Here is a 57,671-nt window from a genome sequence, read left to right on the forward strand (position 1 = left end):
AAAACCCCACTAAACCTAGCTGTTGATTGCAGCTAGCAGGCGATCGCTTTCCGCGGGGCGGGCTGTGAGCCTCCTCTGCGCTTTGCGCCTGCGGGGTCTCACATGTCCCGCTGCTCCCGCAGGAGTCTCTCGCCTTACGCTCCAATCAACAGGTGTAAAAAAATTTCATCACGTCTTTAACATAGTGAAAAATAAGGTAAAATTAATTTACGATTTTTGATATTAGATCCCCTTATTCAGCAGATGCTGTCGTTTTACCAAATATGGTTTTACCAAATCGCACAAAACGAATTTAGACATAAAAAAGACTCACCCTACGGCAAGTCTCTTTTCCTGTTTATTTATTTGCCACATGAACTTTAAGCTGCTTCCCTTTAATCGTTGTATTTTTCATCGATTTTAGGACGAGCGGGCCTTTTCCGTTTAGAATTTCCACATAAGAAACATTTTCCTGAATCGTAATAATCCCAATGTCAGCTGCTGTTACGCCTTCAAGCTTGGCGATCGTTCCGACGAAGTCGACGGCACGGATTTTCTTTTTCTTCCCGCCGTTAAAGTAGAGCTTCATGATGCCCTTATTCAGAGCCTCGCTCTTATCTTTTTTCAGCTCTGGTTCTTCTTCCATTTTTTCATCAAATGCATGCTGTGCTTCTTTGATCTGCTCTCTGTCAGGGGGATCCAGCTGCTGAATTTCAAATCCGATGTATTCCTGAATGTCTGCAAGGAACCGGTCTTCAAATGGTGTTGCAAACGTGATTGCTTTTCCGGAACGCCCGGCGCGGCCTGTCCGGCCTGCCCGGTGAACGTAGCTTTCCTTTTCAAGCGGCAAATCATAGTTGATAACATGGGTAATGTTTTCAACATCAATTCCCCGCGCTGCTACATCGGTCGCAACGAGATAGCGGAATTCGCCTCTCTTAAACTCGTTCATCACTGCAAAACGATCCTCCTGAACCATCCCGCCATGGATTTTATCCACTGTGTATCCAAGTCTGTCGAGAAGTTCGAAAAGCTCATCCACCTGATCCTTCGTCCGGCAGAAGATCATGCAGCTGTCCGGATTTTCCGTTACCGTTACGTCTCTTAGCAGACGGAATTTATTATCTTCGTTCACGATATAAAGTGAATGCTGGATTTGGCTTGCTGCCTGTTCAGGTGACGCAATTTCAATATCGAGCGGATTTTTCATATAGCGGTGGCAGAGAGCTTCCACATCCTTTGGAAGAGTAGCGGAAAAAAGCATCGTCGTACGGTTTTCCGGCAATTCCTGAATGATGGCTTCCACCTGTTCAATGAAGCCCATATTCAGCATTTCATCAGCCTCATCAATGACAAAATACTTGAGCTGATCGAGCTGAAGCGTACCTTTTTGAATATGGTCAAGCACCCTTCCCGGCGTGCCTACAACCATATGGCTTTTTTGCTTCAGTTCGGATTTTTGGCGGTCAAATGGCGACTTCCCGTAAACCGCTGTTGCTTTAATCCGTTTAAAGCGGCCGATGTTTGTGATGTCTTCTTTTACTTGTGCGGCAAGCTCACGTGTCGGAGTCAGAATAAGAGCCTGCGGCTTATTTTCTTCCCAATCGACTAATTCGCAAAGCGGAATCGCAAAGGCTGCCGTCTTTCCGCTTCCTGTCCGGGATTTAACGGCTATATCTTTCCCTTCAAGCGCTGGCGGAATAACGCCCGCCTGAACGCTTGTCGGCGATTTATATCCAAGGCTGTCCAATGCTTTTAAAATATCCTCGTTTAATGCAAAATCTTTGAAGCTGTTTGTACTCAAAAGCGTAAGCCCCTTTTCGTTATTTGTCCTCTGTCTATTATACGGTGCAGCGGCCCATTTTAACAGCTTCGCTAAATTGACGGAACGGCTGGTGTTTTTTATACTGAAAGAATTGAAAGCGGGGGCTGAAGAAATGGATTTTACCATGAGGTTTTTATCCTTTTACGTGATAGAGGCAGAGGATCAGGATTCAAAGCGGTTTAAGCACTATCAGACACTTGATCAAGAGGAGTTTGAAGCGAGTGCTTTGAAGGATTTTCTTGATGGTGAGCTAAAAAGAATCGTAAAGAGGAAAGCAGAAAAGCATCCTCCCTCCGAGCAGGTACCGACAAAAATCGGATATTTTGCCGTTGAACCAGGCTATGATCTCGATTCAAATCCGAACTACAATATGCTTCACCGGATTCGTTTCGCTGAAACAAAAGAGGCCTTTAATGAAGGAAGCGAGCAGCTCGTCCGCACCTATTTGGATACAAGCGCGGTCCGCGGAGGAGCGTTTTTGGTTGCATCAGCCGTACCGAGAAAATACTTTGATGACTCCTTTGTTTTCATTATGAAATGCGATTTCGAACCAAAGGTCGCCTCCATTGCAGATGAAAAAGCATTAATTAAAAAGGTAGAGATGGCCATTACAACGAAAAACATGAAGTCCATCCAATACCCATACATGCCTGAAGAAGGAATGACAGAGGAATCCGAGCTAAAAATCCACCAGGCTTCTCACGCACGGTACTTTGAAGATTTTTTGAAATATGTGGAGTATGGCGAATCCATGCCGGAAATTATGAAAACCCAAGTCATGACGATGGTACAGGAGCACGTCCTGGAAACATACGAAGAAAACAGCCAGGAACGGCAGCAGTTTGAGCACGATATGGAGATTTGGGAAGCCAGTGAAAAGCGGGAAATCCAGGAGCGGCTCGATACCCATCAGGTAATAGAAGCGGCCGCGCAAATTGTGGAGAATACACCTGAAGCACAGCTGAAGATGAAGCTTGGGGAAACCGAGGTGAAAGGGCTGCTTGCTGAGTTTGGTGATTCAATTCATTTAGCTAAAATCAATGGGCGCTACGTTCTCCTCGTTGAAGCAGAGACGATTTCGTTTGAGAAGGGATTTTCTCCAATCGAGTTTCATAAGCCTGAGGGGCTGCATGAGGTGATTGAGCGGATTGCGGGGAAAGGATAAAATAAACTCATCTCTGTAAGCGTTAATGACTTCGGACTGCATTAAGAGGAATTGGATCCGTCCAATTCCTCTTTTTATTTTTCTTTATAATTCTCAGGTAATACGTTTATTTCAGAGCCTCATACCCTTTCACGCGTTTCTCGATCCAGCCTTCCTTCTCAAGCTTTTTAAAGCCCTTCTGGATATCTTTTTCTTCCCAGCTGCCAAGACTGCCGTATAACGGTGTTTGATCCAGCTCCTGTTCCCTGATTTGATAGGAGGTCCTGCCTTTGAGAAGCTGGGCAATTAAGTGGAGCGGTTTATCCTTCAGTGAACCGTCTAATTCATTCAGAATGGCAAAAACCTGTTCAAATGATAGGGACTGATTTTTAACTTGTATACATATATCTTCAGGGTGAAAAGGCTCGGTTTGCATTGCTTCTTTTAATCCCTGGTGCAGACTATCAAGTTTTGCTTTTGCCTCTTCCACTGTTTGCTTGCGAATCTCTTTAAGCATAGATATGGATGGAAGCTGAAAACCCGCTAGCCAAATCAAATCGGAAGATGCTCTTTCAGCTGGAATATCTGCTTGTGATAGCTCCTCCGCAAAGCCCAGAAACGGTTCCTTCACAATGTCCGGCTGAACGGGATAGCGGGTCAGGTCCTTTTTCATTTGCAGGATCTCAGGCAAACTGGCAAGCTCCTTTTTCCATTGAGCCAAATTTCCTAAATCGTTTAGAATTGTTTCTTTCTTTAAAGCAATTTCGTTAAACTGCCTCTCAATCGTAGCAATTCGCTTTACCGCTTTTTCCATATCCGGCTCTTCTTCAAGCTCCACTTTGGAATGTTTCACATGAAACATCCGCTTTGTTTTGCACACCTCACATGTTTGAGTGATAACTTCGTTCAGCGAATCAAATGACAGCTGCTTTTCGTGGCCACATTGCTCTGGAAGTGCCCGGTATGGTCTCATTACGATTTCTACACGGTGTCTCCAAAATGCCACATCTTCGGGTGGTGTCAGGAGAGAAAGCAGGGAGGAACGGTTCATCTTTTCCACCGCTTGAACCACCTCCCTTTTTTCTCTCGCAAGCTGGACAATTGGATGGAGCTCATAGCTCTGTTCAATGATGTTCTCCCACTCACTCTTGCTTTTTAATGAAATTGCAGCGCAAAACAGATAATCTCTCACTACCATCTGAATGTGTGCAGAAAGGGCCGTTTTGGTCATCTCTGTGAAATCCTTTGTATAAAAAGCTTCCGTTATCTGAGGAATGCCATGTCCCGCTGAAAAATCATTCCATAAAAAAGATTCTGGTTTCATAAGATGAGGATGAATTTGCTCCTGCCTGTTTGAAAAAATGGGAAAGAATGCTCCCTTTTCAAGCTGGAGAAAGCTCTGGATCCTTTCCCTTTCATCTATTGAAAGGCCAAGCTCGTCCAGGCATTCCTGAATACGATTGAGCAGAGCCCGCTCCGTCTTATGTCCAGCAGACCGGACTTCTTTATTTTTCTTGCCGAGCGGAAGCACAGCAAGGGATGGGTACGGATCAAAATATTGGGCGTGCAATTGAAGACTCATGGCCATTCCTGCTTTCCGTTGTTGTTTAATGACCATTATAACGAGGAACGATGGTGATTTGAAATCTTAAGGTGCCATTCAAAAAAGCCAGCCCGCACCCGGACCGGCTTCTACTTTTTCACATTCGTCATCTTCTGCAAAATAAAGGCGATCAGCAGGATTGAAATGAGACCGATGATGATGTTGAATACCCATTCTGTTTGAAACCAGTGAACCTTTTTTTCCTTTGGCTCTGCTGCTTTAGGGCGTTGGAGTGCAGACCCGAGCACCGCTTCGCTGACGGTTTCCTTTTCAATAAAGCTTTGAAATTCCTCGATATCGTATTGGGGAATTTCTGCCTCCTCGTTGCCGTATAGAAGTTGGTACGTACCCCTGCTGCTTTTTTCGAATACGATTTCGTCAATAGCATATTCCTGGGTGATTTCCTGAATGCCAAGCGGTGCGTTATCTTCATTGCTGATTTTTATCACGATTTTCTCAGCAGCGGAAGGTACTTGAAGGGTCAGGTCGGTATTTTGGATGCGGGTATTTTTAAAGTCCGCACTATAGAGTTCTGCTCCGCCGCTTAAAGGGATCGGACTGCCAGAGCCATCCTCTATTTCCACTGTACGGCGGAAGTTCCCCTCTGCTTTCAGCGACACCTTGGCGGTTTTGAGTCTTTGATTATTTTCAATCGTGACAATCGTTTGCTTTCCCTTATCAACAGTGGTAAATTCCGGAGTTTTCTTTTTGGAAAATTCCTTGAAGCTTTCTGTTGTTTCGCTGTGAATAAGCGATAAGCCCGGCAAGACTATTTTTTCGGTGTTGCCGATTACTTTGATCCGATAATAGCTGAACTTCATTGCCATTCCAAGGTCAATCGTATCTTTCTTCACTACACCTGTATTGTAGAGGGTATCCTCCTTTACGGCCTCCCACTTAAGGCCATCATAGCTTCCCAGCACTTCTACTTTCTTTAAAAAAGGCTGGTCAGGAAGATCCGCTTTCAACGTTTCCCCTAGAATATCTGTGTTTTTTTCTTCTTGAATGATTTTGAAATCATAGAGTGTATTTCCGTTTTCTTCTCTTCCGGGAAGGGTTTCCGACGAATAGATGATTTCCTGTTTTGATGAATTTCCGTAGCCGTTTTTCATATAGTACGGAACGGTCTGTCCCTTCTCATTTATGATACGCACATCCCCTAAGTCTTCACGTGCTCCGGAATACACCGCCTCATCCAAAAACAAGGATTGGTAGTTGCCTTCCTTCTGAATTTCTATGTTTTTCGCAAACTTCCAATTTGTTAAATTCGATTCTGCTTTTGCGGGTGGAGGGCTGCTGCTTATAACCAGAGCAGCAGCCAAAAGAATCATTGTTTTATTCAGCCGAAACATGCTGCTGTGCCTCCTGCCGGCTTGATACTTTTTGATACATGTAAGAGATGGCAAGCAGCGCTATTCCAAAGCAGAAATACGCAATGATTCTGCTTCCCTCAGTTAAAAACGCAAGGTCGTAAAGAATCAGTTTCCCCGTAGATAGCAGTGTAATGCCAAGGCCAATCCGGCGAATGTAGACGAACTGCTTTTTGAATCCGTAGAAAATATAGCCGATCGCAACGGCAAGGAAAATCGTGCTAATCAGGACCCCCACGTCTCCCAAACGGAATTGTACGTAAAGGAAGGACGCTAAAATTCCAAGCAGGTAAACAGAAAGAATCGTCGGATAAAGCTCTACATTTTTGTATTGCTTACGGATATAAGCCAGCAGTATATCTCTTCCGGTGAAGAAAATTAAAAAGTTGAATCCAATTAAAAGCACGAGAGCTAAATATTCAATGAACGTATTTTGCGCCAATTCCGGCTTTAGGACTGGAGTGCTTACTGTTAGAGCAAGCCCGATCAGACAGCCGATTGCGTGCAAAAATAGTCCATAATAACCCACATACCTGTCATAAAGCAGACTGACTTTCGGAAGAACATAGGCAAGACCGACCGTAATAAAGGCCACCATCATGAGCAAGTAGAACCTGTACTGATCAAAATCGGCTGGAACTCGTTCCTGGTACATACTAATCGATTCATAAAGAAGATAAATCCATGCATTCGCCAATGCGGTGTACTTCAGCCCCTCCACTATTTGTCTGAACGAACGGAATGGGGCAGCAAAACCAGGCTGTTTCTTTTGCTGCAGCAAGTAATAAATCGGAACGAACAGCAGGCCCACTGTAATAGCGGTGTACTTCACATCAAAGAAATACTCAAAGCCCACTCTTTTTCCTGCAGCTTCAATTAAGAAGCCAAACAGGCACAATGCGTAGATGACCCAGCCTGCCTGCTGAAGGGTTTTGTGCTTGGATGAATAGCCGTAAATCATCAGAATCAGTGCTTCAGCGAGCCAGCCGATGGATACCCATTCCATACCGAACTGGAAGGGAATAACAAGAATAGCAAATGTAAGAGATGTGCCGTAGAAGAGCAGCATTGTTTGCGTTTCCTTGACCAATTTCTTTTCGGCAAAACGGCCGAGACCGAAATACACAAGACAGAAGATGACCGCTAAAAGGCCCCGGGACTGATTCCAGTCCAGCTCACTAAACAGGTCGTAAATCACAACGCAGCTAATAAAGGTGTTAAATCCAAGCAGGATGACATCCAGTATTTTGAGCGATAGCTTGTGCTTAAACGGAAAGCTGAGTGTGACACCAAGATAAAGAAGGAACGTGATAACCGAATAGCCAAAATCAGCAAGCGGATTCCCGGAAAGGATAATGAGCAGAATCATGGTCGGCATATTCAGTAAAAAGCTAATGTAATGGACAATATTCCACTGCCTCTGAAACGAAATCCAGAGAATAAGAAGATTCAGTAAAAGCACATAGCCCATTGCTGCATAAACAGCGTTTCCTTCCATCCCAAACGCGATAATAAAGGAATACAGCGGAATGTATCCCCCGATAAGACCAAATGTGCATACGGTTCTTGAGTGATAGCGGAGCGAGAGCAGAACCGCTGATACCGTAACGAGAACCGATAGAAGAAGGGCGACGGTCATGCCAATAATGTCCAGCAGGAAGTAACTGAAAAAGATCGATCCGTAAAGAACAGCAATTCCCCCGCCAATCAAACCGAGGGCAAACGTTTTTTGCTGTTTTCGGTAAAGCCATTCCCCGCCTGCCAGCATAAGCCCGCCAAGAAGAAAAAAGGTTGCTCCCTTGAAGTAGTCGTTAAACCATGTGGCATACGTATACCTGAATGCCGCAGCGACTCCAAGGATAATCAGCAAAATCCCGATCCGGTTAATCCAGCTCAAACCGATTTTCATTTCGACCTGATTTTGCTTCATTCTTTTTTGCATCATGTCTTCTGTCAGTTCTTCGGCTGCCAGTTTTTCATATTGCGCCGCTATTCCTTGTGCGGCCTCTTTTTCCTTTTCGTTCAAGAGCTCTTTATGCTGCCTGATCCGCTCCTCTACCTTCATTGAAAACTGCTGAAGTTCGGACAGGATTTCGTGTTTATCCTCGCCCAGGTTTTTGGAAGCCTGCAGCTTTAATTGGTCAATATTTCGTTTTACCTGCTGCTCAAGCTCCTGCAGCCGGTTTTCACGGGAGTTTTTTCCTTTCCCGAAGTATGTATGGAGCTTTTCGCGGGAGATTTTAAGTATACTCAGCTTTTCATCCAGCATTTGCTCCTGAAGAGCAACCCGGAGCTTGCTGTTTTCATCTGTAACTTCCCGATTTTTCTTTTTTAATTCATGGACCTGCTTTTCATAAGCCTCGTTATCGTGATGGAGACGCTCATTTTCCTGTATGAAGTCTTGAGCCTCATACTCTCTGACTATCGCATTAAATTCATTTGCCAGCTGAGCCTGAGCTTCTTTCGCCTGCCTCAGCCTGCCTTTTAATTCGTCCATATTATGCCCCCTGAATGACATTTGTTTTACAAAGTGGCTGCCCTGAAAATAGGAGTCTCTCACCTTTAACAGAACGTTACAATTAAATTGACCCTTTGAACCATATACCCTTATTTTTACACCTTTCCTATAAAAATACAAAAATATTTTTTAGTCATGTCAGAACCGGAACGGACGGGAAGGAATAGAGTTGGAATTGCGGGGGAAGAGGAATAAGAAAAGGCCGCCGAAATACGGCAGCCTTTTTTATGTTACACCATAATTTTGCAAATATCGTTCGTAAACTCAACCGGATCCTGGATCGGCAAGCCTTCGATAAGAAGTGCCTGGTTGTAAAGCAAGCCTGTGTACAGAGCAAGCTTTGCTTCATCTGTTTCAAAAGAGTCTTTCAATGAACGGAATACTTCGTGATTCGGGTTGATTTCAAGGATTTTGTCCGCCTGGATATTTTGGTTATCCGGCATCGCTTTTAGGATTTTTTCCATTTCGATGGAGATTTCACCATCAGCTGTCAAGCATACAGGGTGCGATTTCAGACGCTTGGACACACGCACATCCTTTACCTTGCCTGCAAGAAGCTCTTTCATGCGGCCAAACAATTCTTTGTTTTCCGCGTCTTCTGTTTGTGCTTCTTTTTCTGATTCTGCATCTTCAATTCCAAGATCGCCGCTTGAAATGGATTTGAATTCTTTCTCTTTATAGGACATCAGCATGCGGATCGCAAATTCGTCCACTTCGTCTGTGAAGTAAAGAATTTCATAGCCTTTATCCGCCACCAATTCCGCTTGAGGAAGCTTTTCAATGCGCTCGTGGCTTTCACCGGAAGCGTAGTAGATGTACTTTTGATCCTCAGGCATTCTGGATACGTAGTCAGCAAGCGTTACAAGCTTCTTCTCTTTGGAGGAATGGAACATAAGCAGGTCTTGAAGATCTTCCTTGTTCGCTCCAAAGTCACTGTATACGCCATATTTCAGCTGTCTGCCGAATGAAGCGTAAAACTTCTCGTACTTCTCGCGGTCTTCCTTCAGCATGCTTTGAAGCTGGCTCTTAATTTTATTTTTAATGTTTTTCGCAATCAGCTTAAGCTGGCGGTCATGCTGGAGCATTTCGCGTGAAATATTAAGAGAAAGATCCTCGGAATCTACCATCCCTTTAACGAAACTGAAGTAGTCCGGCAGAAGGTCCGAGCACTTTTCCATTATCAAAACACCGTTTGAGTAAAGCTCAAGACCCTTTTCAAATTCCTTTGAATAGTAATCATAAGGCGTCTGCTCTGGAATGAAGAGAATCGCATTGTATCTTACAGCACCGTCAACGCTAATGTGAACATGCTTAAGCGGTTTATCGAATCCGTAGCGTTTTTCCGCATAGAAGTTCTCGTAATCTTCGTTTGTCAGCTCGCTTTTGTTCTTTCTCCAGATCGGCACCATGCTGTTGACAATCTGCTCTCCAAAAATCTCTTCATACTCGTCCTCGCTGCCCTCTTTCAGCTTGCTTTCCGTAGAATCCATTTTGATCGGGTAGCGGATAAAGTCGGAGTATTTTTTGATAATGGACTTCAGGCGGAACTCGTCCAAATATTCGTCGTAGCTATCGTCTTCTGTGTTTTCTTTGATGGTCAGAACAATTTCTGTACCTACGGAATCCTTTTCCGCGGTTTCAATTGTATACCCGTCGGCACCACCAGACTTCCATAGATAGGCTTCTTCGCTGCCGATTGGTTTTGTAAGAACGGTTACCGTGTCTGCTACCATGAAGGCTGAGTAGAAGCCGACACCGAACTGTCCGATGATATCGTGTCCGTCTTTTGATTCATTCTCTGTCTTGAATGCGAGAGAACCGCTTTTTGCGATAATCCCAAGGTTGTTCTCAAGCTCTTCCTTCGTCATTCCGATTCCTGTATCTGTAATAGTCAGCGTGCGGCTGGCCTTATCTGCCGCTACTTTTATGTAGTAGCCCTCTTTATTAAACGTTAACGTATCATCTGTAAGGGCTCTGTAATAGATTTTGTCAATTGCATCACTGGAATTGGAAATCAGTTCGCGCAGGAAAATCTCTTTTTGAGAATAGATGGAGTTGATCATCATTTCTAACAGTCTTTTGGACTCTGCCTGGAATTGCTTTTTTTCCATAAAAAAATCTCCCTTCCTTCACCTAATATTGTAAACACCTGCTCTATCAGTTTATTAAATTAGCACTCTATCATCAAGAGTGCTAATCAATATTTTTTCATTTCCCCTAAAAACCTTCCTTAAAACTGGAACCACTCATCCGATTAAAAGTTTTACCAGCATATAGCCCAGTACTGATAAAAGGATGGACCCAATCAGACCTGCTATAAAAGGCTTCAATCCCAGGGTGCGGAATGTCTTCACATTCACATTCAGGCCAAGGCCCGCCATCGCCATCGCGATAAGAAGATAAGAAATCTCCACCATGGTTTTGGCTGCTGCTTCAGGTACCACACCAAGCGTATTGAGCCCGCTCATCGCAAGAAATCCGAAAATGAACCAGGGAACGATGGACAAGGATACCTTTTGACGACCTGTACCCGGCTCGCCTTTTTGCATAATCAAGCCAATCACAATAGCGGCCGGCACCAATAGCGCGACTCTTGTGAGTTTAGCAAGAACCGCATTGTCGACAGCCTGGCCGCCGCCAGCAGCGGCAGCCGCGACTGCATGCGCAACCTCATGAAGCGTAGAACCGCTAAAAATCCCATATTCAGCCGGGCTGAGATTTAATAGGGAGTATATAAGGGTGTAAGTTAACGTGAAAAGGGTCCCGAGCACCGCTATCACGGCCGCACTGATAGCGGTCTCATCATCGCTTGCTTTCAGCTGCGGGGAAATGGCCGCTATTGCTGCAGCACCGCAAATCCCTGTTCCGCAAGCAGTAAGCAGGCTCAGCTTTTTCTCTGCTCCGAGCCATCGTGCCAGCCAGTAGACAACAAAGAGAGCGAAGACGACATGAATGATGGAGATGGCAAGCACACTCCATCCGGCGCTGTAAATATCGGCTATATTCAGCCTCATGCCAAGCAGAATAATGCCGGCCCTTAACAGCTTTTTGCTTGAAAAAGATACACCCGGGATTAAGGCTTCCTTCACACCGAACACCGCTCTCCAAGCCATGCCAAGCACTAAGGCAATTACCAGCTGTCCTAAAATCGAGAGCAGTGGAAAGCCGGATAGATACTTGGCTGCGGCTGCCAAAAGAAGCGTCACTCCGATTCCCTTTATCCACCCCAAATTTATGTTTTGTTTTATTGGTCTTTCGATTGCTTCTTCCATGATTGCCACTTCCTTATGTTGTTACTTCCACTTTACTGGAATCCTAATTATTAGTAAAATACATATAAATAATTACATTTATTAGTTTTTATAATAGATAGGGCGGGATACGATGTACTATGACGCACTGAAAACTTTCATCACACTTGCAGAAGTAAAGAATTTCACGAAAACAGCCGAGCTGCTTCACATTTCTCAGCCAAGTGTAAGCCTTCATATAAAAAATCTGGAAAAGGAGCTTCAAACGAAACTCTTTGTCCGGTCGCCAAAATCGTTAAAAATCACTCCAACCGGCGAAATCCTTTACAGCCGTGCCAAACAAATGATCAACATGTATGACCAAACGAAACAGGATATTCTCGAGCATCACCATGATATAAAAGGCAAGCTGACAATCGGAGCGAGCTTCACGATTGGAGAATACATTCTTCCTGCCTTTCTTGTTGATTTTCAAGCGAAATATCCGAACCTGGATCTTGAGATCATCATCGGCAATACGGAGGAGATTGTTCAATCCGTCCGCCTTTTCAAGGTGGACATCGGACTCATCGAAGGGCAGACCAATGAAAAAGAACTGACCGTCGAGCCCTTCCTCGAGGATGAACTGTTTATTGTAGCGTCCAACAAGCATACGCTGGCTCAAAAAAGAGAAGCCGTCATTGCAGACCTTCACAGCCAATCGTGGGTGACAAGAGAAATTGGCTCAGGGACTCGGGAATACTTGGAGCACGTTATCCGGTCCAACGGATTAAAGGTTCAATCGCTCCTGACAATCAGCAGCAATCAGGGAATAAAAGAGACGATCATAAGCGGAATGGAGGCATTGTCTCTGCTCTCCTATTATGTGATTGAGAGAGATATCCGGAACAAGGTGCTCTCCATTATTCCGTTAAAGGATCACACCTTCAAACGGAAGCTTTCAATGGTGTACTCGCCTGCAATGGAAAGCAAGATGAACGTGGAGGCCTTTACGGAGGCGTTGAGGCAGCGGTGGGGCAAATAGGCGATCGGCGAGTAAATCAGTGTCGAAATTTGGGGAATCGCTAATAAAATAGTGGTTTTCGATCATATATTGGAAATATCGATAATATATCAGCGTTTTCAATCATATATGGAGATTTGCGATAATAAATCAATGAACCAGCAACGAGACTGAATCAAAAACGGCAGTTCTCTCTGTAGAAAACAGTTGATAAGTAAAAAATCACAAAAAAAATGACCTACCCTTTAGGCAGATCAAGTGCTTGGTATGCTAACTGATACTTTCCGCCTTCAGCCACTTCTGAATGATAAAGTGCTTTGAGGGCGAAATTTTTCTCCAGGTCATGTTCTTCCATCATTTCTTTTAAGCGGTGCTGCAGTTCTTTGTTGTCTTTAACCAGCTGTTTCATTTGGCCTTTGAAGTATTTCACTGGACATAGCTCCTTCGAGAATTGGATCCTCCAAGTATATCATGCCCGTTCCAATCCTTTTTCAGCTGCCCGCCACTTTTCCGAAAGTCTTTTAATATGCTGCGGACCCGTTCGGCAGCATCCGCCTATTAGCCGAGCCCCGGCGCGGTACCAGTCTTCGGATTCATGATCCAGTTCATGATCGGATTCGTGGCCATGCCACGTTTTTGTAGCGGCATCGTATGCTTCTCCTGAGTTCGGATAGACAATTACCGGTTTTTCGGTACGAGCGCTTAGTCTTTTAACGGATTCCGTGACAAGAGAAGCCGGGGCACAATTGATTCCGATTGCGGCAATCTGGCTGTTTCCTTCCAATAGCTCTGCACATTTCTCAAGCGGTGTCCCGTCACTGATTTGCGCATCATTTTTCAGAGAAAAAGACAGCCAGGCATAAGCTTCCGGGAATTCTTTTACGAGCAAGGCTAAAACTCTTGCTTCCTGAAGGGAGGGAATGGTTTCAATGGCAAGCACACCCGCACCCGCTTCTATTAAGGCAGCAATTCTAGGGCGGTGAAAAGCAGCCAGCACTTCATCTGTCACACCATAGTTTCCTCTATACTCTGATCCATCAGCAAGATAGGCTCCATAAGGGCCAATCGAAGCTGCAACAAGCGGTTTAGGACGGTTCGCCTGCTCATTTCCCTCCCAAAAATCATCTCTTGCCTTCTTAGCGAGCTGCACCGTTTTTTTGATAAGATTCAGTGCCTCCGCTTCTTCCATTCCCCGCTTTAAAAATCCATCGACCGATGCCTGGTAGCTTGCCGTAATTGCGCAGTCAGCTCCGGCACGGAAATAATCTGTATGAACCTGATAAATCAATTCAGGATTTTCGAGCAGCACTCTTGCCGACCACAAGGGGTCATCTAAATGACAGCCATGCCGCTCGAGCTCTGTAGCAAGAGCGCCATCGAGAATCATAATTGGATAGGCAGCTAAAATCTCTTCAATTGGATTCAGTTTTTTCGGCATAAACTTCGCCCCTCTTCTTCATAATCTGGGTTACATAATAGCTTCCGTAGCAAAACAGGATAAAGGGAATGCCGCAATAGAGGGCAATCCTCTGAGTCGGATCAAAGGCGATTCCAATCAGTGACGCGAGACAAAGGATGAAAGATGCTATCGGCACGAATGGATAAAGCGGTGTCCGGTATCCTAGGTCCTTTACCGAGTTCCCCTGCCTGATATATTGCCTTCTAAAGAAAAACTGAGACGCGCTGATGCTCATCCAAACCGCGACTACAGCTAGACCTGAAATAGAAACAAGGACGATATAAATCGTGTCCGGTGCAATGACACTCGACAGCAGGGCCAAGCCGCCTCCCGCCATGCTGAGAAGAAGCGCATTTAACGGCACGCCGCGCTTCGTTACTTTTGCAAAAACAGGAGAGATCGTTTTCTTATCCGCGAGGGACCAAAGCATTCTGGACGCCGCATACAAACCAGAGCTGGCGGCAGATAAAATGGCGGTCAGGATAACAAAATTCATCAAATCCGCTGCAAAGGTAAGCCCGATTCTCTCGAAAACCGCCACAAACGGGCTTTTCAGCACACCGGCATCCGAGGAAGGCAGCAGGGCAGACAGGACGACAATCGTTCCAACGAAAAAGATAATCAATCGCCACACCGTTGTCCGAATAGCCTTTGGTATTGTTTTTTCCGGGTCCGCCGCTTCTCCGGCAGCGATTCCGATCAATTCTGTCCCCGAATAGGCAAAATTCACAGCCAGCATCGTCATCAGAACGGCAAACGCTCCATTTGGGAACAAGCCTTCATTTGTGAAGTTTGACAGGAAAGGCGCAGGTTCAGAATCAGCCAGAGGAAGAATCCCGATAATGGAAGCTCCGCCCAAGATGATGAAGATCACGATGGCTGCCACCTTCACAGAAGAGAACCAGAACTCTGATTCTGCAAAAAATTTAACGGTCACAGCATTTAATACAAATATCAAAACGGCAAACAGTGCACTCCAGATCCAAACATTAACGGAAGGAAACCACCTCTGCATCAGCAATCCGGCCGCCGTAAACTCCGATCCGAGCGCGACCGTCCATGTCAGCCAGTACAGCCAGGCCACCGTGTACCCCGTTCCAGGCCCAATGTATTTAGCAGCATAGCTGTGAAAAGCCCCTGTTTCAGGCATATGTACCGATAGCTCTCCCAGGCAAAGCATGACAAGGTAAACAGCCACCGCACCAACAAGGTAGGAAAGAAGCGTTCCTAATGGACCTGCCTGCTGAATCGTATAGCCTGTACTTAGAAATAATCCGGTCCCAATCACACCTCCGAGCGAAATCATAATTAAATGTCTTGATTGCATTTTCCGCTGAAATCCAGTCTCTCTCCCCATCTTGACTCTCCTTTGTTTCACACCCAGAAAAATGAAAAACGCACCCTTTTCGCAAAGAGTGCGTGACTGACAAATAAAAGGACAAGCTTATCTATCAGGCTATTCACCCGCTGGAATTAGCACAGTGTCTGTACAGACCTGCTGCTGAGGCTTCAAAGGGCCAGTCCCTCCACCTCTCTGGATAAGAAATTATTTTTTTCTAACATTATCAATCTATCAGAAGATTGTCAACATTTCTTCAATAGATAAGTTTATCATTTAAATGAAACCGGGAAATAGAAAACGGTTACATGAAAACAAGGAGGATGAATCAATGGCAAACAAGCTGAACGCTAACCCGAAGCTTTATGTAATGGACAACGGACGTATGAAGATGGACAAAAACTGGATGATTGCCATGCACAATCCAGCGACCATGGAAAACCCCAATGCCCCTGCTGAATTTGTTGAATTCCCCGTATATACCGTTCTGATTGACCACCCAGAAGGCAAAATCCTTTTCGATACCGCCTGCAACCCCAATTCTATGGGTGCAGAGGGCCGTTGGGGCAAGGCCACCCAGCAAATGTTCCCGATTGATATGGCGGAAGAATGCTATCTTCATAACCGGCTGGAAGAACTGAAGGTTAGAGCAGAAGATATCAAATTTGTCGTGGCCTCCCACCTGCATCTTGATCATGCCGGATGCCTCGAGCTTTTCACGAATGCCACAATCATTGTGCATGAGGATGAGCTGAACGGCGCTCTTCAGACCTATGCCCGCAATCAAAAGGAAGGCGCCTACATCTGGGGAGATATTGATGCTTGGATCAAAAATAATCTTCAATGGAAAACCATTAAGCGCAGTGAGGACAATTTGCAGCTCGCTGAGGGGATTAATATCCTCAATTTCGGGAGCGGACATGCTTGGGGAATGCTCGGCCTGCAAATTAATATGCCGGAAACCGGCGGAATCATTCTTGCCTCCGACGCTATTTATACAGCTGAAAGCTATGGCCCTCCCATCAAGCCTCCCGGCATCATCTATGATTCTCTCGGCTATGCAAATGCCGTTGAAAAAATACGCCGGATCGCCAATCTCACAAACTCTCAAGTGTGGTTCGGCCACGATGCCGATCAGTTCAAATCCTTCCGTAAATCAACAGAAGGCTATTATGAATAAGGAGGCAGATTAATGAGCATCGCCAAGTTAGTTTTCGCCCCGCTGAGCTATACAGGATGGGGATCACTGGAACACCTGCTGCCGGAAGTGGAAAAGCATTCACCGGAAAAAATCCTTGTTGTAACAGATCCTATGCTTGAAAAAATCGGTTTAACTGAACGCATAACCGCTCCCCTTGAGAAACAGGGCTACTCTGTCACTACTTACACAGACGTTGTTCCTGAGCCTCCGCTTGAAACGGGAGAAAGGCTTGTTGCCTTTGCACGTGAAGGCCGGTTTGAACTGATTATTGGTCTTGGAGGAGGAAGTGCCCTTGATTTAGCAAAACTTGCAGCGGTTCTGGCGGTGCACGATGGTTCTGCAGCGGATTACTTAAATTTAACCGGAACGAAAACCATCGAAAAGAAGGGGTTGCCTAAAATCCTTATCCCAACCACATCCGGAACCGGTTCAGAGGTTACCAATATCTCTGTTCTGTCCTTAGAAACAACAAAGGATGTAGTGACCCATGATTTCCTTTTAGCGGATGCTGCCATCGTTGATCCGGAGCTGACTGTATCTGTTCCCTCAAAAGTAACCGCAGCAACCGGCATCGATGCACTCACGCACGCTGTCGAGGCTTATGTTTCCGTCAATGCATCACCTGCTACTGATGCATTGGCCCTCCACGCCATAACATTAATCGGACGGTCCATTCGTAAAGCCGTTGAGGATGGAAAGGACAAGCAGGCACGAATCGACATGAGCAGTGGCAGCTTCATGGCCGGACTCGCCTTTTTTAATGCCGGTGTAGCAGGGGTCCATGCTTTGGCTTATCCGCTCGGGGGCCAATTCCATATCTCTCATGGGGAATCCAATGCCGTTCTGCTCCCTTATGTCATGGGCTATATCCGCAAAAGCTGTGTCAAGCGGATGGAGGATATTCTGACTGCCCTCGGCAAACATTCAACAGGACTTTCCGAGGAAGAAGCTTCGTATAAGTGCGTTGAAGAATTTCAGCAGCTAGTAAAAGACGTTGGCATTCCTTCCACGTTAGCCGGTTTTGATGTACCTGAATCGGCTTTGGAGGATTTAACACGGGATGGGGTGAAGCAGAAGAGAATTCTCGCCCGGAGTCCGATGCCATTGATGGTGGATGACATAAGGAGAATTTATCAATCCGCTTTCGATGGAGTGATTGTGGAGGCTAAACAGATGGTTTAAGAGGAGAATACCAATTAATGCTTAAAAAATCCTTGCGAAGGTTTCCGCAAGGATTTTTTTGCTGTGTAAATATTGTTATCCCCGTCCGGCATTCCGCTTGAACGCCCAAGCGGACCATATGAAGGCGCCGGCAAAAATCAGCGCGCACCAGCCAATCGCCCACCAAATATGATTCCCTGTGTCTCCAACTGTGAGAAGAGACCGTATTGTTTCTATGACTGGAGTAATCGGCTGATGATCTGCGAACGAACGTTACTAGAAACCCAAAATAGGGCTGGCTTCAAATCACCTTTTATGTCAGCCCAAAATTCCTTGCATCTTGATATAGATTGAAAAAGCCGATCTTCAAACGGAAGATCTGCTTTTTTTATTTTAAAATACCTGATAGGATTAGCTTCCAGACCAAATCGAACTCTTCCTCTATGGTTGGGGAAGCCCACTCTTTTGCGTGAGCAGGATGATGAAAACGCGCGGTTGCCATAAAAATGCCTTTCGCCGTTTCTTCTGCATTAGCGGTTTTAAATTCGTGATTGGCGATTCCCTCCTGAATGATCGGGATTATCTGGCCAACGAGTTCTTGAATGTGAGCGCCGATGACTTCCACCGATTCTTCAGCAAGGGTTGTATACATGGTGAAAAGCTCCGGGTCCTCTTTAACGAGGGAATGCTTAATGTGAATTAACGTCTTTACCCATTCGTGCAGCCGTTCTGACGACGTACAGTCTTTCTGGAAAACATCCTTAAGCGGCGAAATGATGCTGTGCAGCCATCTTTCAGCTACTGCTTCCCTTAGAGAGGCCTTGCTTGGATAATGTCGGTATATCGTTCCGTGGCTAATATTCAGGGCCCGGGCTACATCTACCACGCTTGTCTTCTCCGGTCCAAAACGGCGCAGCACTTGTTCCGCTGCATCTAAGATTTCTTCTTTTGTTAATTGCTCTGCCATTCTTTATTCGACTCCCAGCATACTCATTTGTTCCGCTGCATAGCGTGTTCCGGCCACTGCTTCAGCAGGAACCGCCTCTTCGATTCTGGCAAGATCCGCTTCAGTGAGCTCAAGATTCAAGGCGCCAAATGCATCTTGAAGCTGGGAACATTTACGGGCACCGATCAGCGGAATAACATCCTCGCCTTTAGAAAGAACCCATGCGATCGCAAGCTGTGCCACATTTGCTTGTTTTTCTTCCGCAATTTCACGCAGTTTTTCTACAAGAGCCAGGTTCTTGTCCAGATTTTCTCCCATAAAGCGCGGAGCAAAAGAACGGAAATCTGGAGCGCCTTGACGATCCTTGGACCACTTGCCGCTCAGCAATCCCCGGGATAAAACACCGTAAGCAGACAGGCTGATTCCAAGCTCCCTTAAAGTCGGGAGGATTTCTTTTTCAATTCCTCGGCTGAATAAAGAGTATTCAATTTGAAGCCAGCTGATGGGATGAACCTTGTGAGCGCGGCGAATCGTTTCAGCGTTCGCTTCAGAAAGTCCGATGTGCTTCACATAGCCCGCTTTTACCATATCTGCAATAGCCCCGACTGTTTCCTCAATCGGTACACTTGGATCAACGCGTGCCGGCTGATATAGATCAATGTAATTTGTACCAAGCTTTTGAAGGGTGTGTGCCAGATTATTCTTGATTACTTCCGGCCGGTTATTCATTCCGATCCAACCACCATCTGGTGACCTCAGTACCCCCGTTTTCACTGCGATGAATGCATTCTCCCGCTTTTTCCCCTCTAAGGCTTCACGGAGCAAAAGCTCATTGTGGCCGGTTCCGTAGAAGTCCCCTGTATCCATAAGCGTTATTCCTTTTTCTAATGCTTCATGAATCGTCGCAATGCTCTCGTTTCTGTCCGCTGCACCATAAAGATCAGACATGCCCATTAACCCTAAACCGATAGCAGAGACGGAAGATTTTCCAATTTTTCTGTTTTCCACTCTAAAAAACCTCCAATGTATTTGATAGGCTCATCATACCATGACGAAAATCAATAAACAAGTGACAAATTTTAATATCTGTCATTTGAGGATATGAAGTAGAATCAAATCCCTTGTTCTTCTCGCTCGGGCGTCAGTTTGGTTTTAAGGGGACAAGGCATTAAATGCCGCTGATCAAAAAAAGATTCATCATCGAGTTGTTGAAAATGACGGTCATTTTTCATTTCTAAGCCCGTTTCCAGAAGCCATGTCCCATCCATCCTTTCCTCCCTTACAAGATCCGTCCGGATTTAGCCGAGAGAGTTTCCAATATGAATTAAATGAAGAGGTAACAGATTTTCTGCTGCGTCACACATGAATACGGGGGCAAACCAAAAAACAGAAGAATGGACATAAAAAAAGCAAACCAAGACGGGATGGTCCCATTTTGGTCTGCTCTGCTGACAGGTAATGAACAGGTATGAACTTGTTTAGAGCTCGTCGAAAATATCGTTCAATTTGAGCTGTTTAGAAAGGTTTGACTATCTATGATTATCAATTTTCCCAAAAGTTGTTCCAAAAAGCGCATTTCGGACTGGATCAGATGACAAAAACTCATGAGGGAATCCAAGCTCAATCCGGCTTGCCTGATCTAAGCGCTGAAGCTGTTCGGATGACAGACTGAATTCGGCGGCTCCGAGATTATCGATTATCTGGGACTCTTTTCTGGCTCCAATAAGAGGGATGTTGACGCCTGGCTGCTGTCGTACCCAATTTATTGCAACCTGAGCAGGATTCTTTTCGAGCTCCTCTGCAATTTTGACCACTTCAGCCGCAATTTTACTATTCACTTCATTCAATCGTTTACTTTGGGGTGTTAAGCGTTTCTGGTCTTCATTTGCAAGACCGCTCAGGTATTTTCCTGTTAATGCCCCGCCTGCAATCGGTGCCCATGCGGTTATCCCAATATCCAGAGCGCGCGCCATTGGCAGCAAGTCTCGTTCTGGTTCGCGCTGAAGCAAGCTGTATTCTACCTGCAAACCAATAAATGGTGTCCATCCGCGCAGCATCGCGAGCGTATTTGCCTGGGAAACTATCCATGCTGGTGTGTCTGAAATACCGATATACAAAACCTTGCCTGCCCGGACCAAATCATCCAAAGCACGCATGACTTCTTCGACAGGGGTCGTAAAATCCCATGCATGCAGCCATAAAAGATCAATATAATCCGTGTTTAGTCTCTTTAAGCTTCCTTCGACGGTTTGAACAAGATTCTTGCGATGGTTTCCTCCGCCATTAGGATCGTTCGGACGGGTTGTGAGTGAGTATTTGGTCGCGATAACATATTGCTCCCGGTTTCCCTGGATAAATTCTCCGATGAACGTTTCACTTGCTCCGTTTGTATAATTGCAGGCCGTATCAATAAAATTTCCGCCTGCTTCTGTAAAACGATTGAAAATCTTTCGGCTTTCTTCTTTCGATGCCCCGAATCCCCAATCCTCACCGAATGTCATCGTTCCGAGAGCAAGCTCTGACACTCTTAAACCGCTGTTTCCAAGTAATTTGTATCTCATAATAGTCTCCTTTATGATAAATTTTTAACTGCTGCTTCATCTGTTTTAGGCAGCATCCCCGGTCTGATCAGGCTCATGCTGACATCCCAAAGCTGCTTTGCTGCTTCCTTATCATTTGCTTCTCCGATTGTTTTCTCAGGCTTGCAGTTGGAAAAGAACAGCCCGCTGACTCCTTTTACTTCCGGAGAAGCTGCAAGGTAAACCGGCGTTCTCGACCCTTTTTCTGTTTTAGCAGACAGAAGTCCGAAAATGGTCCGGAGAATCCAAGGCAGCTGATGCATAATATTGGTTTTAATGATTCCGGGATGAAGGCTGTTCACTGTAATAGGCCTTCCTTCCAGCTTTTTCGAAAGCTCTTTCGTAAATAGGATTAAGCCAAGCTTCGTAGGGCCTACCGCTTTATAGAATCGATAGTTTTTCTTGACCATTAAATCGTCAAAATTCATCTTGATTCCGTTATGCTTGGAAGCGACATTGATAATCCGCCCTTCACCGCTTGCTTCCAATGAATCGAGCAAAAGATGGGTCAGAAGGAAATGCGATAAGTAGTTAACCGCGAATGTCGTTTCGATTCCATCTTCCGTTTCAGATCTATCCGGCAGAAAAACCGCCGCATTGTTGATCAAAACATCCAGCTTGTCAAATTTTTGCTTGAATTCATCAGCAGCCTTGCGAACCATACGCTGAGAGGAAAGATCGGCTACTAATAAATGCACTTTTTCGTTCCCGGACTGAGCGATAATATCCTTTACCGCCTCCTCACCTCTCTCCTTGCTCCGGCAGAGGATCACGACCGTTGCTCCCATATTAGCTAATTCAAGAGCTGTTGCTTTGCCAATCCCGGAATTTCCTCCAGTAATTAAACAGATTTTTTTCTCCATAAATCCCCCGCCTTTTTAATATGTCTCTCTCTCTATTAAGCTCTATGATTATCGATATTGGCATACATTTGCTGCTGACCGGCTGCCAGGAAATCATGCGGGAAGCCTAATGGAACCTGGCTGATTTCATTCAGTCTCTGCATATGCTCCGGACTTAGTTCAAATTCAAGGCAGCCTAAGCAACAATCTTCTCATGATCTCCAATGGCAATGGAGGTATCTGCCGGTATAGATGCCTGGAATATTGGCGCAGTCAAAAGAAGTGATTCAATAATAGAATGATGCTGCATAGGAACCTCTCGTTTCTTCATGAATATGTAAAGCTTTTTTTACCATTTGATTTCTTTTCCGTCTCTGAAAAAGCCGCCATTCGGACCTTCTTCATCAAGCACTGCAAGCCACATTATGGACCTGGCCGCTTCCTCTGCAGTTCTTGGAGCGTGAGGACCGCCCATATCGGTTTTCACCCAGCCTGGACAAACGGCATTGATTTTGATGTTTCCTGAAACCTCTGCTGCCAATTGACGGGTCAGACCATTCAACGCGAGCTTCGATAATTTATAGGAACCAGGTCCTTTCTCATCCATTCCATCCATCTGTCCATACCCGGAGGAAACATTCACGATCCTTCCATAGTTATACTTCTTCATTAACGGGAGGAATGATTGAATTAAATGATAGGGACCGAGAAGATTGGTTTTTAAGGTACGCTCTAAAAGATCCTGATCCGCTTCCAGGAGCGGCGAATTTCCATCCATATATACACCGGCATTATTGATTAGCACATCCAGCCGGCCATATACTTGCCGAACATGCTCAGCAGCCAATTGAATGCTCTCTTTCCGGTCTACATCAAGCTCCACAAAATGAACGTCATGTCCAAGGTTTTGCAGGGACGCAGCCGCCTTCTCTCCTCTGGCTCTGTTTCTGCTGCCAACGAGGACCTGATAGTTTTGCTCAGCTAACTGCTTCACTAATTCAAATCCAATTCCTTTGTTTCCGCCGGTAATTAGGGCGGTTTTCTTTGTCTGGTTCATTCTGGTCTGCTCCTTCCATTGCTTGTACATACAATTATATGATCAAAAAAAACTAATCCATCATCCGATATTTATTATGGCTGTCTTTATAAGAATCCTCTGCTGCGAATGGTCTTACATTTTCAAAAATCCCATAGCTATTCCCGCTGGTATCCTTAAACATGAAGCATGGCCCGTTCGGGATTTCAATTGGACCTTTTTCTTCCTTCCAGCCTCTATCCTTTAGCTCTTTCACCTTAACTTTCAAGTCTTTTACTTCATATAGCGGAATGCATACCGGCGAAGCCAGATGATCAGCGATCAAGGTAAGAGGTCCTTCTCCCATTTCAAAAGCCGCGACTTTTGCTCCAAAACGGTTAAATGCCCATTGCAATTGACCCCCGAGCACGGACTGGTAATAGTGAAAATCCGATTCAAAATCAGAAGTCCCTATATACAAATATGTAAGCCTTCCAAAGGGGGACGTACTTATATAAGACACCGCCTTTTTTAATATTTTGTTGTTTGTACATACAATTATATTATAACAAGGAAATAATAAAAGTAAACTGAAAATTGCATTGAAAAAGAGATTTGACAAACAAATTTAATTATTGTAGTTTGTATGTACAAGCAAAACGTAAGGAGTTTTTGAATGTGATTGATGATTTTTTCAACAATTGTCTGTATTTTACAGTAAACAAACTTTCCCGGGCCATTACAAAGATGGCAGAGGAATCTTTTAAGAAAACAGGATTATCCCCGACTCATGCTTTTTTAATGATGCTGGTCATAGATAAACCTGGCATTTCCCAATCAGAGTTAGCAGAAGCTCTTCACCTGAAGCCTTCCACCATCACACGATTTGTGGACAAGCTTGTTGAAAAGGGATTGATTGAGCGAAAAGCAGAAGGAAAGAGATCGCTTAACTACCCGACCGCTGAAGGTCAAGAGATTCTAGCAGATATTAAGGATGGCTGGAAAATCTTATTCCGTGGATACTCTGATGTTTTAGGCGAAGAAGAAGGAAAAGCATTAAATCAATTAATCAACGAAGCAGGCAACAAATTAGAAAAGTAATGAGAAAATTCCTTTGCTGAATTTATTTAGCAGAGGTATTTCACCCTTATACTTGCTTGTACAAACAAAACTAAAATTATATGTATATAAAAGGAGACAAATTCATGAAAACACTTGTTATTATTGCCCATCCTAATCTTGATCAATCCCGCATTAACCGCACTTGGATGGAAGAATTGAAGAAGCACGAAGAAATTACGATTCACCGTTTATATGAAGCCTATCCAGATGGGAAAATCAATGCAGAACATGAGCAAAAACTTTTGGAAGCCCATGACCGGATTGTTCTCCAATTCCCATTCTTCTGGTACAGCACGCCTTCTTTGCTGAAACAATGGCAGGATGAAGTGCTGTCCTACGGCTGGGCATATGGTGAAGGCGGGGACAAGCTGCATGGTAAAGAGCTTGGTCTTGCTATTTCAACCTTTGGCCCTGAAGATTCATACGGTCCTGCAGGATACAACAACTTTACAATGGAGACACTGACTGCACCGCTGCAGCAAACGAGCAATCTAATCGGCACACGTTTCATGCCTCTGTTTGTTTTAAATGGTGTTATGCACGTAACCGATGAAGAATTGGCAGAAAACGCAAAGGCTTATGCCACTCACGTTCTTCAGCCAGCTATGGTAAACGCCTAATATCAAAACTTGAGCATAAGAATAGAAAGGTGAAAAAAATGAAAACATTAGTAATCACAGCTCATCCAAACATGTCTAAATCAAAGGTTAACAAAGCGTGGACGAATCGTCTTCAGCAAGAAGAAAATGTAACCGTTCATGATTTATATTCTCTTTATCCTACTTTTGAAATTGATGCAGAAAAAGAGCAGCAGCAATTGCTGGAGTACGATCGGATTGTATTTCAATTTCCATTTTACTGGTACAGCTCTCCCGCTTTGTTAAAACAGTGGCAGGATTCTGTTTTAACCTATGGCTTTGCTTACGGATCCGAAGGCACAAGGCTTCACGGGAAAGAGTTTATGCTGGCAATTTCTTCGGGAGGTCCGGCTGAAGCATACCAGGCCGGAGGGTATAACCACTACTCCATAAGTGAACTGACAAAGCCATTTCAGGCAACAGCCAATTTATGCGGGATGCATTTTCTTCCGAGCTTCCTTCTTCAAGGAATGATGACGCTCACGGAAGAAAAGCTGCAGGAAAGTGCGGACGCACTTGCGGCATATGTGACAAATTCTGAATTACGGAGAAAACGATAATAAAAAGCCTTGCGGAAATCTTTTATGGTGCCCGCAAGGCTTTTTCATTTTTACGCAATTCCCCTTGGATTTTCGTTAAATACACGCACTGCATTCATTTGCATCCTGCAGCTTTTTGTAATTCTTAAAACCTATACTTTCGTCGTAAACTCCGTATACAAGCTTGCCGGAATCTCATTTTCGAGCTTAATCTTTACCGTGATCGGCTTGGCTCCTTCATATTCGACGGTGCTGCCTTGTCCGATGTAAATGTAGGGCTCGGTTTTTCCGTCAATTTCTTTATATTTCCGAATGAACAGGTGCAGATGGATGCCTCTGATGCTGTTAAAAATAATATTCCGTCCACGCTCTGATTCGGGAGCCGTGCTGTTCGGGGTCTGCCACTGGAAATACCGTTCATCGAGGAACTTATCCTGATAATTAAGACGCTCATCGATATCTTCTTCCTTATGCAAATCAATATACAGGAAATAATCGTCCCCATTTGTAAGCAGACCTGAACCGCGGAACGCGCTGTGACTTTTACGGTAGTTGGAAAGCAGCGCGGCATCGACCATGGAATACTGCTCATACAGCTTCAGATGCGGCATGCCATAATATTCATTTCCAAACTCCTTTTCATAGCGGAATATTCCATACAGAACAACATCCTCTATGTATTTCCGGTATTCTTCCTGCTTTAGAAGATTGCTGAATAATGTTGTTTTCGTCAAGCATTGATCTTGCAGATGAAACAGTTTTTTGTGTGACTTTTTCTGGCCAGTGTCGTAATAATTCTGATTCAGTACTTCGAAGGCGTGCAGAATGCTGTCTTCATCTGCCTCCCGGACAAGCCTGAGCAATTCGTGCTTCGCTGTCTCCAAGGTGATCTCATTGTGATCTAAAAGATATCTCACCACCACAAACTCATGCAGCCTTTTCAGCGGAAGCTTTCCTGACAATTCCTTTAAAGCTCTTTCAAACGCATCATCGAGAAGCAGCTTTTTTAACGCCTCATTCTTCTCCGTTTTCGCCACGAAATTCAGATACGTCTTCTCCCGGTGAATGAATTTAATCGGATCCGGCGCCCCGTCGTATCTTAAATAATCCAAAAGAAAGGAAGGGGTCCGACCTGCATTAAGCTTCTTAAACTCAAAATATTCTTCTCTTAAATATTTTAAAGAGTTAAAGTTTTCCTGATCAATTTGCGCGAGGATCCGCTCCTGCGAAATCCGGTCCATTTGAATATGTGTACATCCGGGGATGCTCGCAAACCCTGTCGCAACCGCAATCTTTAAGCTCTCTTTATCATAGTACCCGGCTTCCATTCAGCGCTAAAGCAATGAGAAAGGCTTTATTATGGTTTCCAATGAAATCAAGCACCGTTAAAAAGCTTTTTTCTTCGTGCTTTCGAAGTCCGCGTCCAAGCTGCTGGATAAAGATGATCGGGGAATTCGTCGGCCGCAGCATAAGCACCGTGTTGACCGACGGAATGTCCACCCCTTCGTTAAAAATATCAACTGTAAACAGGAACTCAAGGCCATCTTCGTCATCCTCAAGACGTTTCATAAAATGCTGCCTTTTATCCGGACTGTCATCCCCTAAGAGAACCTCACTTATATAGCCCCGTTTGTTAAATTCAGCGGCCATATAATGAGCATGCTCCCGTCCGGCGCAGAAGCCGAGACCCTTTCTTTTCTCCCCGTCATGGCCGTAGAATTTCATCTTTTCAATGATAAAATCGACCCGCTCATTCACCTTTAACCGCTTCGTCATTTCGTCTATATCTGTTAGGGAAACATCACTTAGGTCGACGCCGTCAATATCAGTAATGCCAAAGTAATGAAAAGGAACGACCAGCTCATCATCCAAAGCTTCATGAAGGCGTACTTCGAGCGCCACGTTGTTGTCAAAATGGTCAAACACATTGCGGCTATCGCTCCGCTCAGGAGTTGCCGTCATCCCCAGGGTAAATTCAGGCTCAAAATAGGCCATGACACTTTGGTATGTAGGGCTTGTAACGTGATGCGCCTCGTCAACTACTAGATAATCAAATTCATCCTTCCGCAAATCACGATAGCATTTGGATAAAGTCTGAATTGTTGCGAACACATAATCCGCATTCCCTTGCTTCACATTCCCCGTCAGCAAGCCGAATGTCAGCTGCTCATTCGGCAAAAGTTTTTCAAATGTCTCCTTCGCTTTTCTTAGAATTTCCTCCCGGTGGACAATAAAAAGAAGCCTTCGCGGACGGCAGCTTTTTACGTCAAAAGCGGACATATACGTTTTACCTGTACCTGTAGCAGCAATCACGAGCGCTTTGTTTTCTCCATAGCTTCTGAGACGCTCAAGGTTCTCTATCGCGCGGCTCTGCATCCGGTTCGGTACGATGTATTTCATATCTTCGTAAATCTGCTGCTGCTTTTTCACTGTCGATTTAATGCTTTTTAAAAAGTTCTCATACCGTCTAATAAAATCTTCATCAGCCGTCACACTGCTCTTCCAAAGCTGATCATACTCTCTTAAAACCTCTTTAATAAAAAAAGCATCTTCTTTCGCGATAATCTCAACGTTCCACTCGATATTGCTCTTCAAGGCACTTTGCGTAATATTCGACGAACCGATGATTACCTTATAATGATCCGTGTACTCAAAGATATATGCCTTTGTATGAAAACCAATCGTTTTATCGGTCACAAACACTTTCAGCTCAATATTATGAAACTCACGGATTTTTTCAAGAGCTTTTGCATCTGTAAAATTAAGATAGGTAGAGGTAATGATCTTTCCGTTTACCCCATTTTCCTCCGCTTCTTTCAAAGAATCCAGCAGCAGCTGCAGTCCGCTGAAATTCACAAATGCGACACTAAAATAAAAGTTCACGCAATCTTTCATGGATTGTTCCAGCTCCTGCAGCAAGTTGGCTTTCTCTGAATTCACAATTAATTTCTTTTCAGTTAGCATGAATGGATCTCCTTATTTTCCCTATTAAACAGCAGCATATCACAAAAATCCTTAGTTTAAGGGAGTAAATTCAAAAAATCCCCTTATATTTGCAGGGATAACTCAAGCCTTCCAACTAATCTCTTATCCAATTTAAAGAGAGAACACTCAAAAGATTGAACAAAAACAAATATGGGTATTTGACATTTAAAGGATGACGCGATCGGCGGTTTCAAGTTTGAAATGGGAATGTAAATTTTTTGTTCATCCTAATACGTGTGCAATTCATACTTTTGCTTGGAGGGATAATAATGGCTATGCTAACTGTTGGTAATGAAAACGATGCACCAATTGATATTTATTATGAAGATCAAGGAACGGGGAAACCTGTCGTACTGATTCACGGATGGCCGCTTAGCGGGCGTTCTTGGGAAAAGCAGGTGCCTGCTTTAATTGATGCAGGCTATCGAGTCATTACATATGACCGCAGGGGATTTGGAAAATCATCGCAGCCTTATAGCGGCTATGAATATGATACATTCGCAGCCGATTTGAACAAATTGCTTGAGCACTTAGACCTTCGTGAAGCGGCACTTGTCGGTTTTTCAATGGGCGGCGGAGAAGTAGCTCGCTATATCAGCACATACGGAACAGAACGGGTGAGCAAAGCGGTTTTCGCTGCAGCCGTCCCTCCTTATCTGTACAAGGCACCGGATAATCCTCATGGCGGGCTGGATGATGGGGCAATTGAAGAGTTCCAAAACGGAGTAAAGGGAGACCGGATCGCGTTTCTTGATACGTTTACTAACAATTTCTTTGCAGCCGGCGACAAGACAGACCTTGTCAGCGAGCCGTTCCGTCTCTATAACAGGGATATTGCAGCAATGGCGTCTCCTAAAGGCACCCTTGACTGTATCGCAGCGTTCGCTAAAACCGATTTCCGGGGCGACTTGGAGAAAATAACCGTCCCAACACTCATCATACATGGGGATTCAGACGGGACTGTACCGTTCGAAGTGAGCGGCAAGCGTACCCATGAAACGATTCCAGGAAGTGAGCTTGTTGTCATTGAAGGTGCCCCTCATGGCTTCAACGCTACGCATGCTGAGGAATTTAACCGTGGATTGATCAGCTTCCTTAATTCTTAAAGACGGAATAGCTATAATGAGCCAAAAAACCAGTTTGATTTCCAAACTGGTTTTTTTCATTGCTGTTTTCCATATCCACGCTCCTCTGTCTTAAGCTATAGTCAAAAGAGATAATCACGAACAAGGAGGAGCAGGATGAACGAAACACCTGTATTGCAAATCGAAAATGTCAGTAAGAGGATTAAGCATCACCAAATCCTTTCAAACGTCAGCCTGACCGTGAAAAAAGGTGAAATTCTCGGTTTGCTGGGCCCAAACGGCTCCGGTAAAACGACCATGATCCGATCCGTTCTCGGTCTTGTTTCCTTAAACGCCGGGGAAATATCCATCGGCGGCTATTCCATAAAAAAGGACTTTGAGAAAGCCGTCAGCCTCGCTGGTGCGATTGTAGAGAATCCGGAGTTTTACAATTATATGAGCGGTTATTACAACCTCGTTCATTTTGCAAATATGAGCGACCCAATAGGGAGAGGCAGAATTGCGGAAGTCGTAGATTTGGTGGGTTTGGGAGAGCGAATTCATGATCCGGTCCGCACCTATTCGTTAGGCATGCGGCAGCGGCTTGGTATTGCGCAGGCGGTCCTCCATAAACCGCAGCTGCTGCTGCTGGATGAACCAACAAACGGTCTTGATCCGTCCGGTATAAGGGAACTCCGCGAATACCTGAAAAATCTGCGGGATAAAGAGAATGTAGCCATTGTGATTTCCACTCACTTGCTAAAAGAAGTAGAAGACATGTGCGACAGGGTGGCGATTATCAAAAAAGGCGAGATTCTGTCCGTTCAAAATGTTCAATACGATGCAGGCGATTTGCCAATTCGTGTCCTATTCGAAGTAAATCAACCTCTTGAGGCAGAGGAAGCAGCAAAGGCCTATCACCCGGCAATTGTGCCCGGCGGTCTGGAATTCCTCGTGAAGCGAGAGGAAATTCCGCTCATCAACAAGACACTCACAGAAAACAGAATTGACGTCTTCGCCATCCATCCAAAACGTAAAAACTTAGAGGAATCCTTCCTCGAACTGACAGAGGAGGCAACGGAATGATCCGGCTGGTAAAAAACGAACATATGAAAATCTTTTTGAAAAAAGGAAGCTGGGCACTGGCGATCGGACTCGCTGTGATCTGCTTCACCATGGCTCTATTTATGAAGAAAATGCTGGCTGGTGCGGGAGTAGAGGAGAATTATCTCGGCTTCCTATCGTTCAGCACCGGTTTTTTAGGTATGCTTCCTTTTTTCACCGTCGCTATTGCCGGCGCCATTGTAGCCAGCGAATTTGAACGGGGAACGATTAAATTTTTATTGATTAGAAAAGCGACACGTTCGAAGGTTCTTCTTTCAAAGTACATAACAACGGTTCTTTTCAGTGTTTATATCGTTCTATTGTATTTTTTTCTATCTGTCTTTCTCGGAATGCTCTTATTCGGGTTTCAAAACGCTGCAGAAAGCGGTCCGCTCTTAACAACTGCTTTATTTGATTACGCTGACTGCCTGATTGAAACGATCATTATGGCGACTTTCGCCTTTATGCTCTCTGCCGTTTTCAGAAGCACGGTCCTTTCAGTAGGACTGACCTTCGTTGTCATCCTTTCAGCCAAAGGCGCTGTCCAGCTTCTTGCCCATTACGATGTGGCGTGGGGCAGGTTTTTACTATTTTCCAATACGGGTTTCGGCCAATATGCAAGAGGAAATTTGCCGCCATTTGAAGGCATGAGCCCCTTATTTTCCATATTGATATTGCTGTTTCACCTTATATCTTTTCTTAGCCTCGCTTGGGCTGCCTTTGTGAAAAGGGACGTGGCAAATTAATATTTATGTTAGCCTTTTCAAAAAAAATCTCCAGGTTATTTACGAATTGAGATAATTAGAGTACACTAGGTTCAGATGTTAATTGATAATGAGTATCATTATTATGAGGTGAACCACGATGAACCTAAACCAAATTCAACAGAATGAAACGTTTAAAATACAGGATTTATCCGATCTCCATCCATTTGTTAAACGCCGTTTGAAGGATCTGGGCGTTTACGAAGGGAAAGAGGTCAAAGTGATTCGCTATTGTCCGCTTGGAGGTCCCTGCCTATTGGAGTGCTCAGGACAAAGGGTCGGCATTCGCAGAAAGGATACGTTCTGCATTAAAGGGGCGCGTCTTTCATGAATACGGCACTGTTTGGCAATCCGAATACAGGAAAAACCTCTTTATTCAATCAAATCACCGGTTCTTACGAATATGTAGGAAACTGGAGCGGCGTAACGGTTGATAAAAAAATCGGCAAGATTAAAGACTCCGTGCAGTCTTTAATTGACTTGCCCGGTGTATATTCACTTAATCCCCTTTCCAATGATGAGCGCGTCGCGTCCATTGCACTTCTTCAGGAGGAAGCGCAGCAAATTCTGAATATCGTCAACGCCAATCAGCTCGAAAGAAGCCTTTATTTAACGATTGAGCTTTTAGAAACGAATCTTCCTCAAGTCGTTGTACTGAATATGATGGACCTCGCTGAAAAGCGCGGCATATCCATTAATTTAGAGCGTCTCGGTGAACTGCTTGGCGTGAAGAGCTATTCAGCTGTTGCCCGTAAAGGACATGGCTGTGAAGAGATTACCCAGCTGTTTAAAAACGAGCCGCTTCATTCGTCTGCTCCCTTTATGATTTCCTATCATCCAATCATTGAAGCGGCTATTGCCCGCATGCTTACTGAAATTGGCGAAGAAGGAAACATGAAAAAGCGCTGGGTGGCAGTTCAGTATTTGATGAACAATGAACTCATTCAGCTGGAAATGAACAAGAAGTTTCCGGGACTCATCCGAATAAAGGAAGAAGCTGAGGAACAGCTTTTCGAGGCAGCCGGCCATTCTGCGGAAGATGATATGTACCAAACAAGAAATGCCTTTATTACGAATCTGGTTGAGCAGGTGACAGAACAGCAAGGTCAGCGCGAAAGCCTTCCTTTGACCGCCTGGATAGACAAAATTGCGATCCATCCGGTTTTGGGCATTCCCTTTTTCCTTCTCATCCTGTTTGCGGTTTTCCAGCTGACGTTTGATTGGCTTGGAACCCCCATTTCCGATATGCTGGACTCCTTTTTCACAGGTCCTTTAACCAGTGGAGCCCAGCTGCTATTGAACAGCATCGGTGCCACACCGTTCATCCAGGCTGTTGTCCTTGATGGAATTATTGCGGGTGTAGGAGGCGTTCTCGTATTCGTCCCGCAAATCTTTATTCTGTTCTTCTTTATTTCCTTATTGGAGGATTCCGGATATATGGCCCGCGTGGCTGTTGTGATGGACCGCCTGATGGAATACATCGGACTGAATGGAAAAGCGTTTATCCCTCTTGTCATCGGGTTCGGATGCAACGTGCCGTCTATTATGGCAGCGAGAACGATTGAACAGCCAAGGGAACGATTGCTGACCATTCTCGTGTCGCCGTTTATGTCCTGTTCGGCAAGGCTTTCCGTATACGCTCTGTTTGCCGCAGCCTTTTTTGAAAAAAACCAGGCGTTGATCGTCCTTTCCCTGTACGTTCTCGGGATCGTTGTCGCGATGATCGTCGCAAAAATTCTCTCCCTTTTCCTGAAAAACGAAAAATCCTATTTTGTCATGGAGCTTCCTCCATATAACGCACCGCAAATGCAGCAGCTGCTGAAAAGTACGTGGGACAAAGGAAAAGGGTTCGTCAGGAAAGCAGGAACGTTCATCTTGGGAGGAACCGTCTTCATTTGGCTGCTATCCTACCTTGGTCCAGGCGGTGCAGACGTTCCAATCGACGAAAGCTTTATGGCGATTGCGAGCGGCGCGATTGCTCCAATCTTCGCTCCGCTTGGTTTTGCAACCTGGCAGGCCGTTTCTGCACTCATTACCGGCTTCCTTGCAAAGGAAGTGGTAGTGGCAACCATGAATATCCTGTATCACGTACCGGATGGACAAACCATGGCAGGGCTTTTGCCAAACTATTTCACACCGCTCTCAGCCTATACGTTCCTTGTGTTTATCCTATTGTACACACCATGTCTAGCTACGGTCGCCATCATGAAAAAAGAAACAGGCAGCACGAAGATTACACTTTTCTCGATTGGCTATTCGTTTGTCATCGCCTATATCGTAGCCCTTGCGGTTTATAAAGTAGGGCAATTTATCGTATAAGAGGAGGTTTCCGATATGATCGCAAGCATCATCTTAGGACTGCTCATTTTTGGATACGCCACATGGATGGTTGTCTCCTTTTTCAAAAAAAGCCGCCAGGGAAAATGCGGTACATGCGCTTTAAATAAATCATGCAAATCCGGCTGCTCGATTGTGAGTTCAGAGGAACGAGGAGATTTGCTGAAGCATTCCAACGGGTAATAAATGGCAAGGCCAGGCTTTTAGAGCCTGGCCTTTTTTTGTATGCTTTTAAAAAAAAACGGAGGAAGATCTATGGGAACAGAACGAGTGCAAGGCCAGGAAATACCGGGCTGGGGAACCTATCTGCGAGGACAGTAGGAGGCCCGGTTTGCCGGCCATCTCTCTGCTGAGGAAAAAAAAAAAATCCATTTAGACTTCTTTTTATGGGATGTGTGCAGCTACAAAAAGATAGCCTGTCTGGAGAAGCACGAAGCCATCCAAGCGTTTGAGAAGCAAAAAAAGGAGAAGTGCACCTTCTCCTATCAATTTGTAGATGATGCCTGCCTAATCAATCATGCCGCTTCCTTAAGCATGGAAGATTTGCCTTATGATCGGCTCCATATGGATTTTGGGGATTTGTATGTAATGGACTGGGAACAGAAGTGGACATTTGTGATGACGCATGAGTCAAGCTGCGGACCTTATTTCATCCGCTTGTATAGGATTTCAAATTCAATGCAATTTCGCTTCCTATCTCGTTCAAGGCCGCTTTTGTCCCGTATTTTCCATGGCTTTGGCCATTTTTATCCTGTCCCCCGCCTAACCCAAGGAATTGCTCTGACGGCTTGAAATGGAGGCCAATCAGAGGGATGCCAAGCCGTGAATGAAAACCAAGCTGGAACAAGGCACTTGGATAGCGATCAATCGTTTTGTGCTCGCCGAATTCAATTCCCGGTTCAAGCGTTTCCATCAGGCTGCAGTGCTCTTTGCCGAGAAGAATCACCATGCTTGGTTTTAAAAAATCAAGCTTTTCCCTCAAAAACTCCTTTGCAAAATCAGACCTGAGCAACCTAAGCTTTTCTTTGATTCTCCCCATATGTGTCTTTGTCGCAAAAGGAAAAATGTCCGAATGAATCACGTTTTTAAAATGAGGAGCACCATAAAAAGAACCGCCAAGCCCATTTAAGAAACCTTCCAGTTTTGCTCCTTCAGGTTTTCCAAACCAATTTCGGTAAGCTTTTCCTGTCTTAAAATACGATTGATAGAATTCAATAGCAGACTCCAGTTGAACATCGTCCTTTGCATACTCCTCTAGTGAAACTTCTTTTTCCCGAATATGAAATCTGGCTTGCTTTCCAAGGAGAAGCTGATTGCTTTGATTGATGAATTCCTTCGGAGACGGATTCGTGGCCATGGTGACCCAGCTGCCCGGAACTGCCTCGCCCAGCCAGACAACCGGTGTGGCTCTTTCGATAAACTGATGAGAAATCGGTGTCCGCAGCAGCTCTTCCTGATGCAGGGAAGCGCTGGCTATTAATGATTTTGCCCAGGTTAATCGTTCTTCAGGAAGAAGCATAGCAGTTCGGCTCCTTTTTCGAAATGGTGTAAAAACTATCTCCTTAAAGGATGCTTTTTAAACCTATGAACACTCACCCGAGCTTCATATAAAAATGAATGTCTAGTGACACACTAATAAGAACATATTGCAGGAGAAGGATGTGTCAGGAATGGATTTTTATCAAAGCCAGGAAACGCTCACCATCATGGAATGGGTTCTGCGGTCGGTTGTCGCTTTTTTCTTTTTGGTGATTGTGGCGAAAGTATTAGGCCAGCGCACTATTTCCCAGCTGCGGCTGCTCGATTTCGTGATTGCCTTAGTCATTGGAAATATTGTGGCCCATCCCTTGTCAGATCAGCATTTGGGACTGCAGGGCTCGATCGTTTCAACGATTGTATTAGTAGCCTTGTATAGTCTGGGTATTCAGCTGAACCTTAAGTGGCCTGGTTTTAGAAGATTCATTAATCATAAATCCATTACCGTCGTAGAGAATGGTGAAATTCTGAATGAGGGATTAAAAAAAGCAAGAATTTCTATTGATGTGCTTTTGGAAGAATTAAGAGAAGACAAAGTAGACGACGTAAAAAAAGTAGCATTAGCCATTTGGGAAGCAGATGGGAAACTATCCGTATTTTTGTATCCGGAATACGAACCCCTTACACCCGCTTCCCTTAAGCTAAAAACGGAGCCATTTGACTTTCCCAGAACCATAATTATGGAGGGAAGGGTGCTATCCGAGGTATTACGCCAGCTGCACAAGGAGGAAAGCTGGGTGATCAGCCGTTTGGAAAGCCTTTATCAAACGGAAATTCAGCATGTACTGCTTGCAACTCTGGATGGAAAGGATCAGCTGAAGGTATTTTTATATCATTGAGTTTTGGCCAGCTGAATCTCCTTTACTTTCTGGCGCATTTCTTCAGGCCACCATGCTCCGCAATCATCCGATACGACGCAAGCCGCACATGCATCCAGGTCGTAGACCATCATCCCAGTGATCGGAGGGAAATAAAGATGCAGAGTAACTAAATCAGTTCCTCCTGCAGATTTCATCTTATGCACCCCTTTCCTCGGTGCATAAAATAACCTCCCCTCTTGATGGAACTCTTTAAATAACTCAGACGGCCACCCCTTTTCGCTCACTTCATATACGGTATTAAGAGACGTTCCATTCAGCACTTGAATCCATCCTTGTGAATTTCCATGATCATGGGGAGCACACTCCATCTGCGACCAATTCATAACGAGTAATTCGACTTCATCATTTTGAAAGATGAGCTTGCGGTAGTAAGGCTTTCCGTCCGCTGATTTCAGCATTGGGGCCACCTCTTCAAGCTTGACATCCAATTTTTGCAGGACTTCCTTCAATTCCTTCTTGGAAGGCTTCTTTAAAGAATGGAATACGTTCATGGTCTTATCCTTAAGCTTCATGAATTTCTCCTCCTTAAGCAGAGCTCATTCCTTTATACTTATGATTCCTGATAGAATGCTTATGAATAAACTTCCCTCTACACCCTCAGCAAATCCCGTATATCCTCTTCTGTCAGCGTAAACGGCATTTTCTCATCCAGATCAACGATTTCTTTAATAAGCTGCCGCTTTTTATCCTGCAGCTCATTCATTTTCTCCTCAATGGTGCCGCGGGTGACGAGCTTGATGACGTTTACTGTGTTCGTCTGTCCCATCCGGTGCGCACGGTCGGCGGCCTGTTCCTCCACCGCTGGATTCCACCATGTATCAAAGTGAATGACGGTATCTGCGCCTGTTAAATTCAAGCCCGTACCGCCGGCTTTCAGTGAAATGAGAAAAAGATTCCGTTCGCCGGTATTAAATCGGGTACACAGTTCAACCCTTTCCGCTAGTGCGGTTTGGCCATCCAAATAAAAATACGGCATGCCCTGAACCGCTAATGCTCGTCCAATCAGATCAAGCATGGAGGTGAACTGGGAGAAAATCAGCACCCTTCTTCCTGAGAGCCTGGCCTCTTCCAGGATGTTCATGAGCTGGTCAAATTTCGCTGAGCCACCGCTGTATCCATCGACGAACAGGGAGGGATGACAGCAGATTTGCCGCAGCCTTGTAATTCCGGCCAAAATCTTAATCCGGTTTTTTTGAATGGTCTCTTTATCTAAGTGCTTCAGGGTATCGTGACGAAGCTTTGCCAAGTAGGCCGCGTACAGCTTTTTCTGCTCCGGGAGCAGCTCGACGATTTCCATAGACTCAATTTTTTCCGGAAGCTCGGAAAGCACGTCCTCCTTCATTCTGCGGAGCATAAAAGGACGGATTCGCCTTGCGACCTTTTTCCTTGTGAGAGTGCTGTATTCCTTTAACCCCATGAACAGTTCCGGAAAGACGACATGGAAAATTGACCATAGCTCTTCCCGCGAGTTCTCCACCGGTGTTCCTGTCAGCGCGAAACGATGTTTGGCCTGAACCCTTTTCACCGCTCTTGCCGTCTGGGTGACTGGATTTTTAAAGGCCTGCGCTTCATCGAAAAAGACCGTATGGAAAAGCCGTTTTTCGTATACTTGTATATCCTGTCTTACAAGCGGATAGGAAGTGATGAGGACATCTGCACTTGCATCATCACGGAAGCGGCTTGCTCTCTCTGTTCGGCTGCCGTCCATAATGATGGCATCGATCTCCGGTGCAAACGTGTCGATTTCATTTTTCCAGTTATACAGCAGGGAAGAAGGACAAACAATTAGGACCGGCCTTATTAACCGGCGGATTTCAGGAAGAACTGACACCATATACGCAATGCTTTGCAGCGTTTTCCCAAGCCCCATGTCATCCGCAAGAATCCCTCCAAACCCGTTCTTGGCGAGCGATTTCATCCACCGGTATCCGTTCTTTTGATAATCCCTCAGCACAGGTTCCAGCTTCTTGGGAACAGCAAATTCCAGCTCATCCGGGTGGAGAAGACCGTTCAGCAGCTGCTGAACCGAATCCTCGAGAGTCAGTGTATCGGAAACTTTAATGGAATCCAGAAGCTGAAGCCCTTTGATCAGAGGGACTTCAAGCTCTTTTTCCCAGTCCTCCGCCTGTACCGGCATCGCTGTTAAGAACCGGTAAATCTCCTCATATTCCCGTGTTTCAAGGGAAAGCAGAGCTCCGCTTCTCAATCGGTAATACTTCCGTTTTTCATCCAGTGCAGCCAGAACATCGCGGATTTCTTTTTCCGGGATTCCGTCCATTTCAAACTTGAATTCCAGCCAGTTGGTGCGCTCCCGTTTAGCCTCCACCTTAATTCTCGGTCCTGCCGTCTCTTTAAAAATCCGGCTTCGAACGGCAGTCGTAGCATGCACCTGGGCAAATTTCTCAAGCTTCGGCAGTACATGATACAGGAACTCATACTCCAAAAGCTCATTTTGAAGATAGTAGCCGCTGTCCGTCCGTGCAAACGAGCTTTCCTCCATGAGTTTAAGAATCAGATCCTCCTTTTCCTCATCGCGGATTACCCTGGACAGAGCGCGCACTTCCTGTTCATCCAGCGGATTAAAGACAATTTTCCCGTAATGAAATTCAAGACCCGCAAGCAGCCGGTTTTTCACTCTGTCCAAATAAAGCTTGGCTGTTAGCGACGCTTCAGCCATTCGTTTGGAAATCGTCTCTGAAATGGCAACCTCCCCGAGCTTTCGGAGCCCTGGAACCACTTTTTCCAGATAAAGATTGACCTGCTGCGGAGGGATTGGAATCGTGTTTTTTCCTGAAGCATCGATGACCCGTTTCAGTTCGGCTAAGCGCTCAAAATCTTCCGTCCCCAGCTGAAACAATACTCCTGAAGATAAAACCGCTTGGTAAGGCTTTAAGAAAATCAGGTCTTGCAATCCACCCGCTTTCAGCTCATACCCTCTGCCTTCTTCATAGAAATCAAATTGAAGCGGCAGGATGCCTTCCGATAGACGAAGGCCGGAATAGATTTCCCCGTTGATCTCAAGCTCCGCAAAAGGCGCTCTCATAAGGGATGGGAGAAGCAGATTCCATGAAAACGGAGAAAGGAGAAGCTGATGGCTCTCATTTTCAGCCGTCTCATTTTGTACAATCTTAAAAAGCTGCTGAATCACGGCATCCGATTCTTTCGTGAAACAATGAGACAATGGATCAAACACGAAGTGGGACGAAAGCTGGAAGGGCTCTCCGCTTATGATGTTTTCAAGAAAGGCATTCACCTTCCAAACTTTTACCGATTCAACAGTGAGTTCCAGTGCAAGCAGAAGCTCGCCGTCTTCCCTTTGAACCGGCTTGCACGTAAACACCGCATTGAGTACGGTTCGATTTTCAAAATAGTTCTGCTCCCCTGTTTTACGGTGTTGCCGGTCCTTGAAGGCCGTCAGCAATTCCTCCGTCAGGGCATAGTCAGGAACGGAGGTGACCTCTACATCACTCTTAACCTCCGGGATCGTCCCGTTTGTCTGATGTTCATCAATCGTAAGCAATACCGCCGCAATGTGCTGGCATTCTTGCTTAAAGGAAATAAGCTTCGGACAGCTGCAGTCTGCATGAAACGTACCATCAGGATCCACCGTGACCGAAACGCGGAAATCCTCCGTACTTTGAACGATCGCGTGACAGCCATCCTCCCGGTACTCCTGGAACTTCACTTTATTGGAACGGCGCAGTGAATCTCCGCTCTTTAGGGAGACGCGGCCGCACAGTTTTTCGATGATTTTTTTGTTCAGCTCTATATTCAAAGCAATGGCTCCTTAAAGGAAAAATTTCGATCGTGCGTGCTATACTTTTTAATACCATATTAACAGAGGAGGAAAGAAATATGAGGATTGGAATCATCGGACTTGGCGACATCGCCAAAAAAGCGTACCTGCCCGTGCTTTCGGAAAGAAAAGATATTGAGCTTGTGCTTTGTACGAGGAATCAGGACACGCTGCAGCATCTTGCCCAGGTCTACAGACTACAGGAAACGGTTCAGACAGTAGACGAACTGCTGACTAAGAACATCGATGCCGCTATTGTCAGTACAGCGACAGAAGCGCACGCTCAAATTGCGGAAAAACTGCTCGAAAACGGAATCAGCGTCTACATAGACAAGCCCGTCTCTTTGAATTTCAGCGAAACAAAAAGAATAGCAGAGCTCGCTGAAAAAAGCGGCAAAATTGCCATGACCGGCTTCAACAGAAGATTCATCCCCCGTGTCAAAGAGCTGAAAGAACACGGCAAGGCAGGCCTAATTTTGATGCAAAAAAATCGATTTGCCTCCCCTGATCATGTTCGAAGATTTGTCGTAGAGGACTTTATCCATGTGGTCGATACCCTCCGATTCCTGATGGGGACAGAGGTGAAGGATGTAAAAACAGAGTTCATGAAAAATGAGGACCTGCTGGATCACATCGTCGTTCAGCTGATAGGAGACGGCTGCACAGCGATCGGAATCATGAACCGAAATGGCGGAGTAACGGAAGAAATCATTGAATACTCGGCCGGCCAGCATAAATATACGGTAAACAGTCTTGTCGAAACGACCCATTTTCATAATAAAGACATCAGCGTGACGAAGTTTGGTGACTGGGAGCCGACTCTGTTCAAGCGGGGATTCTATCAGATTATGGATCATTTTATTGAGTGTGTGCGGGAAAATCGTGTTCCGGATCCTTCCATTATGGATTCACTCATTACCCATGAGATTTGCGAGAGAATTGTAAAAAAGATTGATTCGCAAGCCTAATTCAAAGCATTTAAAAGAAGCAGGCCAATAAAGACCGGCCTGCTTCTTTCTCTTACAAACTCAGATCAACATAAAATGGCGGTTCCGCACCGAGAATCCGGGCATACAGAATCAATTGTCCTTTATGGTGCGCTTCGTGGCCAATCAGACGATAGAGCATGTCTTCAGTCGGTTCCGTCAGTTTAAAGAGGTCAATGGTAGTTTCCATCTCCAAATCTTCATCCGTTAGCGAAGCAACGATCTTTTCATGGGCGTTCGTGAGCTCTTCTAAAAGCTTGCGGGCCTCCGATAGTGTTTCCGGAACAGGAGGGATATTCATTTCCCGCCCCTCGATTGGAGCCAGAAAGAACTCCGGAGTCCAGGCGAGGTGATGGACGAGTTCGATCACCGTCATCCCTTCCTTCCAAGGACGCCACGAACCGCTTGATTCAGGGAATACCGCGGCAAGTTCAATCAATGCATTTCGATGCATTTTCCAGCGTTTCATTGCTTTCTGGGATGATGTTCGTACATTTGACATGATTATTCCTCCTATTGATACATACTGCCATACAGGCATTAATTTGTTATATCGCTTACTCCTTTTCCTAATCCTTCACACAATTGTTCACCCGCTAAATTTTCCATACTCCGTTATTATTTACTCTTCACATACTTGTCTAGCTAAAATAAAGCGCTTGCATAAATAAAAATCTCGGGTATACTTGTATACAAGTATACTTGAATGACAAAGAAGGTTAGGTTATGACGAATAATAAGGAACATTTATACCCTGCAAAGTGGCTTTCAAGAGCTTCAGCTGGTGAAAGGATCGCTTGCGAGCTAAGAATCTCCATTGTTTCAGGAAAAATTGAAAGCGGTACCATTTTGTCCGAGAACAAAATAGCTGCAGATTTTTCCGTCAGCCGGTCACCCGTTCGCGAGGCATTAAAAATACTGGCCTCTGAAAATATGATTCAAGCAGAAAGAATGGGTGCAGTTGTCACTGGTTTAACAGATAAGCATATCGAAGAAATTTACGATGTCCGGCTTATGATCGAATCCTTTGTATTTGAACGGATTGTTAAAATGGACACAGCAGATTTGGTAAAAGAACTGAATAAGATATTCGAAATGATGAAAATCGCCATCAAATATGGCGATGCAGATGAGTTCTCTTTTCAGGATGTGCTATTTCACGAAACGATTATCCGGGCGATTGACCATTCCTACATGCTCATGATCTGGAATAATTTAAAGCCCGTCATGGAGAGTTTAATCCTATTATCTATGCGCGTCCGCTTTAGGGAAAAATACGAGGATTTCCAAAGAATTCTCGATAATCACGAGCTTTATATCAAAGCGATTAACACCAAAGACCGAAACTTAATGATCCAGTCGCTGCATCAGAATTTTGATGATGTCCAAGGGAAGGTAGAAGATCTCTGGATGTCGCAGCAGCTGCTGGCTAAAGGAGCTGAGCAAGGAAATGAATAGCTATATGCTGGGGATAGACATCGGAACAACAAGTACAAAGGCCGTATTGTTCAGCGAGACCGGAGACGTCATCCAGCAGGAAAATATCGGCTATCCGCTTCACACACCGGATATCTCAACAGCGGAACAAGACCCTGAGGAGATATATCAAGCCGTACTGCTAGCTGCTTCAAGCATTTTGAAGCACCATCCGCAAAAACAGCTTTCGTTTGTTTCTTTCAGCAGTGCGATGCACAGCGTCATTGCCATCGGTGAAAACGATGAACCGCTGACGCCCTGCATCACCTGGGCAGACAATCGCAGTGAAGGCTGGGCACATAAGATTAAAACCGAATTTGGCGGACATGACATCTACAAGCGGACCGGAACTCCGATTCATCCGATGTCCCCTTTAAGCAAGATTTCCTGGATCGTTCATGAGTTTCCTGATCTTACCCGCCGAGCTAAAAAATACATTGGAATTAAGGAATATGTTTTCAAGAAATTCTTTGATCACTACGTCATCGATCATTCATTAGCTTCTGCCACAGGCATGATGAATCTGGAAGCGCTGGACTGGGACGAAGAGGCATTAGCCATTGCAGGCATCAGACGGGATCAGCTATCTGAACTCGTGCCTACAACCCGCATCTTTCAAAACTGCCAGCCTGAGCCGGCAAAACAAATGGGAATCGATCCGAAAACCCCATTTGTCATCGGCGCAAGCGACGGCGTGCTGTCTAACCTCGGTGTAAATGCCATCAAAAAAGGCGAGATTGCCGTCACCATTGGGACAAGCGGGGCGATTCGAACGATTATCGACAAGCCGCAGACGGATGAAAAGGGCAGGATCTTCTGCTATGCTCTCACCCAGGATCATTGGGTAATTGGCGGACCCGTAAACAGCGGCGGAATGGTTCTTCGCTGGATCCGCGATGAATTTGCTTCATCTGAAATTGAAACCGCGAAAAGACTCGGAATCGATCCATACGAAGTGCTGACGAAAATTGCTGAGCGGGTAAGGCCGGGCGCCGATGGGCTGCTCTTCCATCCCTATCTTGCCGGGGAACGCGCTCCGTTATGGAACCCGGATGTACGGGGCTCCTTCTTCGGTCTCACGATGTCCCATAAAAAAGAACACATGATTCGTGCTGCTCTGGAAGGCGTTATCTACAATTTATATACGGTCTTTTTAGCCCTTACCGAATGCATGGAAAGCCCTGTAACCAAGATTCAGGCGACCGGAGGATTTGCCCGGTCCAAGGTTTGGCGGCAAATGATGGCCGATATCTTTGAATCAGAAGTCGTTGTCCCCGAAAGCTATGAAAGCTCCTGTCTCGGAGCCTGTATCCTGGGCCTCTATGCTACAGGAATAATTGAATCGTTTGATGCCGTTACAGATATGATCGGCAGCACCTGCCGGCATACACCGAATGAACATGCTGCAAAAGAGTACAGGCAACTCATGCCCATCTTCATTCACTTATCACGGGTATTGGAAGAGGATTATGGCCGGATTGCCAGTTATCAAAGAAATTTAACTAGATTATAAGGAGAGATAAACATGCCATTAGTTATTGTTGCAGCCGGAATTCTCGTATTGCTGCTGCTTATTATGGGTCTTAAACTAAACACATTCGTTTCCTTGCTGATTGTATCGTTCCTTGTCGCTTTAGCCCTCGGGATGCCGCTTGAAAACATCGTCAAAACGATTGAAACAGGACTCGGCGGAACACTCGGCCATTTAGCGCTGATCTTTGGACTCGGAGCCATGCTCGGTAAACTAATCGCTGATTCCGGCGGCGCCCAGCGGATCGCTATGACTCTCGTTAATAAATTCGGAGAAAAGAATATTCAGTGGGCCGTAGTCGTTGCTTCCTTCATTATCGGCGTCGCGCTATTCTTCGAAGTAGGATTAGTTCTATTAATTCCAATCGTATTTGCCATTTCAAGAGAATTAAAGATTTCCATCCTGTTCCTTGGAATACCGATGGCAGCAGCCCTATCGGTTACACACGGTTTCCTGCCGCCGCATCCCGGCCCGACAGTGATTGCCGGAGAATATGGTGCAAACCTTGGAGAAGTTCTTCTTTACGGATTCATCATTGCCATTCCAACTGTGATTATCGCTGGACCAATCTTCACGAAGCTTGCGAAAAGACTAGTACCTGCATCCTTTAAGAAAACCGGAAACATCGCTTCACTCGGCGAACAAAAAGAATTCAAGCTTGAAGACACACCAGGCTTTGGCATCAGCGTATTTACTGCGATGCTTCCAGTCATCCTAATGTCCATTGCCACAATCATTACACTGCTTCAAAAAACAATGGGCTTTGAGGACAATGCTCTGCTTGCTTCCATCCGTTTTATTGGGGACGCGTCAACTGCGATGCTGATCTCTCTGTTAGTCGCCATCTATACGATGGGTCTTGCGAGAAAAATTCCGATTAATACGGTGATGGCATCTTGTACAACTGCTATCACGCAAATCGGAATGATGCTCTTGATCATCGGAGGCGGCGGAGCCTTCAAACAGGTATTAATTGACGGCGGTGTTGGAGATTACGTAGCAGAGCTTTTCAAAGGATCGTCCCTGTCACCAATCCTTCTCGCCTGGATCATCGCAGCTATCCTTCGCATCTCACTGGGATCCGCAACCGTTGCAGCCCTTACAACGGCAGGATTAGTTATCCCTCTGCTTGGCCAAACGGACGTGAACCTTGCATTGGTCGTTCTTGCAACCGGAGCGGGAAGCTTGATTGCGTCCCACGTGAATGACGCCGGATTCTGGATGTTCAAGGAATACTTTGGATTAACGATGAAAGAAACATTCGCAACGTGGACATTGCTTGAGACCATTATCTCTGTTTCAGGACTTGTGTTTATCCTGCTGCTGAGTTTGGTGGTTTGACGCAGTAGAGCTGGCCTAATTTTAGGCCAGTTTTTTTTGTGGAGAGATTGGGGCTGGGCAGGGGCCAGTCCCGTCACGCTTCACCGCATCGGGGGACAGAGACTCAAAGCTCTGAGCCCTTATCTATCAACAGTTTACACGGTTGGTGCCGGAGCTTTCTTACGGTAAAATTTCAGGGGACTGGCACCGTGCCAGTCCCCTCATCCTTCACCGCATCGGGGGACAGAGACTCAAAGCTCTGAGCCCTTATCTACCAACGGTTTACGCGGTTGGTGCCAGTGCTTTAACACGGTAAAATTCTGGGGGACTGGCACCTTTCCCGCATTAAGTTCTTCTAAGCTCTTGAGAATACACAGACAGTTGAGGTATTCTTAAACGTATAATTCAAACTTAAGGCTGTGATAAGCATGCGTATTAATAAATTTATCAGTGAATCTGGCAAGGCGTCCAGACGGGGTGCGGACAGGCTGATTGAAGAAGGCCGGGTCATGATCAATGGCAAGAAGGCGAAAATAGGGGACAGGGTTGAGCCCGGGGATGATGTCCGAGTGAGCGGGGACCAGATCCAAGTATCCAGAAACAATGTGTATATCGCTTTAAATAAACCGATTGGCATCACAAGCACCACTGAAAAAAATGTAAAGGGCAACATTGTGGATTTGGTCAATCACCCTTTAAGAATTTATAATATTGGACGTCTGGATAAGGAATCCGAGGGCTTGATTCTTCTGACAAATGACGGGGATATTGTAAACGAAATCCTGCGTGCTGAAAACGAGCATGAGAAAGAATACATCGTTTCCGTGGACAAGCCCATTACTCCGGAGTTTACAGAAAAGATGGCAAGCGGTGTGAAAATTTTAGGAACCAAAACACTTCCGTGTGAAGTGGAACAGCTTTCTAAATTCGACTTTAAAATCATCCTGAAACAAGGATTGAACCGCCAAATCCGCCGGATGTGCGAAGAGCTCGGCTACGAGGTTTTCAGGCTGCAAAGGGTCCGGATCATGAATATCCATTTAGGAAACCTTCCCCCTGGACAATGGAGAGATCTATCGAAAAAGGAAAAGAATCAGCTATTCAGTGAGTTGAATTACTACCCGAAAGAATGGTAAACAAAAAGGATGAGCCAAGCTTGAAACAGCTTGGGCTCATCCTTTTTTTCTAAACCGTCATTTTCCAGCTGGACCGTGCCAGCCATCCTTCATCTTCCTTATAATCAGGAATCATTTTTCCAACAAGACGCCAAAAGGAGCGGTCATGATTGAGATGGACCATGTGGCACATTTCGTGGACGACCACGTAGTCGATCACTCTCGGCGGCGCCATCGCGAGCCGCCAGTTAAAGGTTAACCGCAGCTCCGAATCACACGTTCCCCAAGTCGTTTTACTATCTGTAATGTGGATGGAACGGGGCTTTGTTTTAAAATGCTTTTGATGGGCGGAGATCCGCTTTTCTACCAAAGCCTTGCACTGCTGATAATAAAACCGTTTTAACGCCTGTTTTATTTTTTCATCCTCCAGCTGCCTCACAACTACATCCAGCTCTTCCCCTTTAAAAAGAACGTGATCCTGCTCCGCCTGCAAGTCATGATGAATCTTTAAGGAGTAGGCTTTTCCTAAATAAAGAAAGCTCTCTCCCTGCTCATACATCTTCACCTGAGGACCCAGCAGACGTTCCTTGTTTTCTTTTACTTTTTGCTGAATCCGATTCCAGTTTTCCTCCACTACTCTCAGCACGGATTCGTCCGGAGTGCCTTTTGGGGCATGGATTTCCACATTTCCATAACCATCTACATAAATGCCTATGGTCGAACGCTTTTTGTATTGGACGTCAAAGCTTATCGTTTCACCTGAATACGTATGAATCATGTTTTCCGCCGTTCCTATCCTCGATATTTAACCGCTAATCCTTTTAAGAAATTACGGGCGTATTTATCTCCGCATTCTTTATAGTTTTTGTGGCCTTCTTTCCTTAACAAGGCGCCAAGTTCACCCTTTGTTACCGTGACTCCGGCAAGTTCTAACACCTCAAGCATATCCTCCGCTGTTAAGGACAAGGCGATTTTCACCTTTTTTAACAGGACATTATTGGGATGTATGAGTGTCATTTCAGGTTTTTCAGGCTGACCTGGCTGATTCTCCTGCTTACCTCTTTTAAACACAATAAGGCCGTTTAAAAATGACTCGAACATGAACGGACTGCACGGGATATGATTTTCATCATCCTCTTCGTCATTTGATTTTGTCAGAAGCTTGCTTACATCTTCTCTGGAAACCTCCACGCCGCCATAGCCAAAAATCTCTTCCACCTCGGAATTTCTCAAATCAAGTGCATATCGTAAACGTATTAAGCGATCATTATTATCCATATTGTTCGTTATCTCCTGTTTATTGACTGTTTTCGGAACAGTCAATTGCGTATTTTCATTCTTAAAACATTAGTCTAACACGATGAAAGTCAGTTTTATATAGACGTTCTTATGAAACAGGATTGACATTTTCTTCAATTTGGATATACTATTACAAAATATATCTAAATTCAAGGACTGGGAGAGTATCTGTTAACTTACGTCAAAGCGAGCCGGGGCGGTGAAAGCCGGTACTGCGTTAACAGGGAAACGGACCCACGAGAATGGCTTCTGAACGCTTGCAGTAGGAGGCCACGGCTAAAAACCGTTATTTTATTGAGTGGTTAAACGGATGTTTAACAACAAGAGTGGTACCGCGAGTGCTTAAGCCTTCGTCTCTTTTACAGAGACGGAGGCTTTTCTATTTTGGAGGAGGGATGAAATGATTAGCCAAGTAATTGCAAGCAGCATCGAGAAATCCGTGAAAAGTCTTTTTACAGAGCTCGGTCTCGTCTATAACGAGGATATAAAGATTCAAATTGAGCAGCCTGCCCATCTGGAGCATGGGGATTATTCCACCAATATTGCGATGCAGCTCGCTAAATCCCTGCGCAAAGCGCCGATTCAAGTTGCCGGCATGCTGAAAAACAAGCTTGAGGAGGAAGGCAGCGCGGATCGCCTGGTGAGCAAAATTGACGTTGCTCCCCCCGGGTTTATCAATCTTTATATGGATTGGAGCCAATGGGCTAAAGAAGAATTCGTGCTGCCTATGAACACAGGTGAAAAGGCAGTGATTGAACATACCTCCATCAATCCGAACAAGTCCGCACATATCGGCCATCTTCGCAACTCATGCATTGGCGATGTCCTCGTCCGTCTCTTGAAAAGAACCGGCTTCGAGGTCGAGGTGCACAACTATATTGACGACTTAGGAAACCAGCTCGCAGATACGGTTGTAGGCATTTTGAACATCCCTGAGAAAAAGGAGCACTCCAGTTTTGGAGACTTTTGCTGGGACATTTACGCCCAAGTCAATAAAGAGTACGAGAAGAACCCGCCGCTGCTGGAACAGCGGACGAACGTTCTCCATGCCATTGAAGAAGGAAAGGATAATTTATCATGGATTGGTTCCCTTGTTGCTGAACGGATTGTCCGTGAGCATCTTGAAGAAATGAACGAATTCGGCATAGGCTATGACTTGCTCGTATGGGAAAGCAATATTGTGAGGGAAGGGTTTTGGGCTTCCGCGTTCCAATTGCTGAAACAAACGGAGCAATTTCACCGTGAAATGTCCGGTAAGCTTGAGGGGTGCTGGGTATTAAAGCAGCCTTCCTCCGAAAGTGAAGCTCCTGATTCCGAACATAGCCTGGACAAAGTTTTGGTTCGTTCGAACGGGATTTTAACGTATACTGCTAAGGATATCGCCTATCATCTTTGGAAATTCGGATTGCTTGAGAATGATTTTTTGTATAAGCGCTTTACAGAAGAGCTATGGACGACGAGCACCAATGGCATCCGTTCATCATACGGGAAGGCCGATCTTGTCATCAATGTCATTGACTACCGCCAGGAATATCCGCAGGCCATGGTAAAACAAGCGCTCGAAATCCTTGGGTATGAAACACAAGCCGAAAAGCTCCGTCATGTAAGCTACGGCGTGGTGTCCCTCAGTCCCCGTGCAGCGAAGGAACTCGGCATCGACACCTCCGACGGCAAAGCATCCTATGCGATGTCAGGCAGACAGGGAATCGGCATAAAAATAGCGGAATTATTGGACCGCATGGAAGGCATAATTAACCAGACACGTTCAGAGAAAAACGGGCTCTCAAGCAGAACCATCGCCGCTGCATCAATCCGCTACTACCTGCTCCGATTCAGCCTATTGACCGAGGTCGTCTTTGACATCCAGCAAGCCACCGAGGTAACCGGCAATACAGGCGTCTATTTGATGTATTCCTATGCCCGGGCTGCGAGCGTTCTAGCGAGAGCTGAAGCTGAGATCAACATAAACCCAAGCGAAATCACCCATCTGGAAAAAGCAGAATATGCCCTAATCCGGCATATCGCTGCTTGGCCAGATACTTTGAAATCAGCCTGCAGCGAGCTTTCACCGAGCATGATCTGCACCTATGCCCATGAACTCGCCACCCTCTTCAACAACTTCTACGCTGCCTGCCCAATCATGAAAGCAATCGATGAGAAAAAAGCCTTAAGAATATGGCTTACCTCACAATTTAAAGAAACGATGGGAGATGCGCTGGGGGTACTTGGTCTGCCGGCGCCTGAGCGGATGTAGGGTGATGGATGAGTATATTGGTAAATTATACTTTGGGATTTGACTGGAAAATTGCAAACCTTACTTACCATTAATAAGAGTATAGTGAAAAAAATGCTGCATAAAGGAGTGACGCACGGTGTTCCGCGCGTCTCTTTATTTTGTTTGGAGACAGGAACTGTCGTTTTGCCCGTAATCGACATGAAACCGCCCGCTATCGACAAGGAACTGCCCGTAATCGACATGAAACTGCCCGTAATTGAAGGTGAGAACCCCGCAGGCTCAAATCTGCTTTAGGAGCCTTACCACCGCCCATGGATAAACGAACGCCTGCAGCGGAAATCAACAGCCAACTTTTTAGCGTTATTTTTTTATTCACCAAAAAATAACGAATCTTCAAAAATTTATAGAGATAAAAGTCCGTCATGGTGATAAACTCATAACAATGAGTAGTTATTTTTTCATAGTTTACAAGCTGCCCCTTTTATGAAAACGCTTTCTAACCCATAAAAATTCTATTCTAAAGAGGTTGATGAAAATGGCAATGCAAATAAAGGAACAATCCATATTTAATCATGGCGGAAACAAAATCGTGACGGAAGACCGTGACATTTCAATTATTGCGAAGCTTGAGGAGCCCATGATCGCGATATTGGGAAACGTATTGAGTCATGAAGAGTGTGATGAACTCATTCAGCTTTCAAAGGAGCACATGAACCGCTCCAAGATTGGAACCGAGAGGGAAGTAAGCGGAATTCGGACAAGCAGCGGGACGTTCCTGCCGGAAACAGAACACGGCGTGACTAGCAGGATTGAAAGGCGAGTCGCCCAGATTACGAATGTCCCGGCGAGTCACGGGGAAGGGCTTCATATCCTTAACTATAAGCCTGGTGAGGAATACAAAGCACACCTCGACTATTTTAAGTCTTCAAAAGCCAACCACAACCCAAGGATCAGCACGCTGATTATGTACTTGAATGATGTAGAGGAAGGCGGCGAAACGTACTTCCCCCATTTGAAGCTCTCCATCACTCCGCAAAAAGGCATGGCCGTCTACTTTGAATACTTCTATCAGGATCCTGCAATCAATGAATTAACGCTGCATGGAGGCGCCCCTGTCATATCAGGAGACAAATGGGCAGCAACAATGTGGGTGCGGAGAAGACAGTATCGATAAATACGGAAAAAAGCCAGGTTAGGATCCCTTTAGGGTCTTACCTGGCTTTATTTGTTAGAAATCTCTTTGTCTCTCAATCCTGAGCTTTAAATGAGGACCAGTTTTTTTTTACTTAAACCAAGGGTCTCCGCGGTTGAAGCAAAAACTTCCTGGAAAAGGACCGGATTGTCGGTAAGTGACATGCCATATGAAGGAATCATTTCTTTAATTTTCGGTTCCCACTCACCCATATGCTGCGGGAAGCATTTATTCAATACCTCAAGCATGACTTGAACAGCTGTAGAAGCACCCGGAGAGGCACCGAGCAATGCAGCAATCGACCCATCAGCGGCACTGACCACTTCCGTACCAAATTGCAGCGTTCCTTTACCAGCCTCTGTATCTTTAATGACCTGCACGCGCTGTCCGGCTACAACCACATCCCAATCCCCGCTTTTCGCATTTGGAATAAACTCACGCAGCTCTTCCATGCGTTTTTCATTCGATAGCAGGACTTGCTGGATTAGATATTTCGTCAACCCCATCTCTTTCACTCCCGCTGCAAGCATGGTGAAAAGATTGTTTGGTTTGACGGAGCCGATCAAATCAAGATTCGAGCCCGTTTTCAAGAACTTCGGCGAGAATCCGGCAAACGGTCCAAACAGCAAGGATTTTTTGTTATCGATATAGCGGGTATCAAGATGCGGAACAGACATTGGAGGAGCTCCAACCTTCGCTTTCCCGTAAACCTTTGCATGATGCTGCTCCACCACTTCCGGATTGCTGCAAACCAGAAACAGTCCGCTTACCGGGAATCCGCCAATTTGCTTTGACTCAGGAATACCGGTTTTCTGCAGCAATGGCAGACTGCCGCCCCCCCCGCCGATAAAGACGAATTTCGCCGTATGGTATTCCGTAATACCTCTTTCCATATTATGCACTTTCAATTCCCACAGCCCGTCACTCGTGCGTTTAAGATCCTTCACGCTATGCTTATAGTGAAGCTCGACGTTTTTACTCTCCAGATGATCAAACAAAATGCGTGTCAGCGCACCGAAGTTCACATCTGTTCCGGAATCGATCTTGGTTGCGGCAAGGCGTTCATTCACTGGACGGCCTTCCATGATCAACGGCATCCATTCCTTCAGCTGTTCACGATCCTCGGAAAATTCCATTCCCTGGAACAGAGGATTTTGTGACAGCGCTTTAAAACGTTTTTTCAGAAAAGCAATATCCTTCTCACCCTGCACCAAACTCATATGAGGAATGGGCATGATAAAATCCTGCGGCTGACGAATCAGATTGCGGTCTACAAGATACGACCAGAACTGCCTCGAAACCTGGAATTGTTCATTAATGTTAATCGCTTTCCCAATATCGATTGAGCCGTCCGGCTTTTCAGTTGTATAGTTGAGCTCGCAAAGCGCAGAATGGCCCGTACCCGCATTGTTCCATTCGTTCGAGCTTTCCTCTCCAGCTTTTGCAAGCTTCTCAAACACTTTAATTTCCCATTCAGGTGCTAACTCTTTCAGAATTGCTCCAAGCGTTGCACTCATGACTCCAGCACCAATTAAAATAACATCTGTTTTTTTGCGTATGCTGCTCATTATGACCTTCCTCATCCCCTAAAGTTGTATAAAAGAGCAGGCACTCCTGCCTGGATGCACTAAAAACCGCGCACCCTCGGACCCCACCCAGGAACAAACACTTTATGCCTCATTTATAATAACTATTATCTGATAATTATAAACTATTTTGAAGTAATTAAAAAGTTGGAATTTCGAAATAAGTGTTCTTCTAGCCTATAAAATTATCTTCTTTGCTGAATTTACAGCGGAAGGTTAAAAAAATTCAGGGGCTTTAGGATGAGAGTACAGCTGATTTGCGCAGATTACACAGGCTTTTACCGGGGGAGGCGGTATTATTTCATGCACATCCATAAAAAAACAACCCAAGATCACTCAAACAGCGAGCGTTCTTGGGCTTTTAATTTGATTCTCTGCAGGATTTTTTGGACAGGCCATTTTTTCAGCACCTTATCCCACACCCTTCTCCTATTCCCAGCTGGAAAATTAAGCTCCGGGAAGTTCAATTAGTTCAGAATCACTTGAACGCAGGAATTGCAGTTTCATCATATTTTTCTTCCAGAAATTTGCGTACCTCCGGGCTCGTCATCGCTTCGGCGAGCTTCCTAATAGCCTCAGAGTCTGCATTATCCTTACGGGCGACAAGACTGATGGCAAAATCATTTTCGACGCCCTCCGTCAAAAGTGCATCACTTTTCGGTGTCAATCCAAGCGGTGCTGCATAGGCTGGTGTCATAATGACTGCATCGGCGTCATCATACGTTCTCGCAAGCATCAGCAAATCGACTTCTTTGAACTGAAGATTTTTTGGATTATCCTTGATGTCCGCTATTGTATAATAAATGTCTTTTTTCTCTTTTAAGGCAATAATTTTATGCTGTGCCAAAAGGGATAGAGAACGGTCGATATTCGACACATCATTGGCGATGGCAATAGTCGCTCCTTCAGGCATTTCTTCGATCGATTTGTATGTTTTGGAATATACTCCATAATTGGCGAAATAGATTGGCTTTACTGAAACGAGTTCAGCGTTATTGCTTTGGTTGAATTGCTCCATATACGGGGCATGCTGGAAGAAGTTTGCATCCACTTCTTTTGCCGCCAGTGCGGTGTTTGGCTGCACATTATCACCAAGTACAACCGTTTCCAGCTTAATGCCCTCTTCGGCAAGCTTTGGTTTTACAAGATCCAGAATTTCCGTCATTGGCGGAATTAAGGAAGCGACTTTCAGCGTCACTTCTTTCTCGTTTTGTTTTGGCTCTTCGGTACGATCCTCTGCTTGGCTGCAGCCAGCTGCGGCAAAGCAAAAGACCATTATAAGAAAGACTATTTTCTTCATGCTGCTTTTCCTCCAGTTATTTATCTTTTGTCAATCAATCTTGCTGCCGTCATTCCAATAAATTGAACGAGCTGCACAAGAATCACCATGATGACGATCATATACAGCATTAAATCTGTTTTAAATTGCTGATAGCCGTACCGAATGGCAAAGTCTCCGATTCCGCCTCCTCCAACTACACCCATGATGGTCGAGTAGGAAATGAAGCTGATAATCGATGTTGTTAAACCGAGAACAAGTCCCGAGCGTGCCTCCACATAAATAAATTTAAAGATAACTTCCCGCACAGAAGCTCCCATTGATACCGCAGCCTCGATGACACCTTTCGGTACGTCCAGCAGCGACTGCTCGACAAGCCGTGAATAGTGGGCAATGGCGATAATGGAAAGCGGAATCGTCGCAGCAGCTGTGCCAATGGCGGTCCCGGCAACCATACGGGTAAACGGAATTAAGAAGACGACTAATAATAAAAAAGGAAAAGAGCGGACAATATTGACAAGCAGATTCAATGCGGAAAAGACCATCCAGTTTTCAAGCAGCTGCCCTTTCCGGCAAAGGTAGAGCAGGGTTCCAACCGGCAGTCCGATGAGTACCGCGGCCAGAATTGAAACACCGACCATTACAAAGGTTTGGCCAATTGACTTCCAAATCTCAGGTCCGTATAAAGCAAGGATCTCAGGCATCTCCGGCTTCACCGTCCTTTTTCAGCTCATCTACAAAGTATTGTGCACGATTTTCTTTTTTTACAATTCCTTGCGGCTGGCGCTCGATTGTGTCATAGACCTTCCCATCCGCCATGACCGTCACACGGCTGCATATGCTTTTGATGACGTTCATTTCATGGCTGACGATTACAATCGTTACGCCAAGACGGCTGATTTCCTCAAGCACGCCGAGCAGCTCCGCAGTTGTACGGGGATCCAGTGCAGAGGTCGGTTCATCGCACAGCAAAACCTGCGGCTTATTCGCCAGCGCCCGGGCAATAGCGACCCGCTGCTTCTGCCCGCCGCTAAGCTGCGCTGGATAGCTTTGAGCATAATCCTCAAGCCCCACAAATTGAAGGCATTCCATCACGCGGCTGCGCTGTTGCTTCTTTGGAAAGCCCGCTAATTCCAAGGAAACCGCTACATTCCCGTAAACCGTTTTATTCGCCGCAAGATTGAAATGCTGAAAAATCATCCCAATCGACTTCCGGGCCTCCCGCAGCTGCTTACTGTTCATCGCAGTCAGCGTGTGTCCATTGACCGTGACTTCTCCCTCATCCGGAATTTCCAGTAAATTCATCAGCCTCAGCAGGGTGGATTTACCAGCTCCGCTCGCTCCGATTATTCCATGGATCTCTCCAGGCTGAATATGTAAAGACACAGACGAAATCGCCTGAAACGCATTAAATTTCTTGCTCACATTCTCCAATGTAATCATAAAAAAACCCCTTTCCAGGTCCGAAGGGTGGCGGCAAGCGTTCAAATTATAGCTTAATTTTATGAACTTGTCATTTAAGCCGTCTGATTCATTTGTTTTTCAAAAGCTTTTCCTTAACCAGCTTTTTATTTCGCTCTTGAAAAACTTCATTATGCGAAGAAACCATGGCAAATTTTTCGGCTTCCGGCTGAATAAACTGTTTTGCTTTATTTACCGCATTCGCTGCATCTTGAAAACAGCCTGCAATCAGATTTAGTTTTCCATTATGGCTCAAAATATCCCCGGCTGCATATATGCCCTCTGCGGACGTTTCACTGGATGCATTCCCCGCAATATAAAAATCATTAGCCATTTCGATATGCATGCCGCTGTTTTTCAATAAGCTTGTATCTTGTTCATATCCGTGATTGATGATGACATCATCAATATCAAGATAAGCTGTCTCTTCGGTTTCCAGATTCTTCAGCGCAACGGTTTTGATCTTTTCCTGATGATCACAGGCGATTAGTTTCGAAATGGCCGTATTGGGCAGACATGTGACCGAACTGTTCAACAGCTGCATCACCTGCGCCTCGTGACCTGAAAGATTTTCCTTCCGGTACGTAATATAAACCTTTTTTGCGAAGGGCTCCAATTCGTTCGCCCAATCGACAGCCGAATTTCCTCCTCCTGAGATCACCACGGTTTTATCTTTAAATCTCATCAGTGATGGAATGGTATAGTGGATATTCGCTACTTCGAACTTTTCTGCTCCTTCAATCTCCAGCTTTTTGGGTTTTAAAATTCCGCTGCCTACCGCAACGATCACCGTTTTCGTTTCATGTATTCTGCCTGATGCAGCTCTCAATTTATAGGTTCCATCCGCTTCCCGGTATATCGCTTCAATTTTTTCATTCAGGACGACCTTCGGATTGAAGGTTAACCCCTGCTCGATCAGCTGTTCCATTAATTTGGCACCTGTAGTGGGGGTTACCCCTCCGACATCCCAGATCATTTTCTCGGGATACACCTGAATCTTCCCGCCTAATTCTGCCTGAAATTCCACAATCTTTGTCTTCATGCCTCTTAAACCGCTGTAAAAAGCCGAATACAAACCAGCCGGCCCGCCTCCGATGATCGTTACATCAAATAACTCCCGTTCAGCCATTCCCGCCCACTCCCAATCAAATGTAATTGATTATCATTATCAATAAGAATAAAGGATGGCCAGTTTATTTACAATCAAAAAATGATGAACTGGCTTACACACCACAGTTATAGACAAAAAATTAAGTTGACACTATGCCGAAATGGAGGATATAGTTAAATTACGTTGATAATGATTATCATTATTATTACAGATTTCTATAAAGGAGGGGTAAAGGATGGTTCGACTCTCTACAGATGACTTAAGCATCGGCTATGGGGAAGAGCTCATTGTCAAGAATCTGAATATACAGATACCGGATCGAAAGGTCACAGCCATCATCGGCTCCAACGGCTGTGGAAAATCCACTTTGCTGAAAGCGATGACAAGAATCATTGCCCATCATTCCGGATCGGCCCTTTTAGACGGAAAAGAAATATCGAAGGAAAATACGAAGATCCTGGCAAGGAAAATGGCCATCCTCCCCCAAACTCCTGAAGCCGCGGCGGGTTTAACTGTTGCTGAACTCGTATCTTATGGCCGCTTTCCCTATCAAAAGGGAATGGGTAGATTAACGGCAAAGGATCTTGAAGTCATCGAATGGGCGTGCGAAGTGACTGGCACTTCTGCCTACAAATACCGCCCGGTCGATTCCTTATCCGGCGGACAGCGGCAGCGTGTCTGGATTGCCATGGCCCTTGCGCAGGAAACCGAGATCATCTTTTTGGATGAGCCGACGACCTACTTGGATATGGCGCATCAGCTTGAGGTGCTGGAGCTGCTTCAAATGCTAAACCGTGAACAGGGAAGAACCATTATTATGGTGCTGCATGACCTGAATCAGGCTGCCCGGTTCGCTGATTATATGATTGCAATGAAGAGCGGGAAACTCGTCAATGCAGGGACTCCGGAGGATATCATGACCCCGGGAACTTTAAGAGACGTTTTCCAGATCGATGCCGTGATCGGACGCGATCCGAACACATACAAACCGATGTGTATGACCTACAATTTAATAAAAGGAGAAAAGAAACATGAAGAAATTATTCGTCCCGCTTATGCTCGTACTGGTTCTGCTTAT

At 45.3% G+C, this 57,671-nt stretch carries 52 protein-coding genes, 1 pseudogene, 1 riboswitch and 1 other annotated feature (2 of these 55 running past the window's edge); of the genes and pseudogenes, 24 read left to right on the forward strand and 29 right to left on the reverse strand.

Annotation, left to right across the window (positions count from 1 at the left end; genetic code table 11):
• Positions 1–337: 337 nt before the first annotated feature.
• The gene (locus J9317_RS19880; RefSeq protein WP_249292259.1) at positions 338–1,783 is read right to left on the reverse strand and encodes a DEAD/DEAH box helicase; all 1,446 of its coding nucleotides are present in this window, start codon (positions 1,781–1,783) and stop codon (positions 338–340) included.
• Positions 1,784–1,916: 133 nt separating this feature from the next.
• On the opposite strand from J9317_RS19880, the gene J9317_RS19885 reads away from it, so the two are divergent.
• A complete protein-coding gene (locus J9317_RS19885) occupies positions 1,917–2,969 on the forward strand; it encodes a DUF3900 domain-containing protein (RefSeq protein WP_211561833.1) in 1,053 nt (350 codons plus the stop codon).
• Between the two features lie 106 nt (positions 2,970–3,075).
• Here J9317_RS19885 and J9317_RS19890 read toward each other — a convergent pair whose 3' ends face one another.
• The 5 genes from J9317_RS19890 to J9317_RS19910 all read right to left on the reverse strand — a co-directional run bounded on the left by J9317_RS19890 (position 3,076) and on the right by J9317_RS19910 (position 11,711).
• Positions 3,076–4,530 carry an RQC-minor-2 family DNA-binding protein gene (locus J9317_RS19890; RefSeq protein ID WP_211561836.1) on the reverse strand — a complete coding sequence of 485 codons (1,455 nt, stop codon included), beginning with the start codon at positions 4,528–4,530 and terminating at the stop codon, positions 3,076–3,078.
• A 110-nt stretch (positions 4,531–4,640) separates the two neighbouring features.
• On the reverse strand, positions 4,641–5,903 hold the full coding sequence (locus J9317_RS19895; RefSeq protein WP_211561838.1) for a DUF3999 family protein: 1,263 nt from the start codon (positions 5,901–5,903) through the stop codon (positions 4,641–4,643).
• Positions 5,887–8,418 carry a DUF2339 domain-containing protein gene (locus J9317_RS19900; RefSeq protein ID WP_211561840.1) on the reverse strand — a complete coding sequence of 844 codons (2,532 nt, stop codon included), beginning with the start codon at positions 8,416–8,418 and terminating at the stop codon, positions 5,887–5,889. Before J9317_RS19900 ends, J9317_RS19895 begins: the two co-directional genes overlap by 17 nt.
• Positions 8,419–8,669: 251 nt before the next feature.
• Positions 8,670–10,550 carry a molecular chaperone HtpG gene (htpG, locus tag J9317_RS19905; protein WP_211561842.1) on the reverse strand — a complete coding sequence of 627 codons (1,881 nt, stop codon included), beginning with the start codon at positions 10,548–10,550 and terminating at the stop codon, positions 8,670–8,672.
• Between the two features lie 135 nt (positions 10,551–10,685).
• On the reverse strand, positions 10,686–11,711 hold the full coding sequence (locus J9317_RS19910) for a YeiH family protein (protein WP_211561844.1): 1,026 nt from the start codon (positions 11,709–11,711) through the stop codon (positions 10,686–10,688).
• A gap of 112 nt (positions 11,712–11,823) precedes the next feature.
• On the opposite strand from J9317_RS19910, the gene J9317_RS19915 reads away from it, so the two are divergent.
• Entirely contained in the window at positions 11,824–12,714 is an 891-nt protein-coding gene (locus J9317_RS19915; protein ID WP_211561847.1) for a LysR family transcriptional regulator, read from the forward strand.
• A 217-nt stretch (positions 12,715–12,931) separates the two neighbouring features.
• Here the strand turns inward: J9317_RS19915 and J9317_RS19920 are convergent, their stop codons facing one another.
• The 3 genes from J9317_RS19920 to mmuP are packed head-to-tail and all read right to left on the reverse strand — an operon-like array spanning position 12,932 to position 15,509.
• Positions 12,932–13,123 carry a hypothetical protein gene (locus tag J9317_RS19920; RefSeq protein WP_123913024.1) on the reverse strand — a complete coding sequence of 64 codons (192 nt, stop codon included), beginning with the start codon at positions 13,121–13,123 and terminating at the stop codon, positions 12,932–12,934.
• A 39-nt stretch (positions 13,124–13,162) separates the two neighbouring features.
• Complete coding sequence (mmuM, locus tag J9317_RS19925; RefSeq protein WP_211561849.1) at positions 13,163–14,131, reverse strand: homocysteine S-methyltransferase; 969 nt, start codon at positions 14,129–14,131, stop codon at positions 13,163–13,165.
• Complete coding sequence (gene mmuP, locus J9317_RS19930; RefSeq protein ID WP_211561850.1) at positions 14,106–15,509, reverse strand: S-methylmethionine permease; 1,404 nt, start codon at positions 15,507–15,509, stop codon at positions 14,106–14,108. The genes mmuM and mmuP overlap by 26 nt, the downstream gene beginning before the upstream one ends.
• An 84-nt stretch (positions 15,510–15,593) precedes the next feature.
• A riboswitch (SAM riboswitch) is annotated at positions 15,594–15,697 on the reverse strand.
• Between the two features lie 125 nt (positions 15,698–15,822).
• Between mmuP and ahlS the strand changes: the two genes are divergently transcribed.
• Positions 15,823–16,671, forward strand: coding sequence for an AhlS family quorum-quenching N-acyl homoserine lactonase (ahlS, locus tag J9317_RS19935; protein ID WP_211561852.1), 849 nt, complete (start codon positions 15,823–15,825; stop codon positions 16,669–16,671).
• 12 nt (positions 16,672–16,683) lie between these two features.
• Positions 16,684–17,874, forward strand: a complete 1,191-nt coding sequence (locus J9317_RS19940) for an iron-containing alcohol dehydrogenase (protein ID WP_211561854.1) — start codon at positions 16,684–16,686, stop codon at positions 17,872–17,874.
• A 367-nt stretch (positions 17,875–18,241) separates the two neighbouring features.
• Here the strand turns inward: J9317_RS19940 and J9317_RS19945 are convergent, their stop codons facing one another.
• The 7 genes from J9317_RS19945 to J9317_RS19975 all read right to left on the reverse strand — a co-directional run bounded on the left by J9317_RS19945 (position 18,242) and on the right by J9317_RS19975 (position 23,716).
• Positions 18,242–18,820: a TetR/AcrR family transcriptional regulator gene (locus tag J9317_RS19945; protein ID WP_211561856.1), complete on the reverse strand. Its 579-nt coding sequence runs from the start codon at positions 18,818–18,820 to the stop codon at positions 18,242–18,244.
• 3 nt (positions 18,821–18,823) lie between these two features.
• Positions 18,824–19,807 (reverse strand): aldo/keto reductase, encoded by a 984-nt coding sequence (locus J9317_RS19950; protein WP_211561863.1) that lies wholly within the window; start codon positions 19,805–19,807, stop codon positions 18,824–18,826.
• A 104-nt stretch (positions 19,808–19,911) separates the two neighbouring features.
• Positions 19,912–20,067, reverse strand: a complete 156-nt coding sequence (locus tag J9317_RS19955) for a hypothetical protein (RefSeq protein ID WP_211561865.1) — start codon at positions 20,065–20,067, stop codon at positions 19,912–19,914.
• Positions 20,068–20,328: 261 nt separating this feature from the next.
• Entirely contained in the window at positions 20,329–21,360 is a 1,032-nt protein-coding gene (locus J9317_RS19960; RefSeq protein ID WP_211561867.1) for an aldo/keto reductase, read from the reverse strand.
• An 11-nt stretch (positions 21,361–21,371) separates the two neighbouring features.
• The gene (locus tag J9317_RS19965; protein WP_211561869.1) at positions 21,372–22,241 is read right to left on the reverse strand and encodes an SDR family oxidoreductase; all 870 of its coding nucleotides are present in this window, start codon (positions 22,239–22,241) and stop codon (positions 21,372–21,374) included.
• A 328-nt stretch (positions 22,242–22,569) separates the two neighbouring features.
• Positions 22,570–23,277, reverse strand: a complete 708-nt coding sequence (locus tag J9317_RS19970; RefSeq protein WP_211561871.1) for an SDR family oxidoreductase — start codon at positions 23,275–23,277, stop codon at positions 22,570–22,572.
• A gap of 52 nt (positions 23,278–23,329) precedes the next feature.
• Positions 23,330–23,716, reverse strand: coding sequence for a VOC family protein (locus J9317_RS19975; protein ID WP_211561874.1), 387 nt, complete (start codon positions 23,714–23,716; stop codon positions 23,330–23,332).
• A gap of 197 nt (positions 23,717–23,913) precedes the next feature.
• On the opposite strand from J9317_RS19975, the gene J9317_RS19980 reads away from it, so the two are divergent.
• The 3 genes from J9317_RS19980 to J9317_RS19990 all read left to right on the forward strand — a co-directional run bounded on the left by J9317_RS19980 (position 23,914) and on the right by J9317_RS19990 (position 25,555).
• Entirely contained in the window at positions 23,914–24,336 is a 423-nt protein-coding gene (locus J9317_RS19980; RefSeq protein ID WP_211561876.1) for a MarR family winged helix-turn-helix transcriptional regulator, read from the forward strand.
• A 104-nt stretch (positions 24,337–24,440) separates the two neighbouring features.
• Positions 24,441–24,977: an NAD(P)H-dependent oxidoreductase gene (locus tag J9317_RS19985; RefSeq protein WP_211561878.1), complete on the forward strand. Its 537-nt coding sequence runs from the start codon at positions 24,441–24,443 to the stop codon at positions 24,975–24,977.
• A 38-nt stretch (positions 24,978–25,015) separates the two neighbouring features.
• The gene (locus tag J9317_RS19990; RefSeq protein WP_211561880.1) at positions 25,016–25,555 is read left to right on the forward strand and encodes an NAD(P)H-dependent oxidoreductase; all 540 of its coding nucleotides are present in this window, start codon (positions 25,016–25,018) and stop codon (positions 25,553–25,555) included.
• A gap of 131 nt (positions 25,556–25,686) precedes the next feature.
• On the opposite strand, the gene J9317_RS20715 is transcribed toward J9317_RS19990, so the two are convergent.
• Together J9317_RS20715 and J9317_RS20720 are read right to left on the reverse strand one after the other, a co-directional pair.
• Positions 25,687–26,862, reverse strand: coding sequence for a DUF3427 domain-containing protein (locus J9317_RS20715; RefSeq protein WP_249292261.1), 1,176 nt, complete (start codon positions 26,860–26,862; stop codon positions 25,687–25,689).
• Positions 26,843–28,498 (reverse strand): DEAD/DEAH box helicase family protein, encoded by a 1,656-nt coding sequence (locus tag J9317_RS20720; protein WP_249292262.1) that lies wholly within the window; start codon positions 28,496–28,498, stop codon positions 26,843–26,845. Before J9317_RS20720 ends, J9317_RS20715 begins: the two co-directional genes overlap by 20 nt.
• A gap of 290 nt (positions 28,499–28,788) precedes the next feature.
• On the opposite strand from J9317_RS20720, the gene J9317_RS20000 reads away from it, so the two are divergent.
• The 7 genes and pseudogenes from J9317_RS20000 to J9317_RS20030 form a co-directional block, all read left to right on the forward strand.
• Positions 28,789–29,625 (forward strand): alpha/beta fold hydrolase, encoded by an 837-nt coding sequence (locus J9317_RS20000; RefSeq protein WP_211561882.1) that lies wholly within the window; start codon positions 28,789–28,791, stop codon positions 29,623–29,625.
• Between the two features lie 135 nt (positions 29,626–29,760).
• The gene (locus J9317_RS20005) at positions 29,761–30,669 is read left to right on the forward strand and encodes an ABC transporter ATP-binding protein (protein ID WP_211561884.1); all 909 of its coding nucleotides are present in this window, start codon (positions 29,761–29,763) and stop codon (positions 30,667–30,669) included.
• Entirely contained in the window at positions 30,666–31,433 is a 768-nt protein-coding gene (locus J9317_RS20010; RefSeq protein WP_211561886.1) for an ABC transporter permease, read from the forward strand. The genes J9317_RS20005 and J9317_RS20010 overlap by 4 nt, the downstream gene beginning before the upstream one ends.
• Before the next feature lie 118 nt (positions 31,434–31,551).
• Entirely contained in the window at positions 31,552–31,782 is a 231-nt protein-coding gene (locus J9317_RS20015; RefSeq protein WP_211561888.1) for a FeoA family protein, read from the forward strand.
• Positions 31,779–33,770 (forward strand): ferrous iron transport protein B, encoded by a 1,992-nt coding sequence (feoB, locus tag J9317_RS20020; RefSeq protein WP_211561890.1) that lies wholly within the window; start codon positions 31,779–31,781, stop codon positions 33,768–33,770. Before J9317_RS20015 ends, feoB begins: the two co-directional genes overlap by 4 nt.
• Before the next feature lie 15 nt (positions 33,771–33,785).
• Positions 33,786–33,971: a FeoB-associated Cys-rich membrane protein gene (locus J9317_RS20025; RefSeq protein ID WP_211561892.1), complete on the forward strand. Its 186-nt coding sequence runs from the start codon at positions 33,786–33,788 to the stop codon at positions 33,969–33,971.
• A gap of 150 nt (positions 33,972–34,121) precedes the next feature.
• Positions 34,122–34,427 (forward strand): annotated as a pseudogene (locus tag J9317_RS20030) (DUF4275 family protein); the annotation flags it as partial.
• 10 nt (positions 34,428–34,437) lie between these two features.
• Here J9317_RS20030 and J9317_RS20725 read toward each other — a convergent pair.
• Positions 34,438–35,307, reverse strand: a complete 870-nt coding sequence (locus J9317_RS20725; RefSeq protein ID WP_249292264.1) for a hypothetical protein — start codon at positions 35,305–35,307, stop codon at positions 34,438–34,440.
• 151 nt (positions 35,308–35,458) lie between these two features.
• Between J9317_RS20725 and J9317_RS20035 the strand changes: the two genes are divergently transcribed.
• Positions 35,459–36,163: a DUF421 domain-containing protein gene (locus tag J9317_RS20035; protein WP_211561894.1), complete on the forward strand. Its 705-nt coding sequence runs from the start codon at positions 35,459–35,461 to the stop codon at positions 36,161–36,163.
• Here the strand turns inward: J9317_RS20035 and J9317_RS20040 are convergent.
• Positions 36,157–36,717, reverse strand: coding sequence for a cysteine dioxygenase (locus tag J9317_RS20040; protein ID WP_211561896.1), 561 nt, complete (start codon positions 36,715–36,717; stop codon positions 36,157–36,159). The two genes, J9317_RS20035 and J9317_RS20040, sit on opposite strands and share 7 nt — an antisense overlap.
• Positions 36,718–36,794: 77 nt before the next feature.
• Entirely contained in the window at positions 36,795–39,980 is a 3,186-nt protein-coding gene (locus J9317_RS20045) for a DEAD/DEAH box helicase (RefSeq protein WP_211561898.1), read from the reverse strand.
• An 80-nt stretch (positions 39,981–40,060) separates the two neighbouring features.
• On the opposite strand from J9317_RS20045, the gene J9317_RS20050 reads away from it, so the two are divergent.
• Positions 40,061–40,969 carry a Gfo/Idh/MocA family protein gene (locus tag J9317_RS20050; RefSeq protein ID WP_211561900.1) on the forward strand — a complete coding sequence of 303 codons (909 nt, stop codon included), beginning with the start codon at positions 40,061–40,063 and terminating at the stop codon, positions 40,967–40,969.
• A gap of 52 nt (positions 40,970–41,021) precedes the next feature.
• On the opposite strand, the gene J9317_RS20055 is transcribed toward J9317_RS20050, so the two are convergent.
• Positions 41,022–41,489, reverse strand: coding sequence for a DinB family protein (locus tag J9317_RS20055; protein ID WP_249292266.1), 468 nt, complete (start codon positions 41,487–41,489; stop codon positions 41,022–41,024).
• 224 nt (positions 41,490–41,713) lie between these two features.
• Here J9317_RS20055 and J9317_RS20060 point away from each other — a divergent pair, with 224 nt between their 5' ends.
• The 4 genes from J9317_RS20060 (at position 41,714) to rluF (ending at position 46,450) form a co-directional block, all read left to right on the forward strand.
• Entirely contained in the window at positions 41,714–42,445 is a 732-nt protein-coding gene (locus J9317_RS20060) for a GntR family transcriptional regulator (protein ID WP_211561904.1), read from the forward strand.
• A complete protein-coding gene (gntK, locus tag J9317_RS20065) occupies positions 42,438–43,976 on the forward strand; it encodes a gluconokinase (protein WP_211561906.1) in 1,539 nt (512 codons plus the stop codon). The genes J9317_RS20060 and gntK overlap by 8 nt, the downstream gene beginning before the upstream one ends.
• 12 nt (positions 43,977–43,988) lie before the next feature.
• Positions 43,989–45,335, forward strand: coding sequence for a GntP family permease (locus J9317_RS20070; RefSeq protein ID WP_211561908.1), 1,347 nt, complete (start codon positions 43,989–43,991; stop codon positions 45,333–45,335).
• Positions 45,336–45,742: 407 nt separating this feature from the next.
• A complete protein-coding gene (rluF, locus tag J9317_RS20075; RefSeq protein WP_035410490.1) occupies positions 45,743–46,450 on the forward strand; it encodes a 23S rRNA pseudouridine(2604) synthase RluF in 708 nt (235 codons plus the stop codon).
• Between the two features lie 49 nt (positions 46,451–46,499).
• Here rluF and J9317_RS20080 read toward each other — a convergent pair whose 3' ends face one another.
• Both J9317_RS20080 and J9317_RS20085 read right to left on the reverse strand, forming a co-directional pair.
• Entirely contained in the window at positions 46,500–47,207 is a 708-nt protein-coding gene (locus J9317_RS20080) for a M48 family metallopeptidase (protein ID WP_211561910.1), read from the reverse strand.
• A gap of 14 nt (positions 47,208–47,221) precedes the next feature.
• Positions 47,222–47,707, reverse strand: coding sequence for a YehS family protein (locus J9317_RS20085; RefSeq protein WP_211561912.1), 486 nt, complete (start codon positions 47,705–47,707; stop codon positions 47,222–47,224).
• 164 nt (positions 47,708–47,871) lie between these two features.
• Positions 47,872–48,089: a binding site (T-box leader), on the forward strand.
• Between the two features lie 39 nt (positions 48,090–48,128).
• Between J9317_RS20085 and J9317_RS20090 the strand changes: the two genes are divergently transcribed.
• Positions 48,129–49,982 (forward strand): arginine--tRNA ligase, encoded by a 1,854-nt coding sequence (locus J9317_RS20090; RefSeq protein ID WP_211561914.1) that lies wholly within the window; start codon positions 48,129–48,131, stop codon positions 49,980–49,982.
• Positions 49,983–50,499: 517 nt separating this feature from the next.
• Positions 50,500–51,138 (forward strand): 2OG-Fe(II) oxygenase, encoded by a 639-nt coding sequence (locus J9317_RS20095; RefSeq protein WP_211561916.1) that lies wholly within the window; start codon positions 50,500–50,502, stop codon positions 51,136–51,138.
• 86 nt (positions 51,139–51,224) lie between these two features.
• Here J9317_RS20095 and J9317_RS20100 read toward each other — a convergent pair whose 3' ends face one another.
• The 5 genes from J9317_RS20100 to J9317_RS20120 all read right to left on the reverse strand — a co-directional run bounded on the left by J9317_RS20100 (position 51,225) and on the right by J9317_RS20120 (position 56,611).
• Positions 51,225–52,724: a malate:quinone oxidoreductase gene (locus tag J9317_RS20100; protein ID WP_211561918.1), complete on the reverse strand. Its 1,500-nt coding sequence runs from the start codon at positions 52,722–52,724 to the stop codon at positions 51,225–51,227.
• Positions 52,725–53,220: 496 nt separating this feature from the next.
• Positions 53,221–54,042: a MetQ/NlpA family ABC transporter substrate-binding protein gene (locus tag J9317_RS20105; protein ID WP_211561920.1), complete on the reverse strand. Its 822-nt coding sequence runs from the start codon at positions 54,040–54,042 to the stop codon at positions 53,221–53,223.
• Positions 54,043–54,062: 20 nt separating this feature from the next.
• Entirely contained in the window at positions 54,063–54,725 is a 663-nt protein-coding gene (locus J9317_RS20110; protein ID WP_211561922.1) for a methionine ABC transporter permease, read from the reverse strand.
• Positions 54,718–55,464: a methionine ABC transporter ATP-binding protein gene (locus tag J9317_RS20115; RefSeq protein WP_211561924.1), complete on the reverse strand. Its 747-nt coding sequence runs from the start codon at positions 55,462–55,464 to the stop codon at positions 54,718–54,720. The genes J9317_RS20110 and J9317_RS20115 overlap by 8 nt, the downstream gene beginning before the upstream one ends.
• An 88-nt stretch (positions 55,465–55,552) precedes the next feature.
• A complete protein-coding gene (locus J9317_RS20120; protein ID WP_211561926.1) occupies positions 55,553–56,611 on the reverse strand; it encodes an NAD(P)/FAD-dependent oxidoreductase in 1,059 nt (352 codons plus the stop codon).
• A 217-nt stretch (positions 56,612–56,828) separates the two neighbouring features.
• On the opposite strand from J9317_RS20120, the gene J9317_RS20125 reads away from it, so the two are divergent.
• A protein-coding gene (locus J9317_RS20125; RefSeq protein WP_211561928.1) for an ABC transporter ATP-binding protein crosses the window boundary here: on the forward strand, positions 56,829–57,671 show its 5' portion. 3 nt of this gene lie beyond the right edge of the window; only the first 843 of its 846 coding nucleotides appear in the window; the start codon lies at positions 56,829–56,831; its stop codon lies off the right edge, out of view.
• A protein-coding gene (locus J9317_RS20130; RefSeq protein ID WP_211561930.1) for an iron-hydroxamate ABC transporter substrate-binding protein crosses the window boundary here: on the forward strand, positions 57,625–57,671 show its beginning. The gene runs 871 nt beyond the window's last position; only the first 47 of its 918 coding nucleotides appear in the window; its start codon is at positions 57,625–57,627; the stop codon falls past the right edge of the window. Before J9317_RS20125 ends, J9317_RS20130 begins: the two co-directional genes overlap by 50 nt.

This window comes from Metabacillus flavus (assembly GCF_018283675.1).
In the GTDB taxonomy this organism is placed as follows: Bacteria; Bacillota; Bacilli; order Bacillales; family Bacillaceae; genus Metabacillus_B; species Metabacillus_B flavus.

Bases quoted from the DNA above. Each gene is read 5' to 3' on its own strand.
- J9317_RS19885 (WP_211561833.1), top strand. From the start codon at position 1,917: ATGGATTTTACCATGAGGTTTTTATCCTTTTACGTGATAGAGGCAGAG.
- J9317_RS19890 (WP_211561836.1), bottom strand. From the start codon at position 4,530: ATGAGTCTTCAATTGCACGCCCAATATTTTGATCCGTACCCATCCCTT.
- J9317_RS19895 (WP_211561838.1), bottom strand. From the start codon at position 5,903: ATGTTTCGGCTGAATAAAACAATGATTCTTTTGGCTGCTGCTCTGGTT.
- J9317_RS19900 (WP_211561840.1), bottom strand. From the start codon at position 8,418: ATGGACGAATTAAAAGGCAGGCTGAGGCAGGCGAAAGAAGCTCAGGCT.
- htpG (WP_211561842.1), bottom strand. From the start codon at position 10,550: ATGGAAAAAAAGCAATTCCAGGCAGAGTCCAAAAGACTGTTAGAAATG.
- J9317_RS19910 (WP_211561844.1), bottom strand. From the start codon at position 11,711: ATGGAAGAAGCAATCGAAAGACCAATAAAACAAAACATAAATTTGGGG.
- J9317_RS19915 (WP_211561847.1), top strand. From the start codon at position 11,824: ATGTACTATGACGCACTGAAAACTTTCATCACACTTGCAGAAGTAAAG.
- mmuM (WP_211561849.1), bottom strand. From the start codon at position 14,131: ATGCCGAAAAAACTGAATCCAATTGAAGAGATTTTAGCTGCCTATCCA.
- mmuP (WP_211561850.1), bottom strand. From the start codon at position 15,509: ATGGGGAGAGAGACTGGATTTCAGCGGAAAATGCAATCAAGACATTTA.
- ahlS (WP_211561852.1), top strand. From the start codon at position 15,823: ATGGCAAACAAGCTGAACGCTAACCCGAAGCTTTATGTAATGGACAAC.
- J9317_RS19940 (WP_211561854.1), top strand. From the start codon at position 16,684: ATGAGCATCGCCAAGTTAGTTTTCGCCCCGCTGAGCTATACAGGATGG.
- J9317_RS19945 (WP_211561856.1), bottom strand. From the start codon at position 18,820: ATGGCAGAGCAATTAACAAAAGAAGAAATCTTAGATGCAGCGGAACAA.
- J9317_RS19955 (WP_211561865.1), bottom strand. From the start codon at position 20,067: ATGGATGGGACATGGCTTCTGGAAACGGGCTTAGAAATGAAAAATGAC.
- J9317_RS19960 (WP_211561867.1), bottom strand. From the start codon at position 21,360: ATGAGATACAAATTACTTGGAAACAGCGGTTTAAGAGTGTCAGAGCTT.
- J9317_RS19965 (WP_211561869.1), bottom strand. From the start codon at position 22,241: ATGGAGAAAAAAATCTGTTTAATTACTGGAGGAAATTCCGGGATTGGC.
- J9317_RS19970 (WP_211561871.1), bottom strand. From the start codon at position 23,277: ATGAACCAGACAAAGAAAACCGCCCTAATTACCGGCGGAAACAAAGGA.
- J9317_RS19985 (WP_211561878.1), top strand. From the start codon at position 24,441: ATGAAAACACTTGTTATTATTGCCCATCCTAATCTTGATCAATCCCGC.
- J9317_RS19990 (WP_211561880.1), top strand. From the start codon at position 25,016: ATGAAAACATTAGTAATCACAGCTCATCCAAACATGTCTAAATCAAAG.
- J9317_RS20715 (WP_249292261.1), bottom strand. From the start codon at position 26,862: ATGGAAGCCGGGTACTATGATAAAGAGAGCTTAAAGATTGCGGTTGCG.
- J9317_RS20720 (WP_249292262.1), bottom strand. From the start codon at position 28,498: ATGCTAACTGAAAAGAAATTAATTGTGAATTCAGAGAAAGCCAACTTG.
- J9317_RS20000 (WP_211561882.1), top strand. From the start codon at position 28,789: ATGGCTATGCTAACTGTTGGTAATGAAAACGATGCACCAATTGATATT.
- J9317_RS20005 (WP_211561884.1), top strand. From the start codon at position 29,761: ATGAACGAAACACCTGTATTGCAAATCGAAAATGTCAGTAAGAGGATT.
- J9317_RS20010 (WP_211561886.1), top strand. From the start codon at position 30,666: ATGATCCGGCTGGTAAAAAACGAACATATGAAAATCTTTTTGAAAAAA.
- J9317_RS20015 (WP_211561888.1), top strand. From the start codon at position 31,552: ATGAACCTAAACCAAATTCAACAGAATGAAACGTTTAAAATACAGGAT.
- feoB (WP_211561890.1), top strand. From the start codon at position 31,779: ATGAATACGGCACTGTTTGGCAATCCGAATACAGGAAAAACCTCTTTA.
- J9317_RS20025 (WP_211561892.1), top strand. From the start codon at position 33,786: ATGATCGCAAGCATCATCTTAGGACTGCTCATTTTTGGATACGCCACA.
- J9317_RS20725 (WP_249292264.1), bottom strand. From the start codon at position 35,307: ATGCTTCTTCCTGAAGAACGATTAACCTGGGCAAAATCATTAATAGCC.
- J9317_RS20035 (WP_211561894.1), top strand. From the start codon at position 35,459: ATGGATTTTTATCAAAGCCAGGAAACGCTCACCATCATGGAATGGGTT.
- J9317_RS20040 (WP_211561896.1), bottom strand. From the start codon at position 36,717: ATGAAGCTTAAGGATAAGACCATGAACGTATTCCATTCTTTAAAGAAG.
- J9317_RS20050 (WP_211561900.1), top strand. From the start codon at position 40,061: ATGAGGATTGGAATCATCGGACTTGGCGACATCGCCAAAAAAGCGTAC.
- J9317_RS20055 (WP_249292266.1), bottom strand. From the start codon at position 41,489: ATGTCAAATGTACGAACATCATCCCAGAAAGCAATGAAACGCTGGAAA.
- J9317_RS20060 (WP_211561904.1), top strand. From the start codon at position 41,714: ATGACGAATAATAAGGAACATTTATACCCTGCAAAGTGGCTTTCAAGA.
- gntK (WP_211561906.1), top strand. From the start codon at position 42,438: ATGAATAGCTATATGCTGGGGATAGACATCGGAACAACAAGTACAAAG.
- J9317_RS20070 (WP_211561908.1), top strand. From the start codon at position 43,989: ATGCCATTAGTTATTGTTGCAGCCGGAATTCTCGTATTGCTGCTGCTT.
- rluF (WP_035410490.1), top strand. From the start codon at position 45,743: ATGCGTATTAATAAATTTATCAGTGAATCTGGCAAGGCGTCCAGACGG.
- J9317_RS20080 (WP_211561910.1), bottom strand. From the start codon at position 47,207: ATGATTCATACGTATTCAGGTGAAACGATAAGCTTTGACGTCCAATAC.
- J9317_RS20085 (WP_211561912.1), bottom strand. From the start codon at position 47,707: ATGGATAATAATGATCGCTTAATACGTTTACGATATGCACTTGATTTG.
- J9317_RS20090 (WP_211561914.1), top strand. From the start codon at position 48,129: ATGATTAGCCAAGTAATTGCAAGCAGCATCGAGAAATCCGTGAAAAGT.
- J9317_RS20095 (WP_211561916.1), top strand. From the start codon at position 50,500: ATGGCAATGCAAATAAAGGAACAATCCATATTTAATCATGGCGGAAAC.
- J9317_RS20100 (WP_211561918.1), bottom strand. From the start codon at position 52,724: ATGAGCAGCATACGCAAAAAAACAGATGTTATTTTAATTGGTGCTGGA.
- J9317_RS20105 (WP_211561920.1), bottom strand. From the start codon at position 54,042: ATGAAGAAAATAGTCTTTCTTATAATGGTCTTTTGCTTTGCCGCAGCT.
- J9317_RS20110 (WP_211561922.1), bottom strand. From the start codon at position 54,725: ATGCCTGAGATCCTTGCTTTATACGGACCTGAGATTTGGAAGTCAATT.
- J9317_RS20115 (WP_211561924.1), bottom strand. From the start codon at position 55,464: ATGATTACATTGGAGAATGTGAGCAAGAAATTTAATGCGTTTCAGGCG.
- J9317_RS20120 (WP_211561926.1), bottom strand. From the start codon at position 56,611: ATGGCTGAACGGGAGTTATTTGATGTAACGATCATCGGAGGCGGGCCG.